Source organism: Vulgatibacter sp. (assembly GCF_041687135.1).
Taxonomy (GTDB): Bacteria; Myxococcota; Myxococcia; order Myxococcales; family Vulgatibacteraceae; genus JAWLCN01.
In genome coordinates, this window is the sequence record NZ_JAWLCN010000008.1 from 1 (window position 1) to 55439 (window position 55439).

A 55439-nucleotide genomic window follows, 5' to 3' on the forward strand; every position below is an offset into this window, starting at 1 on the left:
CAGCCTCGCGACCGACGCCTTGCGGTTCATGTGGGTCGCTGCGACCAGCTTCCCAGAGGACTTGCACCCCCTAGCCAAGGCCCATGCTGGGCACACAAACAGGAAAGCCTCCCACGATGCGTGGGAGGCTTTCCTTGCTACGGGCCGGCGGTCTGCGTTCAGGCGCCGTAGATCTTCTGGCGGGCCATCTTCCCGAAGACCGGGTACTCGTAGTGGTTGCCGCCTGCGATCTTCACGCCGGCGATGATGTGGAAGACGATCGGGATCGGCCAGAGGAAGAGGCCGATGAGCAGGAAGCTGGTGAAGAAGATGATCGCCGAGCAGGCGAGCGAGAAGTAGAGCGCCTGCAGCGCGTGGAACGCCGCGTACTTCGACTCGTCCTTCTTCACCAGGTAGACGATGAGCGGCGCGACGAACCAGGCGATCAGCGCGCCGAAGTGCGCGATGAGCGCCATCGTCTTCTCGTCCTGGGTCGGTACTGCGGTCGGCTGCGTCATCGTCGACTGCTGCGATACGGGCGTGGGCTGCATATTTCCCCCCGGTGAGCCCCGCTGCGCGGGGCTCCGTGGCGTTGTCCGGGCGGCATTATCGCCGGCTTCCATCGTCGCAGGCTAGTGCGACGCCGCGCACTCCCATGCCCCACCTACCGGAGGCGCGCCGCCACGTCCTCGGCGAGGGCGTAGGGATCGGTCTCCTTGCGGGCGATCCGGGTGGCCAGCTCGTCCAGCGCCCCCTGCTCCCGGCCCAGGCGCTCCAGCGCGCTCTTCACCAGCCGCTCCCTCAGGATTGCGAGGAACTCCGCCCGGGCCCTGGTCGCCTCCCGGGCGAGCCTGCCGCCGTGGGCCTCGAGGTGGGCGCGGTGCCGGTCGATCGCCCCTGCGAGCTCTTCGAAGCCGGTGTTGCGGGTGGCGACGGTCCGCACGATCGGCGGCTCCCAGCTGTAGTCGTCGCTGCGGGCCATCGCGGGGCCGGTGGGGCTGAAGCGGTGCTGCTTGTCGTGATCCATCGGCATGGTCACGTGCCGCAGCTCGATCATCGAGCGGAGCTCCCGCTCGGTGCGGTCGGCGCCCTCGCGATCCGACTTGTTGATGGTGAAGACGTCGGCGACCTCGAGGATCCCCGCCTTGATCGCCTGGATGTCGTCGCCCATGCCGGGGACCACCACCACCACCGTGGTGTGGGCCAACGAAGCCACGTCGATCTCGTCCTGGCCGACGCCGACCGTCTCCACCAGGATCACGTCCTTGCCCATCGCGTCCATCACCCGGGTGATGTCCGAGGTGGCGCGGGAGAGGCCGCCGAGGGAGCCGCGGGTGGCCAGCGAGCGGATGAAGACGCCCGGGTCGAGGGCGTGGTCCTGCATCCGGATCCGGTCGCCGAGGATCGCGCCGCCGGAGAAGGGGCTGGTCGGATCGACGGCGATCACGCCCACCGTCTTGCCCTGCTTGCGGTACCAGCCGATGAGGCGGTCGGTGATGCTCGACTTGCCGGCGCCGGGCGAGCCGGTGATCCCGACCACGTAGGCATTGCCGGTGTGGGGAAAGAGCGCGCGCAGGGTCTCGATCGCCGCAGGCTCGCCGTCGTCGAGGTTGCGCATCAGCCGGGCGGCTGCGCGCACGTCGCCGTCGCGGACGCGCTTTGCGATCTCGTGGGAATCGGTGCGGATCGGAGCTGCCTTGGCCATCGGAGGACTCCCGCTCTTGAAGGGCGGGGCATCCTATCGATCCGCGTGGCCTTGGCAACCCGATCAGTACGCAGCCGCTTCCGGCACGAAGTGGTGCACGAACATCGCCAGGGTGCCGTTCTTGGGCTGGCCCACCTGCTGGCGCTTCGGATCGAGCTGCACCCAGGTCACGTGGGTATTGCTCACCTGCAGCACCATCGCCGGAAGCCGGTAGCCCACGCTCCCTGCCGACGCGAAGGTCGCGAGGAAGTCGGTGCGGGGCAGCGTGCGGGGCGTGCCGTAGGGCTTCCCGTCGATGTCCACGGGCACGTAGCGGATCTCGCTGCCGGTGTCCGCCTCGACGAGGATGCTCATCACCCAGACCTCGCCTGCCACCGGCTTCATCTGGCCGGCGACGAGCTCCCCGCCGCCGAACGCTGCGGCTGCAGCTGCGGGCCCCAGCGTGAAGGCGAGCGCGGGCGCTGGCGGCGGCGCCGCCACGCCCAGCTTCGCCGCGGCCAGTTCCTCGACCCGGGGCAGGCGCTGGAGCTCGAAGCCCTCCTCCCAGAGCGTGCCCTGCTGTCCGCTCAAGCGGCCGAGGAAGCCACGGCCCGCGTCCCACTTCGCCACGAAGCGGAGCTGCTGCTCGCCGAGCTGGAGGTCGCGGACCAGCGCGAGGCCCGGCCCCACCCTGGCGTCGGGTCCGAACTTCTCCACGAGCTGCTGCAGGGTGACGCCGGTGGAGGGGCCCGCAGGCCCAGGCGTCGCCGGCGGCGGCGTCGGGGTGGCGGCTGGCGGCGGAACGGCGACCGGCGCCTTGAGCGCCTTCTCCGCCGGGGCGAAGAGCACGAGCTCGAGGTCCACCCGGTGCTCGTGTTCGCGGAAGTCGAGGGGAACGTCGAGGGAGGCCGGCGGCCTGCCACCCAGGAGCGGCAGGACCTGCGTCGCCCGGGCGCCCCGCTCGTCGCCCTCGATCACCACGGTGCCGACGGAGGTGATCTCGAGGCGGGCCACCGCCCGGATCCGCTCGGTGTCGAGCTCGCTGGTGAGTCGCAGCCGCCGCATCTCGCCGAAGGCCGCCTGCGCACCGGCGGCCCTGGCCCGCAGCGCCTCCTCGAGCCTGGCGAGGATCGGCTCGGGACGCTGGAGGTCGAAGAAGGGCTGGGAGGGAAGGCCCTGCAGCGCGGCGGGGGCCACCGGCCGCAGCCGGTCGTGTCCCTCCACCACGAAGCGAACCCGCTCGATGGCCCTGCCACCGAGCGGGTTCCGAACCGTTCCCGCCAGCTCGCCCTCGAGGGTCGCACCGTCGGCTGCGAGGCGGGTGGGCACGCCCAGCGCTGCGAGGCGGCGCTGGGCAATCTCGTTGAGTCGGTTCTGCGGCTGGTGTGCGGGCACGGAAGAGGCTCTCCCCATACCCACACCCGACGACCGGAGCGAGGTAGGGTTACTTGAGGATTTCGCGACCGATGACGAGCCGCTGGATCTCGGAGGTTCCCTCGCCAATCTCGCACAGCTTGGCGTCGCGGAGATAGCGCTCCACCGGGAACTCCCTGGTGTAGCCGTAGCCGCCGTGGATCTGGATCGCCTTGTTGCAGGCGCGGAACGCCGCCTCGGAGGCGAAGAGCTTGCCCATCGAGGCCTCCTTGGTGAACGGCTTGCCGGCGTCGCAGAGGACGGCGGCGCGCTGCACCAGGAGCCGCGAGGCGTCGAGCTCGGTCTGCATGTCGGCGAGCATGAAGCGGATCGCCTGGAAGTCGGCGATGGGCTGGCCGAAGGCCTTGCGGTCCTGGGCGTAGGCCTTCGCCTCCTCCAGCGCGCCGCGGAGCAGCCCCACCGAGAGGGCGCCGATGGTGATGCGGCCGCGATCGAGGATCTTCAAGGTGTCGATGAAGCCGCTGTCCACCTCGCCGACGCGGTTCGAGTCCGGCACCTCGACGTCCTCGAAGATGAGCTCGGCGGTGTCGGAGGAGCGCATGCCCATCTTGTGCTTGATGGGCACCTGCTTGAAGCCCGGCATCCCCGGCTCGACGATGAAGGCGGTGATCCCCTTCTGCTTCTTCTCCTTCGTGGTCGAAGCGAGAATCACGTAGACGCCGCCGACGGTGCCCTGGGTGATCCACATCTTGGCGCCGTTGAGGATCCACTTGTCGCCCTTGCGCACCGCGGTGGTGATCAGGCCGGCGGCGTCGGAGCCCGAGCCGGGCTCGGTGAGGCCCCACGCGCCCATCACCTCGCCGGTGGCGAGCTTCGGCAGCCACTTCTGCCGCAGCTCCTCGGAGGCGAAGTTCTTGATGTGGTTGGTGCAGAGGCCGTTGTGCGAGGCGACGGTGAGGGCGAGGGATCCGTCGTAGCGCGCGATCTCCTCCACCACCGTGGCGATCGCCAGGGCGGAGAGGCCCACGCCGCCGTACTCCTCGGGGATCGCCATGCCCAGCAGGCCGAGCTCGCCGAGCTTCTGCACGGCGGCGGTCGGGAAGGTCTCGGTCTCGTCCCACTCGCGGGCGTTGGGCTTGACCTCCGCCTCGCAGAAATCACGGACGGTCTTGCGCAGGGCCAGCAGCTCTTCGGGAAGGTTGAAATCCATCTTGTTCGACTCGAGCGCGAGGTGACGCGCGGCCTTCGGCCACCGCCTCCTCCCGCGGAAGCGCCCGGGCACACGCACCGGGCGAAGGAGAAGCGCGCGGCCCACCACCACGCGCCTTCCGTTGTTCGCTCGAGGCCCCGCGGGGGAACGCGGGGCCTCTTCATCCTGGCGCGGCGGACGGCTGTCCGCCGCTTCGATCAGACCGGGTAGACCGAGTGCTTCTTGCGGGGCCGCTCGACGCGCTTCTCCGCGTAGCGGTCGAAGCGCGCGATCAGCTCGGCGCGGAGGTGTTCGCCGGGGACGATCGCGTCGATCACCAGCTCGCTGGCGAGCTTGTGGATGTCGATGTCCGCCTTGTACTCCTCGCGGAGCTGCTGCACGTAGGCGGCCCGCTCGGCCTCGGGCTTCTGCTGGATCTTGTTGAAGTAGACCGCGTTGACCGCAGCCTCCGGCCCCATCACCGCGATCATCGCCTGCGGCAGCGCGAGGGTGCAGTCCGGGGCGAAGCCCGGGCCGCTCATCGCGTAGAGGCCGGCGCCGTAGGCCTTGCGGACCACGACGCTGATCTTGGGCACGGTGGCCTCGGAGACCGCCGAGATCATCTTCGCGCCGGCGCGGATGATGCCGGCCCGCTCGACCCTGGTCCCGATCATGAAGCCGGGCACGTCCGCCAGGTAGAGCAGCGGGATGTTGAAGGCGTCGCAGAGCTGGATGAAGCGCGCCGCCTTGTCGGCGGAGTCGACGAAGAGCACGCCGCCCTTGTACTGGGGCTGGTTGGCGACGATGCCCACGGCGCGGCCGCCGATCCGGGCGAGGCCGGTCACCATCTCCTGGGCGAAGAGCTTCTTGATCTCGTGGAACGAGTCCTCGTCCACCAGCTCCTCGATGAGGCGCTTGATGTTGAAGGGCTTGTTCTGATCGGCGGGGATGATCTCGTCGATCCGCTTGCCAGAGGCCTTCGGCGGCTTCGCCTCGGCGTGGGGCGGCTGCTCGCCGCAGTTGCGGGGGAAGAACGAGAGGTACTTCTGGCACCACTCGATCGCTTCCTGCTCGGTCTTGACCAGCACGTCGCCGCAGCCGGAGACGGAGCAGTGCATCTTCGCGCCGCCCATCTCCTCGAGGGTGACCTTCTCGCCGATCACCATCTCGGCCATGCGCGGCGAACCCAGGTACATCGAGGCGTTGCCGTCGACCATCACCACCACGTCGCAGAACGCGGGGATGTAGGCGCCACCTGCGGCGGAGGGGCCGAAGAGGAGGCAGACCTGCGGCACCATGCCGGAGAGCTCCACCTCGTTGAGGAAGATGCGGCCGGCGCCGCGGCGGCCCGGGAACATCTCGACCTGATCGGTGATGCGGGCGCCGGCGGAGTCCACCAGGTAGAGCATCGGGCAGAGGAGGCTCCTGGCGGTCTCCTGGATCCGGAGGATCTTCTCCACCGTGCGCGCGCCCCACGAGCCCGCCTTGACGGTGGAGTCGTTGGCCATGATCGCCACCGTGCGCCCGGCGATCTTCGCGGTGCCGGTGATCACGCCGTCGGCGGGGAGCTCGGGGTCGAGGCAATTGGCGAAGAGGCCGTCCTCGACGAAGGAGCCCTCGTCGACCAGCAGGCGGATCCGCTCGCGAGCGAAGAGCTTGCCGACTTCGGCATTCTTGGCGTGGTACTTGGGCGCGCCGCCCTGCCGGACGCGGTTCTCGAGATCCTCGAGCTCCTGATCCGGGTGGGTCGGTGCGGGCACACGAGTCGGGTCGACGCTCATCGCTGCGGTACCTCCAGGGAAGGCAGGTTTTTTGCCTACCCCTCCGGTGCAAGTCAACCCTAGGAATTGCGGGCACTTTGGCGCCCTGCGTCATCCTGCGGCTCCAGTGTTGCCGGCCGTACTTCGCGCTGGCACCATCGGCGCCTTCTTCGCGTGGGGAGAGTCTCGAGATGAGCGCGCAGCTCCGTTACGGACCGGTCGAAGCAGCAGCGGATCTCGACCGGCTGGTCCGGTTCACCGCCGAGAGTTTCGCCGTCCCCGCCGAGGAGGAACGGCGCTGGCTCGACAAGGTCGGCCTGCAGAACGTCCGCGTGCTCCACGAGGGCAGCACGCCGGTGGCGGGCCTCTCCCTCCTCCCCGACTTCGGCCAGTACTTCGGCGGCAGACGGATCCCCTGCGCCGGCATCGCCGGCGTCGCCTCCGACGCCCGGAGCCGCGGCAGGGGCGCCGGCACCGCGTTGATGCGGGCGGCGGTGCAGGAGCTCCACGGCAGGGGCATTCCCCTGGCGGCGCTCTACCCCGCCACCCAGCCGCTCTACCGGCGGGCCGGCTTCGAGGGCGCAGGCGGCCGCTGGCGGATCCGCGTCGATCCCGCCCACCTCGATCTCGCGGACCGCACCCTGCCCCTCCGCGCGATCGGCGAGGAGGAGCGGCCGGCGCTCGCCGAGCTCCACCGGCAGTCGCTTCGCGCCGGCAACGGCGGGATCGATCGATCCGGCTACCTCTGGGAACGGGTCTTCCACCCTGGCGGCCAGGCCACCGCCGGCACCGGCGTGGTGGGCACGAGCGGCGCCCTCGAGGGCTACGTGATCGGCCTGCAGGTGCACGCCGGCGAGGGCAACGAGCTGCGCCTCACCGATCTGGTGGCGACCACGCCGCAGGCGGCGACCCGGCTCCTCACCTTCCTCGCCGACCACCGCCACCAGATCGCGCAGGTCTCCTGGCACGGCGCCGCCGCCGATCCGCTCCTCGCCCTGGTCCGCGAGCAAAAGGCTCGGGTCGAGCTCGCCGCGGTCTGGATGCTCCGCATCGTCGACGTGGCGGGCGCCCTCGCCTCCCGCGGCTACCCCGAGGATCTCGTGAGCGAGCTCCACCTCGAGATCTTCGACGAGGTGGTGCCCGAGAACCGCGGCCGCTTCCTCCTCGAGGTGGCCGGCGGCGTGGGCCGGGTGCGCCCCGGCGGCGAGGGCCGCCTCAAGCTCCACGTTCGCGGCCTCGCCCCGCTCTTCTCCGGCTGGATGGCGCCGGAGGCGATCGCGTTGAGCGGCCTGCTCGAGGGGGACGAGACGGAGCGCAGGCGGGCCCGGTCGATCTTCGCCGGGCCGGCGCCGGCGCTCCGCGACTTCTTCTGAGGTCGACGCTCCCCGGCTTCGGGGAGATGCGAAAAGCCGCACTACCCCGGCTGCTTCGATCCCCCGGACCATCGCGGGATCGAAACAGGGGGGTGCCATGCGGGAAGCCATTTTTTCGCTCGTCGTGTGCCTGGGGATCGCCGCAACGCTCGGTGGCTGCGGGGAGGACGAGAAGCCGAAGCTCGGGAGTGTGCCAGATGATCCCTGCCTCGCCGTGACCTGCGACGCGCAGGCGACTTGCGAAGGCGGCGTCTGCAGCTGCAACCCGGGCTGGGAAGGCGACGGCGCGACCTGCGCCGACGTGGACGAGTGCGGCAGCGGCGCTGCGGCCTGTGCCCCCGACGCCACCTGCACCAACCGCCCGGGCGGCTACGACTGCGCGTGCAACGAGGGCTACACCGGCGACGGCAGGCGCTGCGTCGACGTCGACGAGTGCGCGGCCGGTTCGGATGCCTGCGACGGCAACGCGATCTGCACCAATACCGCGGGCGGCCACACGTGCGCCTGCAAGCCGGGATTCGTCGGCGACGGCGTCTCCTCGTGCGCCGACGTGAACGAATGCGCCGAGGGGACCGACGGCTGCGATCCCGGCGCCGACTGCCACAACACCGTGGGCAGCTACGAATGCACCTGCAGGCCGCCAGCGGTGGGCGACGGCACCACCTGCGAATCGCCGTGGAGCGATCCCGCGCTGCTCGGACTGCCCTTCGATGCGACGCCGGCCCCGCAATTCGGCAGGGCCGAGATGGCTGCGGACGCAGCGGGCAACGTCTACGTGGCGATGACCAACCACGGCCAGTCGATCCACGTGCGCCGCTGGGACGCAGGGGCTGCGGCGTGGAGCGAGCTCTTCGATCTCACCGGCTCGATCTTCCAGGCGGGCAACTTCCCGCTCATCGACGTCGACGCCGCCGGCAACGCCCTCGTCGTCTTCCACGAGGCCAACGACTGGGAAGCCGTGCGCATCCTCGCGATGCGCCACGACGCCGCCGTGCCCTTCGACAGCGGCTGGTCTGCAGAGCCGGAGGTGGTGGCAGGCGACGACGGAACCTCGGTGCTCCAGTGGCTCCGCCGGCTCGAGGTGGACGACACCGGCAACGCGCTGGTGGTGGTGGGCGCGCTGCGGGTGATCGACGACGAGTGGCGCTCCCTCGCCGAGGTGCGCGTCGCGCCGGCAGGCGCGCCCTTCGGACCTGCGGTCGAGCTCCCGGGCGTGCCCGATTTCGCCAGCGTCTCGACCCGCGCAACGGCGGAGGGTTTCCGCCTCCTCGCCGCGTGGGCCGGCGAAGACGGCGTCTTCACCCTGGGCGGCAGCTGGGATCGCGCCACCGGCGCCTGGTCCTTCGACGAGGCTGCCGAGCGACATGCGGACCGCGGGCTCGAGGCCGCGGCCTCCCTCGACGCCGCCGGCGGCAGGTTCGTCACGTGGCAGGAGGGCGAGCTTTGGGTGGATACCTGGATCCGGGCCCGGCACGCACCGGCGGCGAGCGCATGGGACGCGATCCACGAGGTGGACGTGCATCCGGATCCGGCGGTGGGCGCCGTGGTACCGGAGACGCTGCTGGTGCAGGCCGGCAGCGCCGGCGAGGCGCAGCTCCTCTTCCGCAGCGCCGACGCGCTCGGCCGCACCTGGGGCTGGGCCGCCGTCCACCGGGGGGGCAGCTGGAACGCCCCCATCGCCGTGGACGCGGACGAGGCGGGGACCGTCGCCTGGATCCACGGCGATCGCTCGGCCTCGGGGGAATTCGCCGTCGTCTGGGATCGCCGGGACGAGAACGGAGACTGGGTGGTCTTCGTGCGCAGCAGCACCGACGACGGCACCCTCGGCCCGGCGGTGGAGCTGGCGACCCGCGACGGCAACGATCGCTACTGGGCCAGGATCCTCTTGCGCGAGGGCGGCGCTGCGGCGACCTGGGTGACCAGCCCCGATGCGGACGGAGGAGGGCCCACCACCCTCGAGGTGGCGATCTTCACCGCCTGGCAGGAGGGCGCGTCTACCGGATCTCGGTGATGCGCACGTCGCCGGTGTCGGTCTCGATCCGGATCCGCGGGCCGCCGCCGCCGACCACCGCGTGGACGCCATCGTCCTCGCGGAGGTAGAGGCCGCCCGCCTCGACGACGATCTCGCCGGTGTCCGTCTCCACGTCGAGAACGAAGCCTGCGCCAGCGGGGACGCGCACGGTCACGTCCCCGGTGTCGGTCTCCACCCGGACGTCGCCGAAGCCCGCGTCCACCAGGCGCAAGGTGACGTCGCCGGTGTCGGTGGTGATCGACCCGCCGCTGCCTGCGGCGCGGATGCGGCCGGTGTCGCTCTCGAGATCGAGGCGGCCCGAGGTCGCCACCTCGATGTCGCCGGTATCGGTGTGGGCGCGCACCCTGCCGCTCATCCCGCCGACGGTGATGTCCGCGGTATCGGTCTCGAGGTCGAGATCGATGGCGTGGGGCATCGAGGCATCGAGCCATTCGAACCAGATCGACTCGCTTCGATCGCCGATGCCGCGCAGCACGAGGGAGAGGCTGCTGCCGGAGCGGGCCAGATCGAGCCAGGCGTCCTCGAGGAGATCGTCGTCTCCCGGGGCGACGAGCCCCGCCACCGAGGCGCTGGCCTCGAGGGTCTCGTCGTCCCAGCCGTGGATCTGCAGGCCGTCCGGCAGGTGGCCGAGGTGCGCGCGGAAGGTGGAGTAGCCGTCGCCGTCGTAGCGGGCGTGGGTCTCGCGGCTCACCGCCTCGACGTTGAAGGTGCAGCCGGTGGCGAGGGCGAGGGGAAAGAGCGGGAAGAGGCGGAGGATCATGGCTTGTCTCCCGGCGCTGCGCTTGGTCGCGCGCCGTGTGGATCAGAAGTGGAAGTCGAGGTTGAGGCCGGCGGTCCAGGCGAGCGCGCCCTGCGGCAGGATGCGGCGCTGGAGCAGGTAGCCCTCGCTCGCCACGACGTGGAGGCGGCTCTCCGCGCCGAGGGTGAACCAATCGGTGAGCCAGTAGCGCGCGCCCGCCGAAGCGTAGGGCGCGATGCCGAAGGCGTCGTCCGCTTCGCCGGCGAAGCGCCACTGCATCGGCACACCCACCTGCGCGAAGGGCTGGAGCCGCTCGCCGAGGAAGGTGAAGCCCTCGACGAAGGGGCCGGCGCCGATGGCCCAGCGCTCCCCCTCGACGTTGTCGGCGTTGGCGACGCCGATGCTGCCGAGACCGATGGCCAGGTGGTCGGAGAGGGTGAAGGCGAGGTGCAGGGAGCCGGGGGCGATCAGCTCGTGCCCGCCGGCCGCGTCGGGCACCGTGCCGACGTAGCCGTCGAGACCGATGCGGAAGGCGCGGGCGGTGGCGCGATTCCCGTCCGCTTCACCGAGGTGCAGGCGGAGCGACTCGGCACCGGCGTCGGGCGCGGCGAGGCAGGTGGCGGCGAGCGCCGCTGCCGAGAAAAGGATGCAGGTCGAGGTCTTCATCGTCGTCTCCGGTGGCAGGGGCTCATTTCGCCGCTGCCCTTCGACGAGAGGAACACCGCTGCCTGCGAAAGGTGTCACCGAGGCGCTCGCTGGCAGCGGCGCCGTGCGTTACCGTGCGCGGATCTTCCGCACGAGGTCTCTCTCGATGAAGCCGACGATCATCCTCCCCGCTTGCGCCCTGCTCCTCACCGGCTGCGCCACCACCCCGGCAGCTCCCGCCGCCGAGGAGACGGTGGAGCTCCGCTTCCGCCCGGAAGCCGGCGCCACCGAGGTGCACTCCGAGCGCATCCGCACCATCCGCGCCGGCGGGAACGAGCAGGTGCAGCGCACCACCACCCGGTACACCGGCACCGCTCTCGAGGTCCCCGAGGGCGTCGCCTACGGTGCGGAGAACGTGCGGGTGGAGAGCGACTACGGACCGCCGGTGCTCCACGAGCTCGGCGCCCAGGCTGCCGAGCGCTTCCAGATGGTGGTCTCGCCCGATGCGGAGATCGTCGCCTTCCGCGGCCTCGACGAGTTGCAGGCAGGCCTCCTCGCCTGGTTCGAGGAGCAGCCGCAGGTCGAGGGGCTGCCGCCGCAGGCCCGTGAGCAGCTCCGCGCGGTGATCGAGCAGGTGAGCGATCCGGAGATGCTCGCCACCCACGCCGCCTCCGATTTCTACCTGGAGGTCGGCGCATGGCACGGCAAGACGCTGGAGCTCGGGCGCTGGTACCAGTCGGAGGATCCCGCCCATGCGTACGCGGCCACCGGGCGGATCCCCTGCACCGAGGGCGAGGAGGAGGCCCGATGCGTCCGGCTCGAGCTCACCTCGGCGCCGTCCGAGGCGGAGCTCGCCCAGGCCCGGCAGATGATGGCCCAGCTCTTCGCAGCGCTGCCGGCCGGGGCGGAGCCCGGGCCGATCGAGATCCAGGATCGCTTCGAGCTCGTGGCGGAGCCCGACGGCCTCCGCCCCTGGCGGATGCGCAAGGTGCGCACCATGGAGAGCGAGCTCACCGTCCAGGGCGAGAAGCAGCGGATCGAGGTGGAGGACCTCCGCACCACCACCTTCGCCCGGAACTGAACCGCACGTGTGATCGGGCGCCGCTCGTGGTCACATGGAGGAGGCAGGAGGTACGACGATGCGCAAGCTCCTCTGCATGGCGATCGGTGGGGTCCTGGCTGGCTGCGGCGGCGCCGCGCCGGGCGTGGTGGAAGGTGACCGGGCGGCCTGGGTTCCCGAGCTGCCTGCCGCCGAGGTTCCGGCGGCCACCCTGGACCGGATCGCCGAGCTGCACGTTGCCCAGCTCCCGCCTGCAGGGAGCGGCGGGGAGACGGACACCTGCGGCTTCACCCCCGACTCCCTGCGCTTCGGCATCTTCTCGCCGGGCCGCACCGCGACGGTAGAGTTCGCCATCCGCGGGAACCGGCGGGGGTGCGAGGTGCGGGATTTCGGTGTGGCGGACTTCGCCTCGTCCGAGGCCCCGGCGGATTTCGACGTACCCGCGGGGGAAGAGCACAGGGTCGCGGTGCGCCTCACCGCCGAGGCGCCGGCGTTCGAGGAACCGGTCGCGGCGGTCTGGGCCACCTTCAACGGTGTCTACCGGGAGCTCGTCATGGCCCCCGTCGAGCCCGAGCCGTGCCTCCTCCTCGCCCCCGACGCCCTCGACTTCGACGCGATGGGCGTGGGCTGCACCTCGCCAGAGCGGACGGTGGCGGTGATCAACGTCTGCGACGCGCCGCTCCAGCTGGCGGCGATCGGCCTCGAGGGGGAAGGGCTCGCGGCGCTGCTGCCCGCCCTGCCCCTCACGCTGGCGCGCGGCGCCCAGATCGAGGTGCCGATCACCTGGATCCCGACGCAGGAGGGCGCCTTCGCCGGCGCGCTCGAGGTCGAGGCGGGAGACGGCGAGACCGCCTCCCTCGCCCTCTCCGGCACCGCCACCACCGCAGCTTGCGAGTAGGCCCCGATCACTCGCCCTTGTAGGCGGGCTTGCGCTTCTCGCGGAAGGCGGCGAGGCCCTCGAGGCGATCCTTCGTCGGGATCACCATCTGGTACTTCTGGTACTCGAGCTCGAGGGCCGAATCGATCCCGAGCTCCATCCCCTCCTGGATCGCCGCCTTCGCCGCTGCGAGGGCGACGGGACCGCCGGCGGCGATCTCCTCGGCGAGGGCGACGGCGTGGGCCACCACGTCGGCATCCGGCGCCACCCGGTTGACCAGGCCGAGGCGCAGCGCCTCCTCCGGCCCCACCCGCCTGCCGGTGAGGATCAGGTCCTTGGCCACGCCGACGCCCACCAGCCGCGGCAGGCGCTGGGTGCCGCCGCCGCCGGGGATGATCGCGAGGCGGGTCTCGGTCAGCGCCATCTCGGCGTGGGGCGCGATCACCCGCAGGTCGCAGGCGAGGGAGAGCTCGGTGCCGCCGCCGAAGGCGGCGCCGTTGATCGCGGCGACGAAGATCTTCGGCGAGAGCTCGAGCTGCCGCAGGGTCCTGCGGAGATCGTGGAGGAAGGCGCGCACCTCCTCCTCGTTCATCGTGGCCCGCTCCTTGAGATCGGCGCCGGCGCAGAAGGCCTTGTTGCCCGCGCCGGTGAGCACCACCGCCCGCAGCCCACGCTTCTCCCTGGCGGCCACGACGAGCGCCTCGAGCTCCGCGCGCATGGCGCGGGAGATCGCGTTGCGGTTGGCCTCCGCGTCGATCGTCCACACCTCGACCGCACCGTCAGCTCGCGACTCCACCCGGAAGTTGGCCATCTCTCGCTCTCCTCTCGTGGTTGGGAGAGCCCTTCTGCCCCATCGGCACCGCTGCCGCAACGCCGTCAGTGCAGGGTCGGCGGCCCTGCATCCGGCGGCCCTGCAGGCGGCTGCTGCTCCGGGGGCTTGCGACGGAGCCGCGGAAAGCGGCGGCGCTTCCCTTCCGCGAGATCCTTGCGCTCCACGATCTCGGGCCGCGGCTCGACGTCGGTGAGGAAATCGGTGGTCCAGATCCGGTGGAAGGCGGCTGCGACCGCTGCGACCAGCGGCCCCACCAGCGCGCCCACCGCGCCGAAGATCGCGATGCCGCCGAAGAGCGTGACGAAGACCACCAGCGGCGGCAGCTGGAGCTTGCCCTTGGTGTAGAGGGGCTTCACCACGTTGTCGACCGAGCCGATCACGAAGATCGCGAAGGCGAGGATCGCGAGGCCGGCGATGGGCCGACCCACGAGGAAGAGGTAGCCAGCCAGCGGCACGGTGACGAGACCGGAGCCGAGCATCGGCACCAGCGAGAAGATGAACGAGAAAAAGGCGAGCACGCCTGCCAGCGCCAGGGGATAGGGCGCGCGAACGATGGCGAAGACCGGCCAGGCCAGGGCGAACTGGAAGAGGGCGGTGACGAAGCTCGCGCCGAAGACGGTCTGGATCGAGAGCCGAATCGTATCGAGCAGGTTCCGGGTGTAGCGCTTCTCCATCGGCATCGCCTCGACGATCGCCTGGCCCACCCGCGGGCCCCTGGAGAAGAAGTAGTAGAGCGCCATCAGGGTGATCGTGCCCTGCACGCCGAGCTGCGCCGCCAGCCCCGGGACGCTCGCGGCAAACGAGGCGAGCCCGGCAGCCAGCGCGGAGAGCCCCTGCCCCACCGCTTCCTGGACCTGCTCCACCGGCAACTCGGCGAGGCGTTCCCGCAGGCTCGCGGGCACGCGCTCGAGGACCATGTCGTCGAGCCTGCCCGATGCCACCGCCCGGCTTACCGCGCCGAAGAGCGGCACCGCGGCCTGCACCAGGATCACCGTGATCACGACCAGGGGGACGAGGAGCACGAAGAGCGTGCCGAAGCTCATGATCAGCGCTGCCGGTCCTCGCCTGCCGCCCAGGCGCGCCACCAGCCACTCGTTCACGCCGGAGAGCAGCACGGCTGCAGCGGCGGAGAGGATCAGCGCCACCATGAAGGGCGAGCTGATCCAGATCAGCACCGCCAACGTGAAGCCGAAGAGGAGCAGGAAGGTTTTGGTCGACCAGTGTTCCCGCTTGTTGCCGGCGCCCATGCGGTCGATCTGCGCATCGCGCAGGGGCCGTGCGAGGACGCGGGACGGGCGGGCGCCATCGCGCCCGCACCACGGACGATCAGACCGTCGCCGCCTTCCGCTTCTCGGCGAGGCGCGCCTTGAGGTAGCGCCCGGGCAGCTCGTGGGCCACCAGCTGCTGCGCGAGCTCCCCGGCGGCGACCAGCTTCTCGAGATCGATCCCGTGCGCCACGCCGAGCCCGTCGAGCATGTACACGAGATCCTCGGTGGCGAGGTTCCCCGACGCACCGGGCGCGTAGGGGCAGCCGCCCAGGCCGCCGATGCTGGCGTCGAGGGTGGTGATCCCCTTCGCGATCCCCACCAGCGCGTTGGCGAGGGCGGTGCCACGGGTGTCGTGGAAGTGGAGCGCGAGCGCCTCCGGGGCGATGCGTTCGAGCATGAGGTCGACGATCCGTTCGGTCTGCCCCGGGGTGCCCACGCCGATGGTGTCGCCGAGGGAGACCTGGTAGCAGCCCATCCCGATCAGCTGCTCGGCGATCTTTCGGGCGCGCTTCGGATCGACCGCGCCTTCGTAGGGGCAGCCCCACACCGTGGAGACGTACCCGCGAACGCGCATCCCCGCCTCGCGGGCGGGACCCACCACCGCCTCGAACGCCTGCAGCGTCTCGGCGATGGTCTTGTTCACGTTCTTCTTGTTGTGGGTCTCGGAGGCAGAGAGGAAGACCGCCACCTCCTGCATTCCGGCGGCCCTCGCTCCCTCGAGCCCTTTGGCGTTGGGAACGAGCGCCGAGAAGATCGTGCCTTCCCGGCGGCGGACGCGCGCCGCCACCTCCGCCGAATCGGCGAGGGGCGGGATCCACTTCGGCGAGACGAAGGAGGTGATCTCGATCCGGCGCAGGCCCGCATCTGCCAGCGCCTCGATCAGCCGGAGCTTTCCCTCGGTGGGAACGACGGCGGCCTCGTTCTGCAGGCCGTCCCGGGGTCCCACCTCGTAGACGGAGACCGCCTTCGGCAGCGCCTCGAGCATCTAGGCGGCCTCGGCGCGGGGCGCGATGTTCTCGCGCACCCAGGAGATCACCTTCTCGGTCGAGGTACCGGGGAGGAAGACCTCACGGACGCCTGCCTCCTTGACCTTCGGGATGTCGTCGCCGGGGATGATCCCACCGAGGAACACGGCGATGTCGTCGGCGCCCTGGCTCTTGAGCAGGTCGATCACCGCGGGGGCGAGAGTCATGTGGGCGCCCGACATGATCGACAGTCCCACCGCATCCACGTCCTCCTGGACGGCGGCGGCGACGATCATCTCCGGGGTCTGGTGCAGGCCCGTGTAGATCACCTCGAAGCCTGCGTCGCGGAGCGCGCGGGCGATGATCTTGGCGCCGCGGTCGTGGCCGTCGAGGCCGGGCTTGGCAACGAGAATGCGAATCTTGCGGGCTTCAGCCATGGGGTCGTCTCCGTTGTCGCGACGGCAGTTCGGGGCGGACTCTATCCCCGGCGCTACCCTTCGCCAAGTTCGCTGGCCGCCGCTTTTTGCCCGAGTAGCGCCGGGAGATCAACCGCTTGCAAACACGCACGGTCGATGGAGTCAGCGGCGCCCGTTCGGCGTCCAGCGCACCCGGAACTCGCAGAACGCGCCGCCTCCATCGATGCAACTCGCCTCGGAGCAGGAAGCATCCTGCGCGCCGGCGACGCGGAAGACGCCGCGAATCGCCGCTGCGCGGAAGCGACAGAGCGCCCCGCCCCCGGAGGGAAAACCGACGAAGCGAACCGCCGCGCGGCCCTCCTCCACGTCGACCACCAGCTTGCCGCGATCGTTCACCTCGCGGTAGGCGGCGGTGGCCGTGGCGACGAGGCGCTCCACCGACGAGGTGGCGGCGTAATCCTTCGGGAGGATCGACGAGGCGGCGGTCGCCGCCATCGCTTCGACCGCCGCGATGCCGACCCGCGCCTCGAGCTCCTCGAGCATCACGGCGAAGGCGCTGATCGGAAACCAATCACCGTCGGCGATGCGGTCGGTGAGGAGATTCGACGCCTCCCGCTGCTGCAGGCGCGCCGCAGCCGCCTCGAGGCCACCGGCGCCTGCAAGCGCCGCCCGGAGCACGCGGACCAGGTGGCCGCGGACACGTGGCTCGAAGCTCTCGCGATCCATCCCCACCCGAACCAGATTGGCACGTCCCGTTCCCATCGGGATCCCCCCTGCCCACCGACGCACTTGCACCCACCCGACCATTTCACGATGGGTGCGGCTTCGATGCTCCAGGCCGGCGCCCCGTTGCGTGGGGGAAAGCGCTGGAAACACCGGGGAACCGCCGGGGCGCCACCGACGATTCCCGAAGAGGCGCCCCCCCCCCCGGCAGGAGGGGTGGCGCCCGCCCCGGTTTCGCAGCGCGCGATCGCCCAAAGAGAAGGGGCGGTACCGGCTGCGCCGGACCGCCCCATTTCGTGTCGTTCGGCCGCTGGCCGCTAGAAGCGACCGACTTCGCGGTAGGTGCCGAAGACCTTGCGGAAGACGTCGCAGACCTCGCCGAGGGTGGCGTAGGCGCGCACCGCGTCGAGGACCGAGGGCATCAGGTTCACGCCGTCGCGGGCGGCCTGCTCCACGTTGGCGAGGGCCTTCTCCACCGCGGCTGCGTCGCGGGACGCCTTGAGCTCCTGCAGCCGCGCGATCTGCTCGTTGGCGAGCTCGTCGTGGACCTTGAGCAGCTCGATGTCGTCCCGGTTCTCGGAGACGCAGGCGTTGACGCCGACGATGTAGCGGTCGTTCGCCTCGACCTCCTTCTGGTGCCGGAAGGCCGACTCGGCGATCTCCTTCTGCGGGTAGCCCTCCTCGACCGCGCGGATGATGCCGCCCATCTCGTCGATGCGATCGATGTACTCGAGGATCCGCTTCTCCATCTCGTCGGTGAGATACTCGATGTAGTACGAGCCGCCGAGGGGATCGACCACGCGCTCGGCACCCGACTCGTGGGCGATGATCTGCTGCGTGCGCAGCGCGATCGTCACCGCGTTCTCGGTGGGCAGCGCGTAGGTCTCGTCGAGCGAGTTGGTGTGGAGCGACTGGGTGCCGCCGCAGACCGCAGCGAAGGCCTGCAGCGCCACGCGGACCACGTTGTTGTAGGGCTGCTGCGCGGTGAGCGAGACGCCGGCGGTCTGCGCGTGGGTGCGCAGCATCCACGAGCGCGGATCCTTCGCGCCGAACTTCTCCTTCATCTTCCGGGCCCAGATCCGGCGGGCGGCGCGGAATTTGGCGACCTCCTCGAAGAAGTCGTTGTGCACGTCCCAGAAGAAGGAGAGCCGGGGCGCGAAGTCGTCGACGTTCATGCCGCGCTTCACGCACTCCTCGACGTAGCCGAGGCCGTCGGCGAGGGTGAAGGCTGCTTCCTGCACCGCCGTCGCCCCTGCCTCGCGGATGTGGTAGCCGGAGATCGAGATCGGGTTCCAGCGGGGCATGTGCTGCGAGCACCACTCGATCATGTCGATGACGATGCGGACCGCGGGACGGGGCGGAACGATCCACTCCTTCTGCGCGATGTACTCCTTGAGGATGTCCGCCTGGATGGTGCCGCCGAGCTTCTCGGGGGGCACGCCCATCTTCTCGCCGGTGACCACGTAGCAGGCGAGCGCGTAGATGGCGCTCGCGTTGATGGTCATCGAGGTGGTGACCTTGTCGAGGGGGATGTCCTTGTAGAGGATCTCGAAGTCGGCGAGCGACGAAGCCGCCACGCCTTCCTTGCCCACCTCGCCGCGGCTCATCGGGTGATCGGCGTCGTAGCCCATCAGCGCCGGCATGTCGAAGGCGGTGGAGAGGCCGGTCATGCCCTGCGAGAGCAGGTATTTGAACCGCTTGTTCGTATCCTCGGGCGTGCCGAAGCCGGCGAACTGGCGCATGGTCCAGTGGCGGGCGCGGTACATCGTCGGCTGGGGGCCGCGGGTGTAGGGATATTGGCCCGGGAAGCCGATGTCGCGGAGGTAGTCCTCACCGGTGCGATCGGCGGGCGTGAGCAGGTCGGGGATCGGCACGCCGGAGTCGGTCACGTACGCGGGCTTGCGAAGGGGCATCTTCGCCAGCGACTTGCCGAGCTCCTGCTGCTCCCACTTCTTCTTCGCCGCGGCGATCTTCTTGAGGCTCGCCTTGTCGTAGGTGGGCTGGGCCTTCGCCTTCGCCTGCTTCTTCGGCGCCTTGCGCGCTGCCGACTTCACGCCGGCCTTCGCTGCGGTGGCAGCCTTGCGGACCGCCTGCTTCACCGTGCCCACGACCTTGCGGGCGGTGGCCTTCCCTGCTGCCGGCTTCTTCGGCGCAGCGGCGGGCTTCTTCGCAGGCGCCGCCTTCTTCACAGGCGCAGCGACAGCTGCCTTGCGGGCGGTCGCCGGCTTCTTCGCGGCTGCGACCTTCTTGACCGCGGCGACCTTCTTCACCGCCACGGCCGTCTTCGCAGGCGCCGCCTTCTTCGCAGGCGCCTTCTTCGCAGCGGGAGCCGCCCTGGTGGCGGTGCGTCCTGCGACCTTGCGCGGGGCAGCCTTGGTGCCGGCGGTGCGGGTGGCGCTCTTCGTGGCCGTTGCGCCCCTGGCGCGCTTCTTCGCGTCGGACTTGCCGTTCTTCATCGATGGTCCCCGTCCTTCGTTCTTCAGCGTGCGCCCTCGCGCAGGATCTCCCGCGCGATCACCAGGCGCTGGATCTCGCTCGTCCCTTCGTAGATCGTGGTCACCCGCGCGTCGCGCAGGTGCCGCTCCACCGGGAACTCGTCGACGTAGCCGTATCCTCCGTGGATCTGCACCGCCTCGGAAACGGCCCGGTTGGCTGCCTCGGAGGCGAAGAGCTTGGCCATCGACGCCTCGCGGGTGAAGGGCCTGCCCTCTTCCTTCAGCCAGGCGGCGCGCAGCGCCAGCAGCTGCGCCGCGTCGAGCTCGGTCTTCATGTCGGCGAGCTTGAAGCTCACCCCCTGGAAGTTGCCGATGGGCTGGCCGAAGGCCTTGCGATCCTTCGCGTAGGCGGTCGCCGCCTCGAGGGCGGCGCGGCCGATGCCGAGGGCCTGCGAGGCGATGCCGATCCGGCCGCCGTCGAGGGCCACCATCGCCCACTTGAAGCCCTCCCCCACCTGGCCCATCAGGTTCTCCTCGGGGATCTCGCAATCCTCGAAGGTGAGCGGCACGGTGTTGGAGGCCTTGAGCCCCATCTTCTCCTCGGCCTTGCCGACGAGCAGGCCCTTCGTCCCGCCCTCGACGAGGAAGCAGGAGATCCCCTTCGCGCCGGGCTCGCGGGAGGTCCGGGCCCAGACCACCATCACGCCGGCGTACGCGCCCGAGGTGATCCACTGCTTCGCGCCGTTGAGCACCCACTTGTTGCCGCGCTTCTCGGCGAAGGTGGCCATCGCGGATGGGTCGGAGCCGGCCTGCGGCTCCGAGAGCGCGAAGGCGCCGGCCATGTACTCACCGGAGGTGAGGTGCGGCACGTAGCGCTTCTTCTGCTCCTCGCTGCCCGCCTTGCAGATGAGCTCCGCACACATGTTGGTGACCGCCATGGTCACCGCGGTGGAGGCGCAGCCGGCGGCGATCTCGGTCATCGCCAGCGAATAGGCCACCGTGCCGGCGCCGGCGCCACCGAACGCCTCGGGGACGTTGACGCCCATCAGGCCCAGCTCCGCCATCTCGCGGAGCTCTGCCTTCGGGAAGGTGTGGTTGCGGTCGCGCTCGCGGGCGCCTGGCGCCAGCCGCTCCTGCGCGTAGCGGCGGGCGGCGTCGCGCACCGCCGTCTGGATCTCGTTCGGCTTGAAGTCCATCTAGTTGCGGTCCTTCTTGCCGCCGGCAGGGGCGCTCGACGGCTGCAGATCGAAGGGGAACTCCACCGGCTGCCTCGCCTTCGGGCGCGGGAATTCCCAGAAGCGGATCGCCTCCACCATGCAGTCGGTGACCAGCTCGTCCTTGATCTCGGTGCGCTTCACCCGGACCTCTGCAGCGAGGCCCTCCTCGGTGATGCTCCAGGCGATCACCACCCGGCCCTTCGGCGCCGACTTGCCGGTGGCGCCGCGCTGGGCCATCGCGTCCTCGTAGCACTTCTGGATCTGGTCGCGGTGCGAGGAGACGACGGCGAGCACCGCCTCCCTGCTGAAGGGCTGGTCCCGGACGTCCGGCTTCTTCGCCGGTGCCGGCGCCGGAGCCGGCGGCGTCGCGGGCTGCTGCGCCGCTGCGGAGAACGGAGCGGCGAGGCCGAGGAGGATGGCGAGCAGGCGGAGCCGCATCGGACTAGCCCTTCAAGAGAGCGTTGGAGATGACGATCCGCTGGATCTCGCTGGTGCCCTCGTAGATCTCGGTGATCCGGGCATCGCGGTAGTGGCGCTCCGCGTCGAACTCCTTCGAATAGCCGTAGCCGCCGTGGATCTGGATCGCCTTGTGGGTGACCCGGTGGCTCATCTCCGAGGCGTAGAGCTTCGCCATCGAGGACTCGGCGCTGTGGCGGACACCGGCGTCCTTGAGCGCCGCGGCGCGGTGCACCAGCAGGCGGGCTGCGTCGAGCTCGGTGGCCATGTCGGCGAGCATGAACTGGATCGCCTGGTGGTTCGCGATCGGCCGGTCGAAGGTCTTGCGCTCCTTCGAATAGGCGAGCGCCTCCTCGTAAGCGGCCCGGGCGATGCCGAGGGCCTGCGCGGCGATGCCGATGCGTCCGCCGTCGAGGGTGCTCATCGCCACCTTGAAGCCGTCGCCCTCGTTGCCCAGCCGCTGGGCCACCGGCACCCGGACCTGATCGAAGAAGAGCGAGCAGGAGCCGGAGGCGGTGATGCCGAGCTTGCGATCGGGCGGCGCCCGGGTGACGCCGGGGGCGTCGAGGTCCACCAGGAAGGCGGTGATCCCCTTGTTGCCCTTCGACCGGTCGGTGATGGTGAAGAGGACGATGGCGTCGGCCTGGGGCCCGTTGGTGATCCAGTTCTTCGAACCGGTGATCACGTACTCGTCGCCCTCGCGCACCGCGACGGTCTTCTGCGCTGCCGCGTCGGAGCCGGCCTCGGGCTCGGTGAGGCCGAAGCAGCCGAGCTTCTCGCCACGGGCGTAGGGCGCGAGGAAACGCTCCTTCTGCGCGTCCGTGCCGAACTTCATCACCGGGTCGCAGTAGAGCGAGTTGTTCACGCTCATGATCACGCCGGTGGAGGCGCAGCCGCGGCTGATCTCCTCCATCGCGATCGCGTAGCCGACGTAGTCGGCGCCGGCACCACCCCACTCCTCCGGCACGGCGATGCCGAGCAAGCCGAGCTCGGCCATCTGCTTCACCGCCTCGGTGGGGAAGTGGTGCTCCTCGTCCCAGCGGCGCGCGTTGGGGGTGAGCTCCCGCGCCGCGAACTCGCGGCAGGTATCGCGCAGCATCTGCTGGATGTCGCTCAACTCGAAACGCATGTGTCATCTCCCGGCGGCGTCGCCCGTTTCGAAGGCGCGCATCATCCTCCTCCGGGCCCCGCTTGACAAGCACAAGAAACCCTGCGGACACGCGAGGTTGCACACCGGCCGGCGGGGCGGCGCCGGGCCCTCCCCGCAGCAGGGCAGACGCAGCGGTCGGCAGCTGGCAAGATGGCGCGAAACAGGAGGGTGGAACGATGTCGCAGAAGTCATTGCTGGCTGCCGTGCTGGCTTGCGCCTCGATCGCCGGTTGCGGCTCGAACGAGCCCGGCGCCCGGGGCGGAGGCCTCGGCGGCGGCGGCGGGAGCGGCGGCGGCGCCGCCGGGAATGCTCCCACCTGGCACGAAGACGTGCAGCCAATCGTGGCGCGGTCCTGCGAGAGCTGCCACACGCCCGGGGCGATCGCGCCCTTCCCGCTCCGCAGCTACGAGGAGGCGAAGCCCTGGCACGCGGCGATGCGCCGCGCGGTCGCGGATCGCACCATGCCGCCCTGGCTCGCAGGCGACGACTGCAACACCTACCTGGAGGATCCCTCCCTCACCGACGAGGAGATCGCCATCCTCGCGGCCTGGTCCGAGGCGGGCGCTCCCGAGGGTAGGGCCGTCGCTCCCGCGGCAGCCTCCACCGGCGCCGGCCTCGACCGCGTCGATTTCGAGCTGCCGATGCCCGAGGCCTACACCCCGCAGCAGGATCCCGACGACTACCGCTGCTTCCTCCTCGAGTGGCCTGCCAGCGAGACGAGCTTCATCACCGGCTTCCAGGCGGTGCCCGGTGCGCCCACCGAGGTGCACCACGTGATCGCGTTCCTGATCGAGCCGGATCTCGTCGACGACGCCGAGGCCCTCGACGCCAGCGAGGAGGGTCCGGGCTGGCCCTGCTTCGCCGGCCCCGGCGTCGGCAGCGGCAGGAGCTCCTTCCACTGGCTGGGCGCCTGGGCCCCCGGCAGCAACGGCGCCGAATTCCCCGAGGGGACCGGCCTGCGGATCGAGCCCGGCTCCCGGATCGCGCTGCAGATCCACTACAACACCCTCACCGCCGGCGCCGTGCCCGACCGGACGAAGCTCCAGTTCCGGGTGGAGGAGTCGGTCGAGCACGAGGCGCTGGTGATCCCCTTCACCAGCCCCGACTGGACCGGCAGCGACGCCATGTCGATCCCCGCCGGCGAAGCCGACGTGAAGCACAGCTGGGCGCTGCCGCTCTCGCTCTACGCCAGCTTCGTCGACGGCGACTTCTCCGCCAGCGAGCCCCTGCTCCTCCACGCAGCGGCGCTCCACATGCACGAGCTCGGGACGAAGGCGAGCCTGCGTCTCAACCGGGAGGAGAACGCCTGCGTCCTCGACATCCCGACCTGGGATTTCCACTGGCAGTCGGTCTTCAACCTGGCCGAGCCGATGCGGGTGGAGTCGAGCGACCAGCTCCGGATCACCTGCCATTGGGACAACACCGCGGAGAACCAGCCGGTGGTCGACGGCGAGCGCCTGCCGCCGAAGGACGTCGCCTGGGGCGAGGGGACCCGGGACGAGATGTGCCTGGGGATCCTCTACGTGACGAAGGCCCCGGCCGAGTGAAGGCGGGCGCTGGCGCTTCCGTTCAGCGGTTCACATGCCGTGTTAAGGCGGCGCAAAAAATCGCCCGGTTTGTTGGTTGACGAAGCGCTCGTTCCCCCCGACCATGATCGGAGTTCACCGCTGCAAAGGGGTGGGGAACCGGTCTGGGGTCGGGAGGGAAACTGGCTTCGGACGAGAAGGGCCGGGGTGGCTTCGAGAGCCGCCCCGGCCTTTCACTTGCGCCGCGCTCGCGTCGTGGGTCAGTGCCCGCCGAACTTCGCGGGGCGCTTCTCCAGGAAGGCGTTCATCCCCTCCTTCTGATCCTCCGAACCGAAGAGCACGCCGAAGGTCTCCTGCTCCAGCGCGTTGGCGGTGCGGGGATCGCAGGCAGAGGCCTCGATGATCACGCGCTTGAGCGCCGCCACGGCGAGGGGGCCCTTCGAGCAGATCTTCGCGGCGATCGCCTCGACCTTCTCGCGCAGCTCGGCTGCAGGGAAGACCTCGAGCACGATGCCGATCTCCCGGGCCTTCTCGGCGCCGATGATGTCGCCGGTGAAGCAGAGCTCCAGCGCCCGCTGGGGACCGATCTTGCGGGGCAGCCGCTGGGTGCCGCCGAAGCCCGGGATGACGCCCAGGTTCACCTCGGGCTGGCCGAACTTCGCCCGGTCCGAGGCGTAGACGAGGTCGCAGGCCAGCGCCAGCTCCATGCCGCCGCCGAGGGCGAAGCCGTTGACCATGGCGATGGTCGGCACCGAGAGCCGCTCGAGCTTGTCGAAGACCCGGTGGCCGATCGACGAGAAGACGCGGGCCTTGGTCGGCCCCATGGTGCTCATCTCGGCGATGTCCGCGCCGGCGACGAAGGCCTTCTCGCCGCCGCCGGTGAGCACCAGCACGCGGAGGTTCGGATCGCGGGACGCCTCCTCGATCACCTGCTCGAGCTCGAGCAGGGTCGCGGCGTTGAAGGCGTTGAGCGCCTTGGGACGATCGATCGCCACCCAGGTGATGCCATCGGGCCGGGCGTCGACCGTGAGGTTCGCGTAGGCCATCTCTTCCGGTCTCCTCATGTGAAATCGTCCTCGTGGGTGTGGGTACGGAACACGACTTCCTCTGCCACCGCTTCCCCGACCGGCGCGAAGAGGTAGAGCGCGTCGAAACCCGCGCCCTCGTAGATCCAGGCCTCGAGGGCCTGCTCCTCCACGCGCTCCTCGGGCGGGCCGTACGCCGCCTCGATCCGCTCCCGGGTCGAGGGGAAGCCGCCGCCCAGCGGGCCCGCCAGGGGCACGGCGATCTCCACCACCCGATCCTCGAGGAGCACCAGGTGCAGCCCCTCGTAGAAGAGCTGCGCCTCGGTGCGGCTGCGGGGCTCGCTGCGGAGCGGATCGCCGAGGCGGTCGCGCACCTCCTTCCAGGAGGCGCCGAGCTGGATCCCGGCGATCGGCGGCGGCTGCCGGATCACTTGGCGTAGGTGTAGAAGCCCTTGCCGCTCTTGCGGCCGTACCAGCCCGCGTCGACGTACTGCTTGAGCAGCGGGTTCGGCCGGTACTTCGGATCGCCGAGGCCCTCGTGGAGAACGTCGGCGATGTACTTCACCGTGTCGAGGCCGATGAAGTCGGCGAGTTCGAGGGGGCCCATGGGCTGGTTGGTGCCGAGCTTCATCGCCGTGTCGATGTCCTCGACCGTGGCGATGCCCTCCTGCAGCGTGTAGCAGGCCTCGTTGAGCATCGGGATGAGGATGCGGTTGACGATGAAGCCGGGGAAGTCGCGGGAGAGGACGGTGGTCTTGCCCAGCCGCTCCGCCAGCGCCTTCGTCACGGCGTAGGTCTCGTCCGAGGTCTGCGCGCCGCGGATCACCTCGACCAGCTTCATCACCGGCACCGGGTTCATGAAATGCATGCCGATCACGCGGTCCGGGCGCTTCGTCGAGGCGGCGATCCGGGTGATCGAGATCGAGGAGGTGTTGGTGGCGAGGATGCCGCCGTCGCGGACCATCTCGTCGATGCCGTGGAAGAGCTTCTTCTTCAGCTCCTCGTTCTCGGTGGCGGCCTCCACCGCGAAGTCGAAGCCGCGGGCAGCGGCCACGTCGCCTGCAGGGGTGATGTTGCCGAGGATGGCGTCGCGCTGCTCCGCGGTGATCTTGCCCTTCTCGACCAGGCGGCCGAGGCCGGCGCCGATCTTCGAGAGGCCCTTCTCCGCGGCGGCGATGTTCACGTCGATGAGCGCCACCTGGATGCCGGCCTGCGCCGCCACCTGGGCGATGCCGCCGCCCATCTGTCCCGCACCGATCACCGCAAGGCTCTTGACGTCCATCTCGTCCCTCCTGACGCGAAGTTGGGCGGGTTTGTAGCCCCCGGCTCCGGGGTGGTCAAGGCGCGCCGCAACGGCCGGGCGTACACCGACCGGAATACGATGAAGCCGCCCCGGACTTGCCCGACCGCTCCCGGGGGCCGATGCTCGGCGCACGATCGATAGACACCCCGAAGTGATCGATGCGCAGGCGCGGGCACATCGCCGGTGAAGCGCCCTTTGGTTCCCCAGCGCCAGGCCGCAGAGAGGAAGAACGGCATGCAGCGTCGCATCTGGTGGTCGGCCTTCGTCCTGCTGATCACCCTCTGTGGGTGCCCCGCCGCCAACCGCTACGGCACGCCGCGAACGATGCCTGCGGGCACCTCGGGCCACGTCCTCTCCCTCGACGGCAACCTGCTGAGCGACGACATGGTGGGCTCCTTCCTCTGCGGCAGCGGAGCAGCCGAAGAGACGGGGGAGCCAGCCGACGATCCCTGCAAAGGTCGCGACCTCACGCCGCTGCCCTTTCCGAACGTCGTCTACACCTGGCGCCACGGCCTCGCACAGGGGTTGGAGCTCGGCGTCGGAGCAGGGACCGCCCCCTTCCTCGGGCTCGATCTGAAGGTCGAGCTCCTGCGGAGCCGGTATTTCGACGCAGCGGTGGCGCCGACGCTCGCCACCTCGTTCATCTATCCGAGTGTCTCCCTCCCGCTCCTCCTCGGCATCAACCTCTCCAACGACGTGGCGCTCCTGCCCCAGGCAGGCGCCCACCTCTTCACCGCCATTCCCGACCAGGAAAGCCACATCGCGTTCTGGTGGTCTGCAGGGCTCGGCGCCCAATTCCGCTCCGACGACGACTTCGCGCTCCAGCCTTCGTTGCAATGGATGGCGTCCAGCGAGGCGAACATCCTCACCGCGGGGCTCGGCCTGGTCTGGGGGCCGCGGCCCGCGGATCCGCCGCCGCCCGTCTCGAACGACGACTTCCGGACCGACATCTGACCGCGCTACGCAGCCGAGCCGCGGGGCCAGAGGCCCCGCGAGGTGAGCACGCGCTCGGTCGAGAGGGCATGGGCCCGGTCGAGGGCTGCGGCCACGGTGGCCCCATCGAGGATCTCGAGGGCGCGGGCGATCGCCTCGAGGGTCGACATCGCCGCCGGATCCGGCGCTGCACGAAGGCGAGGCGCCGCCACGGCGGGGGCAGGCAGCGAGAGCCGCGGCAGCGCGTGGAGCGCCGGGCAGCGGAGGAAGATCCGGCGGGCCTGCCGCCACGAGCCGTCGAGGACGACGAGGCGCTCGGGCCGCGGGCCAGCGGGGATCGAGGGGCCGGTGCCGGGAAAGAGGAGCCAGCTGCCGGCGAGGTCGGGCAGCTGCATCTCGCGGCCGCCCCACTCCACCACCTGGCAGCGCGAGAGCGCGAGCTCCGCCACCCGGGCGGTGTTGGTGGTGCGCCAGCCCTCCTTCTCGTGGCGGAGGATCAGCACCTCGGTGTGATCGGCCACCGGCGAGAGGTCGCCGCAGAGGCAGAGCTCGCTTCGCATCACGCAGCGGGGGCAGCGCCCCGCGAGGTCCGGTCCGGAGAAGCCGCGCATCGGGGGCACTGTACACGCAGTGCCGCGTCGTGCGACCGTCCGCGCATCGTGCGCCAGCTTCTTCCGCTGCTTCTCGTCGCCACCACCACCGCCTGCGGCACCGCCAGCCGCTACGGCACCCCGCGCACCCTCGCACCAGGCGAGACGACCACCGTCGCCACCCTCGACGTCACCCCGGGGGTCGAGTTCAACGGCACCGACGGCATCGCGCCCCTGCCCCGCCTCGGCGCCCGCCACGGCCTCACCGACACGCTCGAGATCGGCGGCAGCATCACCGGCCTTCCCCCGCTGGTCGGCGAGGCGGGGCTCGACCTCAAGTGGAATTTCCACCGCAGCCCCGGCCTCGATCTGGCCCTCGCTCCAGCGGTGGGCGCCCTGCTGGTCGCCAACTTCGACGACGAGGACGACTGGGACGAGGACGACGACGCCACCGAGGTGGACGCCGCCCTCTTCCACGCCACCCTGCCGCTGCTCGCCGGCATCAACGTGGCGCGGTGGGCCACGGTGGTGCCGCACGCGGGTCTCGGCCTCTTCACCTCCCGCGAGGCGACCGGCCCCTACGCCTCCGTCGGCGTCGGGCTGCAGTTCCGGCCGAGCGCCACCTTCGCCATCCAGCCTGGCGTCGAGATCCTCCGGCGGCTCGACGGCGACGAGGCGACCCTCGCGAGCGTCTCGCTGGGGCTCTTCTTCGGCCCGCAGCCCCGCTTCGACTGAAAGTCCGCGCGCCCCGCCTCCGCAGCACGTGAACGTCAGGTATCATCCCCGCCGTACACGTGGTCTGCCCGGGGGGGAAGAGATGAGACGGCTCGTACCGCTGCTCTGCGTGTTGCTCGCGGGCTGCACGTCGTTCAACCGCTTCGGGGCCGCGCGCACGCTGGCCCCCGGCGAGACGAGCCACACCGTCGCCGCCGACGTCTGGGCGATGGGCGAGGGTCTCGACGGCCCCAGCTCCGACGAGCTCTCCTTCGTGCCCCGGGTGCTGCCCTATCCGCTGATCAGCTACGTCCTGCGCCACGGCCTCGCCGAGCGGCTGGAGCTGGGTGTGACCGCCATGCCGCTTCCGGGCCTCGGCCTCGACCTCAAGTGGAACTTCCTGCGGGCGGGAAAGCTCGATCTGGCGGTGGTTCCCAACATGCTCGCCGGCTACCTCTTCGACTCGGCCAACAACACGACGGTGCAGAGCAGCCTGCCCCTGCTCCTCTCCTGGCGGATCGACGAGAAGCTGGCGCTCGTCCCGCAGATCGCCGCCGCCCACCGCTTCGACCGCAGCGACGGCGCCCCCGCCAGCGAGAGCTGGAACCTCGCCGCGGGCCTCGCCGCCCGCGCCCGGGTTTCACCACGGCTCACGGTGCAGCCCGGCGTCTACGTCCTCCAGCCCCTGGACGACGGCGATCGCCGGCTCTACTCCGTGGGCGTCGCCCTCGGGTTCGGCCCCCCCGCGCCGTAGCCGACTTGCACCGGCAGCGCCCCCGCCCGCAGCTTCGGGGCGGAGGCTCTCGCCATGTCCGATCTGCCCCCGGGCCTCGAGGAGGCCCTCGGCTTTCCCCTCTTCGCCGCCCTCTTCGGCAGGCGGGCCCGGCGCTTCGCCCTCGGCGCCGCGATCCCCGACGGCCCGCTCGCCTTCACCTCCCGCTACGAGCCCCACCCCTTGAGCGAGCTCGAGCGGCTGCTGGTGGTGACCGCCGCCACCGGCAACACCGCCTGGCACCACCTGATCACCCGCAACGCCCGGTACGCGCCGCACCTCTCCAACTATTGCGGCGCAGCGGGCGGCCGCACCTTCCCCTCCGCCGCGGGCTTCCACACCAGCCAGCTCTTCTTCACCGACGACAGCGGCATCTTCTTCGTCGACACCCGCGACGCGCCGGCCCTCGTCGACCGGCAGGCCGACGGCGCGCTCGATGCCGAGGCGCTCCTCGCCGCGCACCGGGGGCAGATCCGCCAGCTCGAGGCGGGCCGCCTCCACCTGCCCCGGGAGGAGCCGTACATGGAGGGGCACAACACCTGGAACGTGAACGTGCAGGGGAGCCTGCTCCTGATCCCGGTGGGCGATCTCGCGCAGCACGTGCTCGCCACGCTCTGCTACTACCTGCAGAACGGCTACGTGCTCACCGACGACGTGCACGGCGCGCCCTTCCCCGGCCTCGAGCGCTTCCGCCACCTCGCCGACGTGGAGAACCCGCTGCCGCTCTCCTTCGTGGAGCAGCTCGCCCTCGGCGAGCTCTCGGTGGAGCTGGGCGCGTCCTGCTACGCGGGCATGCTCTCCCTCCAGGCGATGGGGCTCGGCGGCTGGATGTTCGACGGCCTGAGCCCGCAGGCGCTCCTCGGCGCCAGCGGCGACCCGGCCGTGCCGGGCCTCGGCTTCCGCTACGACGAGCGGCCCGGCTGGCCGGTGCCCAATCCCACCGGCAGGGCCGGGGTCTTCGAGGCCTTCTGCCCGCCCCATTTTCCCGACATGCGTGCGGCGGTGGAGGCGCTGGTCCGAAGGAAATTCGGTCCCGGCGGCCCCTTCCATCGCGGCACGCCCGGCCCCTTCCGCGACAGCCCCGGGGTCCGCGGCAGCGCCCAGGTCCACGACGAGGCGTTCCAGGCCTGCGTGGCGCTGCAGGCCCAGACGATCTTCGAGCGCTTCGGCAAATTTCCGGGGACCGTGCCCTCGGTGCTGGTCCTCATGTACCTGCAGGCCCACCACCTCGACCTCGAGTTCTACGACACCCACTTCGCGCCAGGGGCCTACCTCTCCACCCACGCCCACCACTTCGAGAAATGGCACGGCGGCGTGCTGCCGAAGCGTCGCGACGGGGGGTGACGCCCCCCAACAGCCCTCACACGCAGCATGAGAATTTCTGATGTGCGCCTTGCCCTGCCCCCGGCCGCGGTGCTAGTTGGACCAGCGGATTCGCAAGGTTGCCGGGGGGCGCCTGCGGTTGCATCCCCTTGCGGCTGCGCGTGGAGTCGGTCATGCAGCAGGCGCTCGTTATCCTTCTCGACAACGCCCGGCGCACCCTCGGTGCCCGCCCGGCGCGGGTCGATCCCCGGGATGTCGCCACCCTCGAGGCCGAGCTCGGGCGGCCGCTCCCGCTCTCGCTCAAATTCGTCTGGCAGGCCTGGGGTGCAGGCGACGTGGGCCGGATCCACCTCTCCGGTCCCCGGGAGATCTCCGCGGGCCTCGCCCTCTCCGATCGTTTCCTCGACGAGGCGCTCCTTCCCTTCGCCTCCGGTCCCGATGGCGAGGCGTGGGGCCTGCGCCTCGACGCCAGCGAGGATCCGCCGGTGGTCCTCGCCCTCGACTTCCCCCGGAAGCTCCGGGCGGTCCTCGGCCCCCTCTCCCGCGCGGTGGAGGTAGCAGTGCTCGAGGCCCTCGCGGAGCACCGGGGCACCGACGCCGGCGAGCGGGTGCGGCTCTTCCGCAAGCTCGAGCGGCTCGACGCCGACCAGCGCTACCGCGCGCCGACCCGCTGGGCAGAGGCACCACCCATCCGGGGCGCCGCTGCTGCGGGCGCCCCCCGATCGGCCTGATTCCGCGCCGTTCCGCCGGGCTATGGTGTCGCACGGGCAACACCTGTGTCCGTCATGCATCGAAACGGCCGGAGGAGATTGGATGAGCCTGGAGAAGCGCCCGCTCCGCGTCGACGTGATCTCGGACGCCGTCTGCCCCTGGTGCTGGATCGGGAAGCGCCGCCTCGAGGCGGCGATCCGGCAATGCGCCGACCGCTACGCGGTGGCGGTGCATTGGCATCCCTTCGAACTCAACCCCGACCTGCCGAAGGACGGGGTCGACGCCAGAACCCACTACGAGCGCAAATTCGGCTCCATCGAACGCGTCCGCCAGCTCCGTGCGAACGTGGCGGCGGTGGGCCGCGAGGCGGGCATCGACTTCGACTTCGAGCGGGCCGAGAAGGCGCCCAACACCTTCGACAGCCACCGGCTCGTCTGGCTGGCAGCGGGCACGGGCTTCCAGGGCGCCGTGGTCGAGCGGCTCTTCCGCGCCTTCTTCGTGGAGGGGCAGGACGTCGGCGACCACCGGGTCCTGGTGCGCCTCGCCGAGGAGGCGGGCCTCGACCCCCACGACGTCGAGCACGTCCTCGCGAGCGAGGCCGGTGCCGCCGAGGTCCGCGGCGCGGAGGAGGCGGTGCGCAGGCTCGGCGTGAGCAGCGTCCCCTTCTTCGTGGTGGAGGGCCAGTGGGCGATCTCCGGCGCGCAGCCGGTGGACGCCTTCGTCCAGCTCCTCGACCACGCCGCCCAGCAGATCGCTGCCCAGGCAACGCCGCGGGCCTGATCGGCGCCGGCGCCGCGAGCGCCGCTCCATTCGGCGGGCACGTGCATCCGGATCCGAAGAACGCAGCAGGGGGACGCGAATGGCGGATCGAGTCGCGGTCGTGACGGGCGCTTCGCGGGGAATCGGGGCGGCGATCGCCCGGCGCCTCGCACGCGACGGCTTTGCGGTGCTGGTCAACCACCGGGACAGCGCAGCGCAGGCGGCGGCGGTCGTCGCGTCCATCGAGGCGCAGGGTGGCAGCGCGGCTGCCGTCCGGGGCGACGTGGGCAACGGCGCCGACGTGGCGCGGCTCTTCGACGAGGCGGAGGCCCGGTTCGGCAAGGTGACGGCGGTGGTGAGCAACGCGGGCCGCGCCCTGCACAAGCTGCTCGCCTCGACGGCCGAGGAGGAGTTCGACGCGCTGGTCTCGACCAACTTCCGCGGGACCTTCCTCGTCCTCGCCGAAGCGGCGCGTCGGCTCGCCGACGGCGGTCGCATCGTCACCATCTCCGCCAGCTTCCAGGCTGGCCCCGTCGCCACCTACGGCCCCTATGCTGCAACGAAGGCGGCGATCGAGAAGATGACCGAGGTGGCAGCGAAGGAGCTCGGCCCCCGGGGGATCACCGTGAACGCGGTGCGACCGGGACCGACCCGCACCGCGATCTTCCTCGAGGGCAAATCCGACGCGCTCGTGAAGGGGATCGCCCGGCAGGTAGCCCTGGGCAGGATCGGCGAGCCGGAGGACGTGGCGGAGGTGGTGGCCTTCCTGGCCAGCCCGCAGGCAGGCTGGGTGACGGGCCAGCTGATCGGCGCCAACGGCGGCTTCTGGACCTGAGCGGTCAGAAGCCCCTGCCGAACTTCTCGATGTAGCGGCGGGAGTAGTCGACGTAGTTCTTCCAGGTGCGGTGGAGGAGCTCGAGCTCCTTCGCGTCGACCTCGCGCTTCACCTTCGCAGGCGATCCCATCACCAGCGAGCGCGGCGGCACCACCAGGCCCGGCGTGAGCAGCGCACCCGCCGCGATCAGGCATTCCTCACCGATCGTCACCTCGTCCATCACCGTGGCCCGCATCCCGACCAGCGTGTAGTCGCCCACGGTGCAGCCGTGCAGGACCACGCCGTGCCCGACGCTCACGCGATTGCCGAGCGTGGTGGAGAAGCGGTCCTTGAGCACGTGGATGCAGGAGAGGTCCTGCACGTTGGTCTCCTCGCCGATGGAGATGGTGTGGACGTCGCCACGGACCACCGTGCCCGGCCAGATCGAGGAGCGGGCGCCGATGGTCACGCGGCCCAGCACCAGCGCCGAGGCGTCGACGTAGGCGCTCTCGTCGATGCGCGGGTTCTCATCGGTGAAGGGACAGGGGCGGATCATCGCTGCCTCCGGAGATCGTCTGGCTCGGTCGCTGGAGTAGCAGGCGCCCGCCGGGTCGACAAGGCGAGGAAGCGGGCCCATCGCCGCCGGCCCGTGTCTTTGCATCGGCGGTGGGCGTTTCCAGCCTTGGGAGCGGGAGGGAGGGAGTCCAACATGACCTGGAACAAGATCGTTACGGCGGCTGCTGCCGCCTTCGTGGTGGTGGGTGCCGGCGCCGCGGGCGCAGCTGGTGGCGAGTACAAGACCCAGGAGCAGGCGGAGCAGGAGCAGCAGCAGATGGGCCAGCCCGAACGCGTCACCGTGACGCAGGAGCCCGACCAGCTGCCCAGCGAGGAGCAGCGTACGCTGACCCTGACCGTGACCAACGTCGACCGCGCCAACAACCGGGTGCAGTTCGAAGCGCAGGTCGATCCCGAGGCCCGGGTGATGAGCGGCAGCGAGGAGCTGCGGATCAACCAGCTGCAGCCGGGCGACTCCGTCCGCGCCTCCTTCGACCCGGTCACGGGCGAGGTGCAGCAGATGATCGTGGTGGAGCGGGCTGCCCCCGAGCCGGGCGCGCAGCAGCCGAGCCCCGAGCAGCAGGGCATCGAGGAGCCCGCCGAGAGCGGGTCGATGGGTAGCGAGGAGATCGAGCGCTTCTGATCTGATCGAGGCGGGCGATTGACGAGGCCCGGCACCCTCGTGGGCTGCCGGGCCTCGTGTGCTACCTCGATGGGATCAGGCGGTGGCCTGCTCCTGCCCCCCCACCTCGGTGATCTTCGGCGCGCCGGCGCCGGGCACCAGCGGGCGGAGGAGGAAGGTCCAGATCATGTAGCCCCACCAGCTGCGCTGCAGCAGCGCCGGGTGGATCTGGTGGGCCACCTTCGCGTGGGCCTCCGGGGTCTTGGTCCAGTGCAGCCCCGGGGTCATGTGGTGCACCGTGTGGTAGCCGTTGTTGAAGAGCAGCGCGTTCAGCACCGGTGAGACGAAGTTGCGCGAGTGGTTCCACTGGCTGTTCTCGTCTGCCTCGATGTGCTGCACGTAGTTGAAGACCTGGATGACGAAGAGCGCCACCTGCTGCGGGATGAGGAAGAAGAAGAGCGCCTTCCTCCAGTCGAGCACGAAGACCACCGCCATGAAGCCGAAGAAGACCACGTACTCGGAGATCGCCGACCAGTACTGCTTGCGGTTCTTCGTCTTCAGACCTGCGATGTAGGCCTTGATCTCCGCCGTCTGCGCCATGCTGGTGAGCGTCGGGTAGATCAGCAGCGCGAAGAGGTGGTTGCGCTTGAAGACCTTGGGGCACCGCGAGCTGTCGCCCGGCTTGTTGTTGTATTTGTGGTGCACCATGTTGTGGGTGGGCACCCAGCCGATCGCCGGATGGCCGTAGAAGATCGAGATCACCCAGCTGGTCACGAGGTTCGCCGGCTTCGACTTCCACATCGACAGGTGGTTGTGGTTGTGGCTGATCACGGCGGTGGCGACGCCCAGGAAGAGCGCCACGACGTAGAGCACCGGCTGGATCGCCACCCCGAGCACCTCGAAGGTCGGAACGGGAAGGGCGAGGGCCTCGAAGTTCCAGTGGACGACGGCGATGGCTGCGGCGGTTGCCAGGTAGGCGATCGAGCGCCAATCGGCGGAGTAGCGGAGCATACAATCCTCGGAAGGGGAGCCTGGCCCCGGACTGAAAGAAGACGGGGTCGCTGCCGTGTCCCCGCCGGGAGGTTCCCGGTGACGCAGGGCAGCAGGAGGCAAACCGCGGGGAGAATTCCACGGCGAGCGTCCGGAATCAACCGCTCGTGAGGTCGGCAGTGGGAAACGAGGGCTATACCTACGGTGAATGGATCGGCGCCGCTGCAGCAGGGCGAGGCGTTCTCGACTGGCTCTCCGAGCGCTACCCACACGCCTCGGCTGCGGTCTGGGAGACCCGGATCGACGGGGGCGAGGTGCTGCTCGACGGCGCCCCTGCCCTGCCCCGGCAGATCCTCCGCGCTGGCCAGCGCCTCGAGTGGAAGCGGCCGCCGTGGCTCGAGCCGGAGGTACCGCTCCATTTCGAGCTCCTCCACGAGGACGCGCACGTGATCGCGGTGGCCAAACCGAGCGGCCTGCCCACCCAGCCCGCCGGCGGCTTCCATGCCCACACGCTGCAGGCCCTGGTGCAGGCCCGCTTTCCCGGGGCGGATCCGCTCCACCGGCTCGGCCGCGGCACCTCGGGGATCGTCCTCTTCGCCCGCAGCCCCGAGGCCCGCTCGCAGCTGAGCCGGGCGCTGCGCGAGGGCGGGATGCTGAAGGTCTACCGAACCCTGGCGGGTGGCCAGCCGCCGTGGGACGAGCGCCGGATCGAGGTCCCCATCGGCCCGGTGCCCCACCCGATGCTCGGCACGTTGCATGCTGCGAGCCCCGAAGGACGCCCGGCCCGCAGCCACGCCTTCGTGATCGAGCGTCGGGCGGAGGAGACCCTCCTCGACGTGCGGATCGAGACGGGCAGGCCCCACCAGATCCGCATCCACCTGGCTGCGGTGGGACACCCCCTCGTCGGCGATCCGCTCTACCGGGTCGGCGGCGTCCCGGCGCCCGACGCGCTACCTGGCGACGAGGGCTACCTGCTCCACGCGATGACCCTCGGTTTTCCCCACCCGGCAACCGGCTGGTTCGAGCTGCACGCCCCGCCCCCCGCTGCGCTGCGGCCGCGGCGTTAGCCAGCGACTGCCGATCGGCGGAAGCGCGCGCGCAGCTGCAGCCAGGCGAGGTAGGTCCCCGCGCCGAAGAGGCTGCCGAGGAAGTCGGCGACCACGTCCCACGGATCGGAGTCGCGCCCCGGCACGAAGAATTGGTGCGCTTCGTCGGTGACGGCGAAGGCGGTGGCGAGGAAGACCGCGGTGGCGGCGCTCTTCACCCCGCTCCAGCCGCTCACCAGCCGCACCCCCCGGGTCACGAGCAGCGCGAGGATCGTGTACTCCCCGAAATGCGCCGCCTTGTCCCAGATCTTCGGCGCGTGCGGCAGCTCCGACTGCGCGGAGAGGAAGACGATCAGCGCGCCGTAGAGCAGCACCGGCAGGAAGGCGGAGAACCAGCGCCCCATGCCTACGCGATCACCTGCAGCTTGCCCACCGGCGCGGCGATTGCCGGGGTGAAGCCCACCTGCACGCCGCCGAGGGCGTTGGGCGTGGCGTCGTCGATGCGCACGCGCACGGTGGCGCCGGCAGGGGCGTCTCCGGCGAAATTGACCACCCGGTTCTCCGGGGTGCGGCCGAAGCGCCTGGTCTCGTCGTAGCGCGAGGGGCCCTCGACGAGGACCTCGACCTCCGTGCCCACGCACGCGGAGTAGTACGACCAGGAGTGCTCGCGGAGCAGCGCCTGGAGGCGGACCAGCCGCTCGGTGGCGACCTCCCGCGGGATCTCGCCCCACTCCGCCATCCGGCGGATCGCGACGGTGTGCGGGCGCGGGCTGAAGATGAAGGAGAAGGCGTTCTCGTAGCGCACCCGCTCCACCAGCTCCATGGTCCGCTCGAAATCCTCGTCGGTCTCGCCGGGGAAGCCCACGATGATGTCGGTGGTGACGGCGATGCCGGGACGCGCGGCCCGCAGCTTCTCGAGCCGGTCGAAATACCACTCCACCGTGTAGTCGCGGCGCATCCGCTTGAGCACCGGCTCCGATCCGCTCTGCACCGGCAGGTGGAAGTGCGGCATCACCTTCGGTTCCTCGGCGAAGAGCACGATCAGCTCGTCGGAGAGGTCGTGCGGGTGGCTGGTGGTGAAGCGCACGCGCTCCACGCCCTCCACCTGCGCGGTGCGCCGGAGGAGCTCGGCGAAGGTGACGCCGCCGTCGTAGGAGTTCACGTTCTGGCCGATGAGCGTGATCTCCTTCACACCCACGCCTGCTAGATCGCGGACCTCCGCCAGCAGATCGTCCACGCCGCGGGAGACCTCGCGGCCGCGGGTATGGGGCACCACGCAGAAGGCGCAGACGTTGTTGCAGCCCTTCATCGCCGAGACGAAGGCGGTGACCTTGCCCCTGGCGAACGCCGCATCGGCACGGGGAAAGACGTAGGTCGAGGAGTCGAGCCACGCGGTCTCGGCGAGGCGGACGTTCTCTTCCTCCACCCGCTTCAGGATCTCCGGCAGGTTGCCCACCTGGTCCGGCCCGAAGACGAAGTCCAGGTAGGGGACCTTCTTCAGGAGCTTGTCCTTCTCCTGCTGGGCGACGCAGCCGCCGACGCCGATCCGGGCGCCCCGGGCCACCTTGAGGGGCCGGTAGCGGCCGAGGGCGGAGAGGAGCTTCTGCTCGCTCTTCTCGCGGATGGCGCAGGTGTTGAGGAGGATGAGATCGGCGTCGTCCGCGGAACCGGTGCGCGCGTAGCCGCTCTTCGCCAGCGACTCGATCATGCGGGACGAGTCCGCCTCGTTCATCTGGCAGCCGAAGGTGTGGACGAAGACCTTGCGTTCCATAGGCGGCGCAACCTAGAGCGCACGGGCCTTTCCGGTCAAACGCTTCGGCACCGGGCGGTGGTGGAGAGAGGGCCCGGCGGGCGGTGCCTCGCCTGCAGCCCGCACCTGCAGGGCCCCGCCATATGTGGGGCCGGCTGCGAAGTTGCCCACCCCGCGGCCCGTCTTCACCTTCGCAGGCAGGATGCCTACGCGAGCCGGGCCATGCAGCTAGCCGATCTCCTCGAGGAGCGGCGGGAGGAGATCCTGCGGCGCTGGGAGGAGCGCGTCTGCGGCGAGCTCGTCGACGGTGAAATGCCGCGCGCGGTCCTCCGCGACGACCTGCCCGTCTTTCTCGAGAGCACCGCCGCCTCCTTGCGCAGCGGGGCGGTCGGCGCCGGCGTGGCCCGTGCCGGTGAGGCCCACGGCAGGCAGCGCGCGCTGGCGGGCGCAGACCTCCGGCACGTGCTCCGGGAGTACGGGGTCCTGCGGGACGTGGTCTTCGAGCTGCTGGAAGAGGCGGACTGCCCATCGCAGCTCGAAGAGCTCCGGATCTTCGGCGCAGCCCTCACCTCCGCCGTCGGCGAGGCCGGGAGCCGGGTGCTCGAAGCGAGCGAGGCGACGCTGCGCGCCACGCTCGAGAGCCAGCAGCGGCGGGAGGAAGCCTTCCGCACCCTCGCCGATTCGATGTCGCAACACGCCTGGCTGGCGGAGCCCGACGGCTCGATCTTCTGGTTCAACCGGCGCTGGTACGAATACACCGGCCTCACCCGGGAGGCATCGGTGGGCCGGGGGTGGCGGCACGCCCTCCCCCCCGACACGCACGTCCCCGCCGGCTGGTTCGGAGAGGCCTCGCGCCGGGGCGAGCCCTGGGAGGAGACCCTCTCCCTGCGCGGGTCCGACGGCAGCTACCGGCGCTTCCTCTGCCGCGCCGCGCCGGTCCTGGGGCCCGATGGCCGGGTGCTCCACTGGGTCGGCACCAACACCGACGTCGAGGCGCGGCTCCGGACCGAGGAGGAGCGCGAGAAGGCGATCGCCCTGCTGGACACGTTGATCACCACGGCCCCGGTGGGGCTCGCCTTCCTCGACCGCGACTTCCGCTACGTGCGGATCAACCGGACCCTCGCCGCCATCAACGGCGCGAGCGTCGAAGCCCATCTCGGGCGCACGCTCGCGGAGATGCGGCCGGACATCGCCGACCGGATCCAGCCCTTGCTGGAGGAGGTGCTCGCCACGGGCAAGCCCCTTCTCCATCTCGAATTCACCGAGGAACGACCCCAGGCGGTGGGACCACAGCACCGGCTGGTCAGCATCTACCCGGTCGCCGACGCCCGCGGCCGGATCTTCGCGGTCGGCGTCCTCGTGGTCGACATCACCGGGCGCAAGCACGACGAGGAGGTGCTCCGGCGCACGGCGGAGTTCCGCGAACGCTTCGTCGGCATCGTCGCCCACGATCTCAAGACGCCGCTCGCCTCGATCGCCGCTGCGGCGCAGCTGCTCCAGCGGCAGGAGGGAATGCCGCCAGCCGCCCTCCAACTCGCCGGTCGCATCTCCGCCACGGCCAACCGCATGGGCAAGATGACCAGCGACCTGATGGATTTCACCCGGGTGCGGCTCGGCGGCGGCATCCCGATCGAATGGGAGCGCTGCGATCTGGCGGCCCTGCTCCGGCACGTCGTCGAGGAGGCGGGCGCCGCCTGGCCCGATCGAAGGATCGATCTCGACGCCGACGGAACGGCCTGGGGATGCTGGGACAGCGACCGGCTCGCGCAGGTCATCGCCAACCTCCTCCAGAACGCCCTCGCCTACAGCCCGGCGGGCAGCCCGGTTCGCGTCTCGCTCGAGCACGGGGCGGGCCTCTTCCGGCTCCTCGTCTGCAACCGCAACGTCCACGGACCGATCCCCCCGGAGAAGCAGGCGCTGCTCTTCGAGCCCTTCCGCCGGGCCGCTACCGCGACCCACCGGAGCGAGGGGCTGGGCCTGGGCCTCTACATCGCGCGGGAGATCGTGCGGGCCCACCACGGGGCGATCGAGGTCCGCTCGACGGAGGAGGAAGGGACCACCTTCGTGGTGACGCTCCCGGGCGATGAGGCGTTCGAAGAGCAGCCGACCGGTTAAACCGGAACGATGCGTTCGGCGGCGTTCTCGAGGTCGGCGAGGTTCTGGACCACGACCACCTGGTCCACCGCCCTGGCGTAGAGCTGCATCTCCGAGTCGCCGATGCCCCAGGAGCTCTCGGCCTCGGGGCAGATCCAGACCACCCGCCGGGCCCTACGCTCGATCTCCTTGAGGGCCCAGCCGTGGGGCGCGTTGTAGTTGTTGCGACCGTCGCCGATGACGAGGACGGTGGTGCGCCGGGTCACCGCGCCGAGGTGGTCCCGTGCGAACATCGCCAGCGCCCTGCCGTAGTTGGAGTTGGCGTAGACGTTGATCGCCTTGCCCGCCACCGCGAGGTCGACCGCCCGCGCCGCATCGACGTCCTTGAAGTGCTCGGTGATCTCGCCGACGTCGGAGACGAAGGCGAAGGAGCGCACCTTGGCGAAGCGGGACTGGAGGGTGTGGACGAAGAGGAGCATCAGCCGCGAGACGTTGCGGACCGAGTCGGAGACGTCGCAGAGCACCACCACGTCGGGACGCTGCGGCCGCTTGCGGCGGAAGACGAGGTGCGCCGGCACCCCGCCGAGCCCCATGTTCCGGCGCAGGGTGCGCCGCACGTTCAGGGCGCCGCGCCGCCGCTCCCGCTGCCTGCGCACCAGCCGGCTCTTCAGCTTCTCGGCGAGGCGCTTCACCGCGGTGGAGGTCCGCTCGATCTCCTCCCGGGAGAGCTCGGAGAAGGAACGTTCCGCCAGCGCGTTCCCCTGCCCCTTCTCCCGGGTCTGCCGGGCCCTCATCTCGCCCTCGACCCAGGCCCGGGCCGCATCCTCCACCGCCCGCAGCTTCGACGAGAGGCGCTTCGCCACCAGCTCCACGTGCGCGGCGTCGATGCCGCGCGCCTTCAGCCTGTCGGCGAGATCGCGGAGGTCCTTGTCCGCGGCGGTGGTGCCGGCGCCGCCGGCGAGTCGGCGGGCGTAGAACCCCGCCTGCAGCGGCGAGCTCATCCCGCCGAAGTCGAGCTGCAGCGCCGATCCCCGCAGCAGCTTCGCGATGGCGCCGAGATCGCCCTCGAGGAGCGCCTGCGCCATTGGCGAGATCTGCCCGTGGAGATCGCGGAGCGTGTGCAGGAGCATCTCCAGCTCGTCGCCCTCGAGGACGCCCTCCTCCTCGATGCGCGCGGCGAGGCTCCCCTCCAGCCCTTCGAGGACCCGGGCCATGCCGGAGAAATAGAGTTCGAAGACCCGTTCGAAGAGGGCGTGGTCGGCGGCGCGCTTGAGCATCGTCGCCCGGAGGGCGCCGCGCACCGTCTCCCGATCCTCCACGCCGGTGAGCGCGAGGGCCTGCGCCGCGTCGGTGACCTCCGCCGGCGAGACCCGGATCCCGTTCTGCCGGAGGAGCTCGGCGAACTCGACGATCCGGCTCTCCATCTACGCCCTCTCCAGCAGGACCACGCCCTCGACGTGGTAGGTCTGCGGGAACATGTCCACCGGCACCGCGAGGCGCGCCTGGTAGCCGGCGGCGTGCAGCGCGCCGAGGTCCCGGGCCAGGGTGGCCGGATCGCAGCTCACGTAGGCGATGCGCCGGGGCCCTAGGCGGGCCAGCGCCTCGGCGAGGCCACGGGCGCCTGCCCGCGGCGGGTCGAGCAGCGCCAGGTCGAAACGCTGCCCCTCGGCGGCGAAGCCCTCCACCACCCGGGCGGCATCGCCGGCGACGAAGCGGATCCGATCGATCCGCGCCCCGGCGGCAGCCCGCCTGGCGAGGTCGAGGGAGACGCCCTCGTATTCCACCGCGGTGACGTGGGCCGACCTGGCGGCGAGGGCGAAGGTGAAGTTGCCGGCGCCGCAATAGAGCTCGAGGACGCGGTCGCCAGCAGCAGGGGCGAGCGCCTCCACCGCCGCACGGACCAGCGCCTCGTTGCCGGCGTCGTTGGCCTGGGCGAAGACGTCCGGCCGCCCGAGGAGGCGCACCCCCGGTGCCAGCGGCGCCGGGCGTTCCACCACCGGATCGCCGAAGATCCGCGGCGCAGGCGCTGCGCCCGGCGGCGCGGCGCGGCGCCGTTTCGTCTGCTGCCCGGCCTGCTGCTGCGGCGGCGGTAGGGCCACGATCCCCGCGAGCCCCTCGAGTCCGTCGAAGATCCGCGGCGCCTTCTCGGCCCAGCCCGGCGCCGCCTTCGGATCGGGCGAGAGCGCGATCGCTCCCCTGCCGTCCGCGCCGACGCAGAGGTCGACCTCCCGCAGCGCGGGAAGGGGCCTGGCCCGAAGCGCCGCCCCCACCGCGAGGGCGAGCCGCTCCAGCGCCGGCGCGAGCAGGTGACAGGAGGCGATGGGCTCGAGGTCGTGGCTGCCGCGGCGCAGGTAGCCGAGCTTGCCGTCACGGACGTGGAGCCTGCAGCGGATCCGATACCGAAACTCGTCGGGCGAGGCGACGATCGGGCGCGCCTCGGCGATCGCCTCGCGCCGCAGCCCGCCGATCCGCGCGAGGGACTCGTAGAAGGCCTGCTCCTTGGCTGCTGCCTGCGCCTCGTAGGCGAGATGCTGGAGCTGGCAACCGCCGCAGGAGGCGGCGTGGGGACAGAGCGCCTCCACCCGCTGCGCCGAGGGCTCGATCAGGCGGACGAGCCGCGCCTTGACCAGCGAGCCCCGATCCTCGAGCGCTTCCGCCTCGACGAGATCGCCGGGCGCCGTCGCCGGGACGAAGACCTTCTTGCCGGCGGGCAGCGTGGCGACGCCGTCGCCGCCGTGGGCCAGGCTCTCGATGCGAAGGGGAGGGAGCACGTTCATCAGGGGAGAACCGCCGAAAGCGGCCACCCTATCCGCGTGCGCCGACAGGTCAAGGCTTCCCGCCGGGTGGGGCAGCTGCAGCAGCAGCGCACGCCGGTGCCGCCCCGGGACGAAGCGAGGGCCGGCGGGATGGATCCCCCACCGGCCCCCCGGCAGCCGCGATCGCCCGGGCGGCTACCGCAGCATCGGCTTGATCTCCGGGGCCACGGTGAACGAGGCCTCGGTGATCTTGCGGATGTCGTCGACGGTGAGGTCGGGGGCGATCTCCCGGAGGACGAGGCCGTCCTCGGTCACGTCGAAGAGCGCGTGGTCGGTGACGATGGTGTTGACGCAGCGCTTGCCGGTGAGCGGCAGCGAGCACTCCTTGAGGATCTTCGACTTCCCGTCCTTCGAGACGTGCTCCATGGTGACGATCACGCGCCTGGCGCCGGAGACGAGATCCATCGCGCCGCCCATGCCCTTGATCATCTTGCCGGGGATCATCCAGTTGGCCAGGTCGCCCTTCTCGCTCACCTCCATCGCGCCGAGGATGGCGAGGTCGATGTGGCCGCCGCGGATCATCCCGAACGACTCGGCGGAGTCGAAGAAGGCGGTGCCCTTGATCTCGGTCACCGTCTCCTTGCCCGCGTTGATCAGGTCCGGGTCCTCCTCGCCGGCAAAGGGATAGGGGCCGATGCCCAGCATCCCGTTCTCGGACTGGAGGACCACCTCGACCCCCGCAGGGACGAAGTTGGCGACGAGCGTCGGCATCCCGATGCCCAGGTTGACGTAGAAGCCGTCCTGCAGCTCCTTGGCGACGCGCTGGCAGATCTGCTCGCGAGTGAGAGGCATCGCAAAACCTCGAGGCGCGGATGAGAGGCGCGCCCGAAAAGAAGGAATCAGGCCCGGGGCCGGGTGGTGCGCCGCTCGATCCACTTCTGGTAGTCGCGGCCCTTCACGATCCGGTGAACGTAGATGGAGGGGACGTGGATGTGGTCCGGGTCGAGCTCGCCGACCTCCACCAGCTCCTCCGCCTCGACGATGGTGACCTTCGCGGCCTTGCACATCATCGTGCTGAAGTTCTGGGCGGTCTTGCGGAAGACCAGGTTGCCCCACTTGTCCGCCTTCCAGGCACGGACGATGGCGTAGTCGGCCTTGAGCGGCATCTCGAGCAGGTACTCCCGCCCGTCGATCATCCGCGTCTCCTTGCCCTCGGCGACCTTGGTGCCCACACCGGTCGGCGTGTAGAAGCCGCCGATTCCGGCGCCGCCCGCGCGAATCCGCTCCGCCAGCGTGCCCTGGGGGTTGAGCTCCACCTCGAGCTCACCCGAGAGGAACTGCCGCTCGAACTCCTTGTTCTCGCCGACGTACGAAGCGGTGATCTTCTTGATCTGCTTCGCCTGCAGCAGCACGCCCAGGCCGAGGTCGGTGGTGCCGCAGTTGTTGGAGATGAGCGAGATCTCCTTCGTCCCCTTGCGGTGGATCGCGGAGATGAGGTTCTCGGGGTTGCCGCAGAGGCCGAAGCCGCCGCTCATGAGCGTCATGCCGTCGAAGATGTCGGCGACTGCAGCGTCGGCGCTCTCGTAGACCTTGTTCACGAAGCGTCTCCTTGGTGCACGTCGGCCCCGCCGCTCGGGAGCGCGGGGCCGACCGGGTGCAGACGAATTACCGCTCGACGATCAGGGCCACGCCTTCGCCGCCGCCGATGCAGAGCGACGCGAGGCCGCGCTTCTTGCCCTGGTCCTTCATCGCGTGCAGCAGGGTGACGAGGATGCGGGTGCCCGAGGCGCCAATCGGATGACCGAGGGCGACGGCGCCGCCGCGGACGTTCACCCTGGCGGGATCGAGGCCGAGGATCTGGTTGTTGGCCAGGGCCACCACGGCGAAGGCCTCGTTCACCTCGAAGAGGTCGATGTCCTTCACCTCGAGGTTCGCCTTCGCCAGCGCGTTCTTCATCGAGTCCGCAGGCGCGATGGTGAACTCCACCGGCTTGCGGGCGGCGTGGCCCCAGGAGGTGACGGTGGCGAGGATCTCGCGGCCTTCCTTCTCGGCGCGCTCGCGGGTCATCAGCACCACGGCTGCGGCGCCGTCGTTGATCGACGAGGCATTGGCGGCGGTGATGGTGCCCTCCTTCTTGAACACCGACTTGAGGCTCGGGATCTTCTCGGGGCGGGCGTTCTTCGGACCCTCGTCCTCGCTCACCACGGTGACGTCGCCCTTCTTGCCGGCGATCTCCACCGGGGCGATCTCGGCGGCGAAGGCGCCCGACTTCTGCGCTTCGATGGCGCGCCGGGTCGACTCCACGGCGAACTCGTCCTGCGCGGAGCGCGGGATGCACATCGACTCGGCGCAGGCCTCGCCGGCGTTGCCCATGTGGAAGTCGCCGTAGGGATCCCAGAGGCCGTCCTTGATCATCGCGTCGACGAGCTTGATGTCGCCCATGCGCGCGCCGGTGCGGGCCTGGTAGGAGAGGTAGGGGGCGTTGGACATCGACTCCATGCCGCCGGCCACCACCACCTCTGCGTCACCGACGAGGATGGCGCGGGCGGCGTGGATCACCGCCTCGAGACCCGAGCCGCAGACCTTGTTGAGGGTGACGGCGGGCGTCTTCTCCGGGACCCCGGCGAAGATCATGGCCTGGCGCGCGGGGGCCTGGCCGACGCCGGCCTGCAGCACGTTGCCCATGATCACGAGCTCGACGTCCTCGCCGTTCACCCCGGCGCGCTCCAGCGCCGCCTTGATCGCCACGGCGCCGAGCTTCGGCGCCGGCACCGATGCCAGCGAGCCCAGGAAGGCTCCGATCGGCGTACGCGCCGCCCCGACGATGACCACCTCGCGCTTCTGCGCCATTGCACGTCTCCCTTCTGAAGCTTGCAACAATTCGGGCGTCCACATACCCACCGGCACCAACGCCGGTCAAGCAGCCCGGCGCCCGCTTTCCGCCGCGATGTCCGGCTGGTAGCGTGTCGCCATGCCCACCGCGATCCTCGTGCACGGCGGCGCCGGGGCGATCTTCCCCGACGACCGCGCCCACGCTTGCGCCAGGGGCTGCCTCGAGGCGGCCCGGGCAGGTCACCGCATCCTCGCCGCAGGCGGCTCCGCCCTCGACGCTGCGGTGGCGGCCTGCGTCGTCCTCGAGGACGATCCCGCCTTCAACGCGGGCACCGGCTCGGTGCTCAACGCCGACGGCGAGGTGGAGATGGACGCCTGCCTCATGGACGGCAGCAACCTGCGTGCAGGTGCGGTAGCCGCGATCCGCGGCGTGCGCAACCCGATCGAGGTGGCGCGCCTCGTCCTCGAGCGCTCCCCCCACGTGCTCCTCGCAGGAAGTGGCGCCGAGCGTTTCGCCAGGGCGCAGGGGGTGGCGCCGTGGCCCGCCTCGCTCCTCGTCACCGAGCGCGCCCTCACCCGCTGGCAGAAGGAGCGGGACGAGGGCTGGACCAACAAGCCGGGCACCGTGGGTGCGGTGGCGGTGGACGCGCAGGGGCACGTGGCGGCTGCCACCTCCACCGGCGGGATCAGCTCCAAGCACCCGGGCCGCGTCGGCGACTCGCCCCTCCCCGGGGCCGGCACCTACGCCGACGACGAGACCGGCGCCGTCTCCGCCACCGGGCAGGGGGAGGCGATCATCCGGGTGGTGCTGGCCAAATTCGCCTGCGACCAGCTCGCCGCAGGCGACCACCCGCAAGCGGCGGCGGAGGCGGCGGTGCGACGGCTCGGGCGGGTGCAGGGGGAAGGCGGCCTCGTCGTCGTCGACCGGCAGGGAAGGATCGGCCTCGCCGCCAACACCGCACGGATGAGCCGGGGCTGGGTCGACGCCGAGGGCAACGAAGGCTGCGCCTTCGAAGGCTGACCCTGCGTCCACAGGCCGGAAACTTGTCGTACGTGGCGATATCGGTAGAACGCTTCGGGCCGGAAGCTTCAAGCCGGTGCCGGGAGGCGGCCTTGGACCGAGACGTGCTGCTGGTGGTGGAGGATTCGGAGGCAGCGTACCAGCAGGTGCACGAGGCAGCGTTGCGCCTGGGCCTCGGCACCGAATGGGCGCTCAACGGCGCCGAAGCGCTCCGTCTCAGCAGGCTCCACCGCTACCGGGCCATCGTCCTCGACCTCTACCTGCCCCTCCTCGACGGCATCTCGTTCCTGCGGATCCGCAGGAGCGAGAACGACGGGGCGCGGGTGCCGGTGCTGGTGATCAGCGCCACCGCACAGGACGAGGAGATCCAGCGGGCGATGGGTCTCGGCGCCGCGGCCTTCGTGCAGAAGCCCCTCGACGTGGACCGACTCGCCGGCGTCCTCGGTGATCTGCTTCAGCGGGCGATGATCCCGCCGCCCACCACCTCGTCGTCCCGGTAGAGCACCGCCGCCTGCCCCGGCGCCGGCGCGCGCACCGGCTCGAGGGCGTGGACGGTGAAGCCCTTCCCGTTCGCCTCCACGGTGCAGGGGGTGCCCCCGTGGCGGTGGCGCACCCGCACGGTGAGCACCTCGTCGGCGGCTGGCGGCGTGCCGGCGACCCAGCAGGCGTCGCGGACGGTGAAGGTCCCGCGCTCGATCGACGCGGCGGGGCCTACCACGATCTCGTTGGTCTCGGGGCGGATGGCGCTCACGTAGATGGGCAGCTTGTGGCCCCTGCCCCCGCCGCCGATCGAGGTGGCTGCAGGCAGCCCCTTGCGCTGCCCCACGGTGTAGGCGTGGAGGCCGCCGTGCTCGCCGATCACCTCCCCCTCGGTGGTGACGATCCTTCCCCTCGGCGGCGCGCCCCCTGCTGCACGGGCCACGAAGCCCGCGGCGTTGCCGTCGGGAACGAAGCAGATGTCCTGCGATTCGGGCTTCTCGGCAGTGCCGAGGCCGGCGCTGCGGGCTACCTCCCGGCTCTCCGCCTTGGTGAGATGGCCCACCGGGAAGACCAGCCGGGCGAGCTCCCGCTGGCCCAGCTCGTAGAGGAAGTAGCTCTGGTCGCGGGAGGCATCCAGGCCGCGAAGGAGCCGCTTCCTGCCGGCGCCGTCGCTCTCGATCCGGGCGTAGTGGCCGGTGGCGAGATGGGCCCCCAGCGCCTCCGCCCTGGCGAGGAGGTGGCCGAATTTCACCTCGCGGTTGCAGGCGAGGCAGGGGATCGGCGTCTCGCCGGCGAGGTAGGAGCCGACGAAGGGATCGACCACCGTGCGGGAGAAGAGGTCGGTGGCTTCGAAGACGTAGAACGGGATGCCGAGGGTGTCTGCCACCGCGCGGGCGTCGTCGAGGTCGTCGGGGGAGCAGCAGCGGCCCGGCGCCCTGCCCCCTTCCGACTTCGAGAGGCGCAGGGAGATGCCGATCACCTCGTGGCCCTGATCGCGCAGGAGCGCTGCTGCTGCGGAGGAATCGACCCCACCGGACATGGCTACGACGACACGCATACGCCGCTTCTAACAAAGAGCGGCGCGCCGTTCGATCACGAAGCCGTGCGCCGGGGGACGAGCCCGTTCTCCGGCGGGGTCCAGGGCAGGAAGATCGAGAAGCGGGAGCCGGGGTAGAAGTGGCCGGTGCGCTCGGGCTGCCGCCGCGGCGGCGACTCCGCCCAGGCCCTGCCGCCGTGGGCCTTGGCGATGGCCCGGACCACCGGCAGGCCGAGGCCCGCGCCAGGTGCCCGCTCCGCCTCGCCGGCCCGGGAGGCGTGGAAGAAGGGCTCGAAGATCCGCTGCGACTCGGCGAGGGGGACGCCGGCGCCCTGGTCGTAGACCGAGATCACCAGCCCCTCGGGCTCCGCTGCGAGCTCCACCAGCACCTGCCCGCCGCTGGGGCTGAACTTCACCGCGTTGTCGACCAGGTTGCCGAGGGCCTGCTTGAGCTTGGTGGCGTCGCCCACGAGGTTGCGGCCGCCGCTCTCGTCCCAGATCGCGAGGCCCACCCGGCGGTTGCGCGCTGCAGCGCGCATCTCCGCGATGCACGCTTCGGCGATCGCCCGGGGGTCGACGGGCTCCTCCCGGAGCAGGGTGCGACCGGTCTCCAGGTTGGCGAAGTCCACGAGGTTGTCGAGGACGCGGGCGAGCCGCTCGGTCGACTGGATCATCGCGTCGATCACCTTCGATTGCCGATCGTTGAGCGCTCCGAGCTTCTCGGACTTGAGGATCTTGAGGTAGCCGGTGATTGGCGTGAGCGGCGTGGCGAGCTCGTGGGAGACCGCCTGCATGAACTCGCTGCGGAAGCGGTTGGTGTCCTCGATCCGGTGCTGCGCCTGGTCGAGCTCCCGGGCCTTGCCCTCGAGGTGCGCGGCGAGCTCCTGTGCGTGGGCGCGCAGCTCCGAGCCTGCCTGCTCCGCCGGCAGATCCCCGTGGTTTCCCGCGAGCCAGGCGCGGGCGCGCGCCGCCAGCGTGTCGGGGTCGAGAGGAAGCGCGAGCAGCCCGTCGGCACCGGCGGCGAGGGCATGGCGATCGTCTCCCGCCTTGCCGATCACCACGAGAGGCGCCGAAAAGCCCCTGCCCCGGAGCCGCGTCACCACGGCGAACCCGTCGATGTCGACGAGGCCCGCCTCCACCAGCACGAGGTCCGGATGCTGCCCGAGGGCTGCCGCCATGCCGGAGAGACCCGAGCGCGCCTCGTCCACCCCGAAGCCACCCGACTCCAGGGCCGCGCGGATCGAGACCCGCAGGCCGGGATCGGAGGCCACCACGAGGACGGTCTGGAGGCTGTGGGTGCCGGCAACCACCGGTCTGCTCCTCTCGGTCGTTCGTCGGGGCAGGCCGCCAGCCGATTCCCCGCCGTGGCGGATTCTTGTTGCGGGAGGGGCCCCGCGCAAGCGGCGAGCGTGGAAAAGCGCACACGTTTTCCACAGCTTCTCCTCCCATCTTCGAGGGATTGAAAAAGATGTAGAAGGGCCCGGAAGCCGGGAAACACCGTGGAACACGGGTTTTCGCCCGATTTGCCGCGCCGCCCGCTGTGGAAAAACTGTGGATTGTCTGTGAGCTGCTTCTGCACGCTCCGGCTCAGCTCGATTTCCAGGTGGCGAGGAGCGCGCGGAGCTGCTCCGGGTCGTTGCGGGAGGGCTCCTCCAGCACCTGCCCGAGGAGCCATTCCATCGCCTCGCCGATCCGCGGCGAAGGCCCCTCCCCGAGCGCCTCCATCACCTCCCTGCCCCCGATGGCCAGGTCCCGCACGGTCAGGGCCAGGGCCTTCTCGCGGAGCAGCCGGACCCGGCGCTCGAGGGCGTGGGCATTGGCCAGCCCCTCTTCCACGTAGAAGCCCCGGCCCCGGATGTCCGCCTCCCGCACCGCGAGGAGGTGATCGAGGTTCTCCTTGCCGACCCGGGCCATCATCCGGCGCACGGCGCCGTCGCTCCATTCGTCCGAATAGACGAATTGGTGCTCGCGGACGAGCAGCGCCACCTCGTCGCAGATCCGGTGGGGGAAGCGGAGGCGGAGGAGGATCGCCTTCGCATGCGCCGCGCCGGTGTTCTCGTGGTTGTAGAAGGTGTGCTCCCCCGGCGCCTTCGCCGACGGCGCCGCCGAGCGGGGCTTGTCGATGTCGTGCAGGAGCGCAGCGAGCCGCACCGGCAGGATGGCCGGGGTCGCGTCCACCGTCCGCAGGGTGTGGTGGTAGACGTCGTAGCGGTGCCAGCGGTTCTGCCGGAGACCGAAGCCGTCGAGGAGCTCGGGGAGCACGTGGGGGAGGAGGCCGGTGCGGCGGAGGAGCTCGATCCCGTAGCGGGGGCGGTCGCCGCGGAGGATCTTCTCCAGCTCGTGGCGGATCCGCTCCACCGCCACCTGCGCGAAGCGCCCCAGGAGCGGCGGGATCGCCCGCCGGGTCTTCCGCTCGAGGACGAAGCCGAGGGTGCTGGCGAAGCGGACCGCCCGCATCGTGCGCAGGGGATCCTCCTCGAAGCGCGCCAACGGATCGCCGACGCCGCGGATCCGCCTGCAGCGAAGGTCCTCGGCGCCGCCGAAGGGGTCGAGGAGGCGCTCCCGCAGCGGGTCCCAGGCCAGCGCGTTCACGGTGAGGTCGCGGTGGGCGAGGTCCTCCTCGATGGTGCCCACCGACTCCACCTCGCGGGGCTGGCCGCCCGCGTAGGCGCCGGCCCCGCGGTAGGTCGTCACCTCCACCGGCAGCCGGCCGGTGACCACGGTGACGGTGCCGTGCTGGAGGCCGGTGGCCACCACCTTCGGGAAGAGGCCTGCCACCACCTCCGCCCGTGCGGAGGTGGCGAGGTCGTATTCGTGGAACGGGCGGCCGAGCAGGGTGTCGCGCACCGCGCCGCCGACGAGCCACGCTTCGTGCCCGGCGCCGGCGAGCCGCTCGATCACCGCGAGGACCCTGGGGTCGAGCCGATTCCTGCCGAGAGGCTCCATGCCGCGACTCTAGCCCCCGCGGCGCGGGTCTGCGAGGCTCAGCGCTGCTTGCGCCCCATGAACGTCCCCTCCAGGAAGAGCCCGCCGGTGACCTCCTTGTACTCCTCGCCGGTGTAGAGACCGACGAGCAGCCCCGCCTGCAGGAAGTCGTTCACCTGCATGTAGAGCCGCGGCTCGGCGTTGAAGGAGAAGGCCATCGAGGTCTTGGCCTCGTAGCGGGCGGGGATCGGATTGCCCTGCCCGTCCACCGCCCCCGCAGCGGCGGCCTGGAGCGCCGCGTCCTCGGGGAAGTAGTCGACCGCGTCCTCCTGGAACCAGTTGACGCCGGGATCGACGAGCACGTTCCAGCCGATGCGCCCCGACTCGCCCGTCCAGCGCAGGGGCACGCCGGCGCGGACGAAGGCCTGGGGGCTGAAGTAGCCGCCATGGCCCCGGGTGAAGTAGCGCTGGTTCTCGGCGTAGCTGAGGGCCGAGATCCCCATGCCGACGGTGACGTCGGTCCCGTCCGCTGCGTAGAGGCCCCACTCCGCGCCGGCCCCCGCCTCGGCGAAGCGGTTGTCGACGACCTTCTCGCCGGTGAGGAGGTGGTAGCCTCCGTAGAGATAGAAGAGCGTGTCGGGCTGCTCGAAGCTCAGGTCGAGCCTGCCGCCGGTGCGGACCACCGCGCCCCAGACCTTGCCGGTCACCGGGTCCTGCACGCCGGCCCAGGAGAGCACGCTGTCGGTGACGGCCCGGCGCTCCACGTCGAGACGCAGGCCGATCCCCTGGTCGGCCCAGGCGAATTCGAGACCGCCCACCAGGTTCTGCACCGCGAAGCCCAGGGGCGTGCTGCCCAGATCGACGAGGAGGCCACCGGTCCGGTAGGAGGCGGCGATGGCGGTGCCGCCGCTGCTGCCCTCCGGGTCCTGATCGAAGGGCAGCCCCGAGCCGAAGCGCGAGACGACGCCGGTGTCGGTCCGCGCCAGCGGCCCGGAGGAGACCGAGACCGGCGTCACGTGGAGGCCGACGTGGGCCTGGTAGCCGAGCGGCACCTTGAGCTCGAAGGGGACCTCGATCGCGGTGAGCTTGCCGAGGCCGTCCTCGCCGTCGCGGAAGCGGAGCCGCGGGGTCGCCGAGGCACGGATCCCGAGGCGCGACTGCAGCGCCTCGATCTCCCGGTCGATCTCGGCGAGGAGGAGCTGCTGGTTCTCGGCGGCGGCGGCGTTCTCGCCCACACGGCCCTGCTGCATGAACTGCATCGAAGCCCTGCGGAGGATGTCGGCGCTGGAGCTCTGCTCGCTGAGCTCCGGGCCGCCTGCAGGCGCCCAGGCGACGCTCGTCTCCACCGAGGTCCCGGTGGCGAGGACCTCCGCGCGGCGGAAGGCGTCGACGCCCTCCCCGGGCCTGCCTGCAGCCACCGCGGCGCGACCGGCGATGAGATGCGAGCGCGGATCCTTCGGCGCGCGCTGGATCCCCTCGAGGGCGAGGCGCTCCGCGTCGGCGTGGAGCTGCAGCGAGACGGCGGTCTCCACCGCGCCCTGTCGCGCGTCGAAATGGCCCGGGTGCTCGCGCAGTACCCGGAGGAAGACGGCGTGGGCCTCCTTGTCCTGCCCCGCCGAGCGGTAGAGCCTGCCCACGCCGCAGAGCAGCGCCGGATCGTCCGGATACTCCTGCACCAACGGACTCAGGTGGCTGAACGCACGGGAGAAGGCGCCCTCCTCCCGCAGCCTGTCGGCGACCCGCACCCCGTGGCCGATGCGCAGCCCCTGGAGGTGGAGCCGTTCGCTCGGCGACAGGGAGCGATCCGCCGCGAGCTCGCGGAGCATCGCCACCAGCTCGGGCTCCTGCTTCGCCTCGAAGAGGATCGACGCGAGCTGGAGCCGCAGGGCGGGCGCCGGATCGCGGGTCCGCAGGAGGACCTCCCGCGCCGTGGCAGCCGCGCGGGGCCCCTCGCCGATGGTGGCCCAGGCCCTGCCGAGGACGACGAGGAGCTCGGGGTCGTCCTGGATGCCGGGCTGCAGCGCCTGCAGCTCCTCGCGGGCCAGGCTCCTGTCACCGACGCTGCGGCGGACGAGGATCTGCTCGATCCGCGCCTGCAGCTCGAGTCGCCGCTTCCAGGCAGCGAGCTCCGGGGTCATCTCCGCAGCGGGCAATCCGTGGAGCAGATCGAGGGCAGCGGACCAGGCGCCTTCCGCAGCGAGGAGGCGCATCTGGATCACGCGGATCTCGGTCATCTGCGGCGCCACCGCCAGGAGCCGGTCGAGAACCTCCCGCGCGCCGGCGAGGTGGCCGGTCTCGAGGTGGAGGTTGGCGAGGTCGTGGAGCACCCACTCGTTGCCGGGGTCGGCGGTCTCCGCCGCCTCGAGCCGGGCCTGCGCCCGCTCGAAATCGCGGAGGAGCCGCGCCTCCTTCGCCTCGCCGCGGAGCTGCTCGGCAGCGACCCAGCCCGCCGGGTAGGCCTTCTCCGGCGCGACCTGGAGCAACCGCTGGTTGAGCGCCGCAGCCTCCGCCGCAGCGCCGGTCTGGAGCTTCGCCGCCACGAGGCCGCGCATCGCGTCGGGCTCCTCGGGTCGGGCAGCGAGGACCGCGGCGAAATGCCCGGCAGCCTCGGTCGCACGCTCGCGCTCCATCGCCATGTGGCCGAGGGCGAGCTGCGCGTGGTAGCGCTCTTCGAGTTCGAGCCCCGCAGCCTCCACGTATTTCGCCTGCGCCTCCTCCCACGCCTGGCGGGAGCGCGCCGCGTCGCCTTCCTGCAGCAGGCCCCAGAAGGTGGCGCTGCGCAGCGACCGTTCCCACATCTCCGGCCGCCTGGGCTCCTGCGCCTTCACCTGCTCGAGGAGCGCCCGGGCCCTGTCGAAATCGCGCTGCTCCATCGCCACCAGCGCCTGGCCCACCAGCGCCTCGGGGCCCCTGCCGGCGCCTCGGAAGATCTTGTCCGCCGCCTTCACGTCGGCGCGCTCGAGGGCGCGGAAGCCGGCCTGCAGCGCAGGCCCGGTGGCGCCTGCACGGAGGCGCCTCGCCCGCTGGCCGATCTCGGTATCGAGGGGGTAGCGCTTGCCGTAGGCGTCGAAGAGCCCCACGTCGCCGGGCTGCGCCTCGAGCCAGAGCAGCGCCTGCTTCCAGCTCTGCTGCGCCGCCGCCGCGACCACGGGCTGCACGGCGAGCTTCTCGAGGGTGCGGATGCCCTCGCGCCTGGTGCTCTCGCGGTAGGTCAGGTGCTGCGCCAGCGCCAGCTGGACGCGGGGCGTCGGGTTCTGCGCAGCGAGGCGCGAAAGGCCGCTGCGCGCCTCGTCCCAACCGCCCGGGGTGCCGCCGAGGGTCTGGTAGAACTCCAGCGCGAGCGCCTGCGGCGGCGGCTGCTCGCCGAAGAGCTGCCGGTAGGCGGCCACCGCCCCGGCAGCGTCGCCGCTCCGGCCCAGGCGCCGCGCCTCGCCGAGGAGGTCCTCGGACTTCGAGCCGAGCTTCAAGGCCTGCTCGAGCTGGCCCACCCCTGCGTGGCCCGGCGCCAGCGAGCGGAGCCTGTCGAGGAAGCTGCGCGCTTCGGCGGTCCTTCCCGCGCGGGCGTGGTGGAGCCCCAGCGTGACCAGCGCGTCCGCGTTCCTGGGATCCGAGAGCAGCACCTTCTCCCAGGCCTCGATCGCCTTGTCCTCGCGCCCGCGCCCTTCCCAGTAGCGGGCATTCTCGAGGAGCTGCTCCCGGGCCGACTGCGCCGGCGCCGCCTCCGGCAGCGCCAGCGCCGCCAGAAGCATGATCAGGATCTTCCGCGTCATTCCCCGCAACCTCCCCCGTCCCACCGGGTCTGCAGCGTCCCGTCCGGCGCGAAGGCGTAACGTCCCTCGACGAAGCCGCGCGCGAAGAGGATCAAATTCTGGTCGTAGTACGTCGGCGGATTGCCGTAGAGCGTGCCGTTCCAGCTCCGGGCGAGGAGCGCTTCGAGCTCGCCCGCAGCTGCGCCGTCCCCCCTGGCGACCGCCTCCGGCAGGAGCGCGGCGACGAAGCCCGGCGGCCCCGCCCGCGAATCGCCGGGATCGGTGACGTCGAGGCGTTCGGGAACGTGGCCCTGCCGACGCCACTCGTCCCAGAGGCCGTGGACCGCCCCGGCCCAGGCGGCGCGGAGGGGATCGTCCGCGTCGAGGAATCCGGCCCAGAGGTAGACGCGGATCGCGTCGTAGGAACCCATCGGGCCGTGCACCGGATCGACGCCGAAGCCGTGGTCCCGGTGCCAGAGGATCCAGTCGGCTGCGAGGCCTGCAGGCGTGCTCTCTCGGAGCAGGCGCAGGGTGTTCTCGCGCACCGCCCGCCACGGCCCCCGCTCCTCGAAGCGACGGAGGAGCTGCGGCGGAAGGTAGCTGGGGTTGAGCCGCCAGGCCCTTCCCTCCTCCACCTCGAAGCCGTAGGGCCCCGGCAGCATCATCGGGCCGAGCCCCGGCAGATCCTCCACCTCGTGCTTCTCGATCAGCGCCAGCACCTGCCTGCCGAGAAAGATGTAGCTCGGCTCGTCCCAGAGCCTGCCCGCCTCGTGCAGCACGTAGGCGATCCAGAGATCGGCGTCACTCGCCGGGTTGGCGTCGAGCACGCGCCACCTGCCGTCCTCCGCCCGCCCCCACTTCCAGGCGGGCAGCTGCCGCCGCAGGTCGCCGCCGGCGAGGTGGTCCTCGGTCCAGCGCAAGAGCTTGTCGAAGAGCGGC

At 71.0% G+C, this 55439-nt stretch carries 51 protein-coding genes (1 of these 51 running past the window's edge); 17 read left to right on the top strand and 34 right to left on the bottom strand.

The window, feature by feature from the left end; translation table 11 throughout:
• Window positions 1-158: 158 nt before the first annotated feature.
• The 5 genes from ACESMR_RS17040 to ACESMR_RS17060 all read right to left on the bottom strand — a co-directional run bounded on the left by ACESMR_RS17040 (window position 159) and on the right by ACESMR_RS17060 (window position 6007).
• Window positions 159-497, bottom strand: a complete 339-nt coding sequence (locus ACESMR_RS17040) for a DUF4870 domain-containing protein (RefSeq protein WP_373048309.1) — start codon at window positions 495-497, stop codon at window positions 159-161.
• Window positions 498-643: 146 nt separating this feature from the next.
• Window positions 644-1684, bottom strand: coding sequence for a methylmalonyl Co-A mutase-associated GTPase MeaB (gene meaB / locus ACESMR_RS17045; RefSeq protein WP_373048310.1), 1041 nt, complete (start codon window positions 1682-1684; stop codon window positions 644-646).
• 63 nt (window positions 1685-1747) lie between these two features.
• Window positions 1748-3058, bottom strand: coding sequence for a hypothetical protein (locus tag ACESMR_RS17050; RefSeq protein WP_373048311.1), 1311 nt, complete (start codon window positions 3056-3058; stop codon window positions 1748-1750).
• Between the two features lie 49 nt (window positions 3059-3107).
• A complete protein-coding gene (locus ACESMR_RS17055) occupies window positions 3108-4247 on the bottom strand; it encodes an acyl-CoA dehydrogenase family protein (RefSeq protein WP_373048312.1) in 1140 nt (379 codons plus the stop codon).
• Window positions 4248-4444: 197 nt separating this feature from the next.
• The gene (locus ACESMR_RS17060; protein WP_373048313.1) at window positions 4445-6007 is read right to left on the bottom strand and encodes an acyl-CoA carboxylase subunit beta; all 1563 of its coding nucleotides are present in this window, start codon (window positions 6005-6007) and stop codon (window positions 4445-4447) included.
• Between the two features lie 170 nt (window positions 6008-6177).
• On the opposite strand from ACESMR_RS17060, the gene eis reads away from it, so the two are divergent.
• The gene (gene eis / locus ACESMR_RS17065) at window positions 6178-7359 is read left to right on the top strand and encodes an enhanced intracellular survival protein Eis (protein WP_373048314.1); all 1182 of its coding nucleotides are present in this window, start codon (window positions 6178-6180) and stop codon (window positions 7357-7359) included.
• 97 nt (window positions 7360-7456) lie between these two features.
• Window positions 7457-9370 carry an EGF domain-containing protein gene (locus tag ACESMR_RS17070; protein WP_373048315.1) on the top strand — a complete coding sequence of 638 codons (1914 nt, stop codon included), beginning with the start codon at window positions 7457-7459 and terminating at the stop codon, window positions 9368-9370.
• On the opposite strand, the gene ACESMR_RS17075 is transcribed toward ACESMR_RS17070, so the two are convergent.
• Together ACESMR_RS17075 and ACESMR_RS17080 are read right to left on the bottom strand one after the other, a co-directional pair.
• Entirely contained in the window at window positions 9354-10151 is a 798-nt protein-coding gene (locus ACESMR_RS17075; protein ID WP_373048316.1) for a DUF4097 family beta strand repeat-containing protein, read from the bottom strand. The two genes, ACESMR_RS17070 and ACESMR_RS17075, sit on opposite strands and share 17 nt — an antisense overlap.
• A gap of 42 nt (window positions 10152-10193) precedes the next feature.
• The gene (locus tag ACESMR_RS17080) at window positions 10194-10796 is read right to left on the bottom strand and encodes a hypothetical protein (RefSeq protein ID WP_373048317.1); all 603 of its coding nucleotides are present in this window, start codon (window positions 10794-10796) and stop codon (window positions 10194-10196) included.
• A 145-nt stretch (window positions 10797-10941) separates the two neighbouring features.
• Here ACESMR_RS17080 and ACESMR_RS17085 point away from each other — a divergent pair, with 145 nt between their 5' ends.
• Both ACESMR_RS17085 and ACESMR_RS17090 read left to right on the top strand, forming a co-directional pair.
• Window positions 10942-11856, top strand: coding sequence for a hypothetical protein (locus ACESMR_RS17085; RefSeq protein WP_373048318.1), 915 nt, complete (start codon window positions 10942-10944; stop codon window positions 11854-11856).
• Between the two features lie 58 nt (window positions 11857-11914).
• Window positions 11915-12733, top strand: coding sequence for a hypothetical protein (locus ACESMR_RS17090; RefSeq protein ID WP_373048319.1), 819 nt, complete (start codon window positions 11915-11917; stop codon window positions 12731-12733).
• Between the two features lie 7 nt (window positions 12734-12740).
• Here the strand turns inward: ACESMR_RS17090 and ACESMR_RS17095 are convergent, their stop codons facing one another.
• The 9 genes from ACESMR_RS17095 to ACESMR_RS17135 all read right to left on the bottom strand — a co-directional run bounded on the left by ACESMR_RS17095 (window position 12741) and on the right by ACESMR_RS17135 (window position 22153).
• The gene (locus ACESMR_RS17095; protein ID WP_373048320.1) at window positions 12741-13523 is read right to left on the bottom strand and encodes an enoyl-CoA hydratase-related protein; all 783 of its coding nucleotides are present in this window, start codon (window positions 13521-13523) and stop codon (window positions 12741-12743) included.
• A 65-nt stretch (window positions 13524-13588) separates the two neighbouring features.
• A complete protein-coding gene (locus ACESMR_RS17100) occupies window positions 13589-14791 on the bottom strand; it encodes an AI-2E family transporter (RefSeq protein WP_373048321.1) in 1203 nt (400 codons plus the stop codon).
• A 79-nt stretch (window positions 14792-14870) separates the two neighbouring features.
• Window positions 14871-15797: a hydroxymethylglutaryl-CoA lyase gene (locus ACESMR_RS17105; RefSeq protein WP_373048322.1), complete on the bottom strand. Its 927-nt coding sequence runs from the start codon at window positions 15795-15797 to the stop codon at window positions 14871-14873.
• Window positions 15798-16214, bottom strand: a complete 417-nt coding sequence (locus tag ACESMR_RS17110; RefSeq protein WP_373048323.1) for a cobalamin B12-binding domain-containing protein — start codon at window positions 16212-16214, stop codon at window positions 15798-15800.
• 141 nt (window positions 16215-16355) lie between these two features.
• Window positions 16356-16955 (bottom strand): hypothetical protein, encoded by a 600-nt coding sequence (locus ACESMR_RS17115; RefSeq protein ID WP_373048324.1) that lies wholly within the window; start codon window positions 16953-16955, stop codon window positions 16356-16358.
• 278 nt (window positions 16956-17233) lie between these two features.
• Window positions 17234-19372 carry a methylmalonyl-CoA mutase gene (locus ACESMR_RS17120; protein WP_373048325.1) on the bottom strand — a complete coding sequence of 713 codons (2139 nt, stop codon included), beginning with the start codon at window positions 19370-19372 and terminating at the stop codon, window positions 17234-17236.
• Between the two features lie 23 nt (window positions 19373-19395).
• Window positions 19396-20547: an acyl-CoA dehydrogenase family protein gene (locus ACESMR_RS17125; RefSeq protein ID WP_373048326.1), complete on the bottom strand. Its 1152-nt coding sequence runs from the start codon at window positions 20545-20547 to the stop codon at window positions 19396-19398.
• Complete coding sequence (locus ACESMR_RS17130; RefSeq protein ID WP_373048327.1) at window positions 20548-21006, bottom strand: AgmX/PglI C-terminal domain-containing protein; 459 nt, start codon at window positions 21004-21006, stop codon at window positions 20548-20550.
• A gap of 4 nt (window positions 21007-21010) precedes the next feature.
• The gene (locus ACESMR_RS17135) at window positions 21011-22153 is read right to left on the bottom strand and encodes an acyl-CoA dehydrogenase (RefSeq protein WP_373048328.1); all 1143 of its coding nucleotides are present in this window, start codon (window positions 22151-22153) and stop codon (window positions 21011-21013) included.
• A gap of 197 nt (window positions 22154-22350) precedes the next feature.
• Between ACESMR_RS17135 and ACESMR_RS17140 the strand changes: the two genes are divergently transcribed.
• The gene (locus ACESMR_RS17140) at window positions 22351-23721 is read left to right on the top strand and encodes a hypothetical protein (RefSeq protein ID WP_373048329.1); all 1371 of its coding nucleotides are present in this window, start codon (window positions 22351-22353) and stop codon (window positions 23719-23721) included.
• A 239-nt stretch (window positions 23722-23960) separates the two neighbouring features.
• Here the strand turns inward: ACESMR_RS17140 and ACESMR_RS17145 are convergent, their stop codons facing one another.
• From ACESMR_RS17145 to ACESMR_RS17155, 3 genes are read right to left on the bottom strand one after another with little or no spacing between them, the layout of a single operon-like run.
• Entirely contained in the window at window positions 23961-24746 is a 786-nt protein-coding gene (locus tag ACESMR_RS17145; protein WP_373048330.1) for an enoyl-CoA hydratase/isomerase family protein, read from the bottom strand.
• A gap of 14 nt (window positions 24747-24760) precedes the next feature.
• Window positions 24761-25156 (bottom strand): hypothetical protein, encoded by a 396-nt coding sequence (locus ACESMR_RS17150; RefSeq protein ID WP_373048331.1) that lies wholly within the window; start codon window positions 25154-25156, stop codon window positions 24761-24763.
• Complete coding sequence (locus tag ACESMR_RS17155; protein ID WP_373048332.1) at window positions 25153-26007, bottom strand: 3-hydroxybutyryl-CoA dehydrogenase; 855 nt, start codon at window positions 26005-26007, stop codon at window positions 25153-25155. The genes ACESMR_RS17150 and ACESMR_RS17155 overlap by 4 nt, the downstream gene beginning before the upstream one ends.
• Window positions 26008-26262: 255 nt before the next feature.
• On the opposite strand from ACESMR_RS17155, the gene ACESMR_RS17160 reads away from it, so the two are divergent.
• Window positions 26263-26982 (top strand): hypothetical protein, encoded by a 720-nt coding sequence (locus ACESMR_RS17160; RefSeq protein WP_373048333.1) that lies wholly within the window; start codon window positions 26263-26265, stop codon window positions 26980-26982.
• A gap of 5 nt (window positions 26983-26987) precedes the next feature.
• On the opposite strand, the gene ACESMR_RS17165 is transcribed toward ACESMR_RS17160, so the two are convergent.
• Entirely contained in the window at window positions 26988-27572 is a 585-nt protein-coding gene (locus ACESMR_RS17165) for a tRNA-uridine aminocarboxypropyltransferase (protein WP_373048334.1), read from the bottom strand.
• A 48-nt stretch (window positions 27573-27620) separates the two neighbouring features.
• On the opposite strand from ACESMR_RS17165, the gene ACESMR_RS17170 reads away from it, so the two are divergent.
• The 6 genes from ACESMR_RS17170 (at window position 27621) to ACESMR_RS17195 (ending at window position 32665) form a co-directional block, all read left to right on the top strand.
• Entirely contained in the window at window positions 27621-28286 is a 666-nt protein-coding gene (locus tag ACESMR_RS17170) for a hypothetical protein (RefSeq protein WP_373048335.1), read from the top strand.
• 82 nt (window positions 28287-28368) lie between these two features.
• On the top strand, window positions 28369-29019 hold the full coding sequence (locus ACESMR_RS17175; protein ID WP_373048336.1) for a hypothetical protein: 651 nt from the start codon (window positions 28369-28371) through the stop codon (window positions 29017-29019).
• Window positions 29020-29073: 54 nt separating this feature from the next.
• Window positions 29074-30381 carry a hypothetical protein gene (locus tag ACESMR_RS17180; RefSeq protein ID WP_373048337.1) on the top strand — a complete coding sequence of 436 codons (1308 nt, stop codon included), beginning with the start codon at window positions 29074-29076 and terminating at the stop codon, window positions 30379-30381.
• 152 nt (window positions 30382-30533) lie between these two features.
• The gene (locus tag ACESMR_RS17185; RefSeq protein WP_373048338.1) at window positions 30534-31091 is read left to right on the top strand and encodes an SMI1/KNR4 family protein; all 558 of its coding nucleotides are present in this window, start codon (window positions 30534-30536) and stop codon (window positions 31089-31091) included.
• Window positions 31092-31173: 82 nt separating this feature from the next.
• Window positions 31174-31851 carry a DsbA family oxidoreductase gene (locus ACESMR_RS17190; RefSeq protein WP_373048339.1) on the top strand — a complete coding sequence of 226 codons (678 nt, stop codon included), beginning with the start codon at window positions 31174-31176 and terminating at the stop codon, window positions 31849-31851.
• A 79-nt stretch (window positions 31852-31930) separates the two neighbouring features.
• The gene (locus tag ACESMR_RS17195) at window positions 31931-32665 is read left to right on the top strand and encodes an SDR family oxidoreductase (RefSeq protein ID WP_373048340.1); all 735 of its coding nucleotides are present in this window, start codon (window positions 31931-31933) and stop codon (window positions 32663-32665) included.
• 4 nt (window positions 32666-32669) lie between these two features.
• On the opposite strand, the gene ACESMR_RS17200 is transcribed toward ACESMR_RS17195, so the two are convergent.
• Window positions 32670-33200, bottom strand: a complete 531-nt coding sequence (locus tag ACESMR_RS17200) for a gamma carbonic anhydrase family protein (RefSeq protein ID WP_373048341.1) — start codon at window positions 33198-33200, stop codon at window positions 32670-32672.
• Window positions 33201-33353: 153 nt separating this feature from the next.
• On the opposite strand from ACESMR_RS17200, the gene ACESMR_RS17205 reads away from it, so the two are divergent.
• Entirely contained in the window at window positions 33354-33842 is a 489-nt protein-coding gene (locus ACESMR_RS17205) for a hypothetical protein (RefSeq protein ID WP_373048342.1), read from the top strand.
• Between the two features lie 75 nt (window positions 33843-33917).
• On the opposite strand, the gene ACESMR_RS17210 is transcribed toward ACESMR_RS17205, so the two are convergent.
• Complete coding sequence (locus tag ACESMR_RS17210) at window positions 33918-34832, bottom strand: fatty acid desaturase family protein (protein WP_373048343.1); 915 nt, start codon at window positions 34830-34832, stop codon at window positions 33918-33920.
• A 146-nt stretch (window positions 34833-34978) separates the two neighbouring features.
• Here ACESMR_RS17210 and ACESMR_RS17215 point away from each other — a divergent pair, with 146 nt between their 5' ends.
• Window positions 34979-35878 (top strand): pseudouridine synthase, encoded by a 900-nt coding sequence (locus tag ACESMR_RS17215; RefSeq protein WP_373048344.1) that lies wholly within the window; start codon window positions 34979-34981, stop codon window positions 35876-35878.
• On the opposite strand, the gene ACESMR_RS17220 is transcribed toward ACESMR_RS17215, so the two are convergent.
• Entirely contained in the window at window positions 35875-36261 is a 387-nt protein-coding gene (locus tag ACESMR_RS17220) for a VanZ family protein (protein ID WP_373048345.1), read from the bottom strand. The genes ACESMR_RS17215 and ACESMR_RS17220 overlap by 4 nt on opposite strands.
• 2 nt (window positions 36262-36263) lie before the next feature.
• The gene (gene miaB, locus ACESMR_RS17225) at window positions 36264-37628 is read right to left on the bottom strand and encodes a tRNA (N6-isopentenyl adenosine(37)-C2)-methylthiotransferase MiaB (RefSeq protein ID WP_373048346.1); all 1365 of its coding nucleotides are present in this window, start codon (window positions 37626-37628) and stop codon (window positions 36264-36266) included.
• Window positions 37629-37829: 201 nt separating this feature from the next.
• Here miaB and ACESMR_RS17230 point away from each other — a divergent pair, with 201 nt between their 5' ends.
• Window positions 37830-39722, top strand: coding sequence for a PAS domain-containing protein (locus tag ACESMR_RS17230; protein WP_373048347.1), 1893 nt, complete (start codon window positions 37830-37832; stop codon window positions 39720-39722).
• Here the strand turns inward: ACESMR_RS17230 and ACESMR_RS17235 are convergent.
• From ACESMR_RS17235 to ACESMR_RS17255, 5 genes are all read right to left on the bottom strand, one after another.
• Entirely contained in the window at window positions 39719-41125 is a 1407-nt protein-coding gene (locus tag ACESMR_RS17235; protein WP_373048348.1) for a VWA domain-containing protein, read from the bottom strand. The two genes, ACESMR_RS17230 and ACESMR_RS17235, sit on opposite strands and share 4 nt — an antisense overlap.
• Window positions 41126-42478 carry a class I SAM-dependent RNA methyltransferase gene (locus tag ACESMR_RS17240; RefSeq protein ID WP_373048349.1) on the bottom strand — a complete coding sequence of 451 codons (1353 nt, stop codon included), beginning with the start codon at window positions 42476-42478 and terminating at the stop codon, window positions 41126-41128.
• Window positions 42479-42652: 174 nt separating this feature from the next.
• Window positions 42653-43309 carry a CoA transferase subunit B gene (locus ACESMR_RS17245; RefSeq protein ID WP_373048350.1) on the bottom strand — a complete coding sequence of 219 codons (657 nt, stop codon included), beginning with the start codon at window positions 43307-43309 and terminating at the stop codon, window positions 42653-42655.
• A 47-nt stretch (window positions 43310-43356) separates the two neighbouring features.
• On the bottom strand, window positions 43357-44055 hold the full coding sequence (locus ACESMR_RS17250) for a CoA transferase subunit A (RefSeq protein ID WP_373048351.1): 699 nt from the start codon (window positions 44053-44055) through the stop codon (window positions 43357-43359).
• A gap of 67 nt (window positions 44056-44122) precedes the next feature.
• Window positions 44123-45307, bottom strand: a complete 1185-nt coding sequence (locus ACESMR_RS17255) for an acetyl-CoA C-acetyltransferase (RefSeq protein ID WP_373048352.1) — start codon at window positions 45305-45307, stop codon at window positions 44123-44125.
• 121 nt (window positions 45308-45428) lie between these two features.
• Here ACESMR_RS17255 and ACESMR_RS17260 point away from each other — a divergent pair, with 121 nt between their 5' ends.
• The gene (locus ACESMR_RS17260) at window positions 45429-46310 is read left to right on the top strand and encodes an isoaspartyl peptidase/L-asparaginase family protein (protein WP_373048353.1); all 882 of its coding nucleotides are present in this window, start codon (window positions 45429-45431) and stop codon (window positions 46308-46310) included.
• 92 nt (window positions 46311-46402) lie between these two features.
• Window positions 46403-46810, top strand: a complete 408-nt coding sequence (locus ACESMR_RS17265; protein ID WP_373048354.1) for a response regulator — start codon at window positions 46403-46405, stop codon at window positions 46808-46810.
• Here ACESMR_RS17265 and mnmA read toward each other — a convergent pair.
• From mnmA to bcsZ, 5 genes are all read right to left on the bottom strand, one after another.
• Window positions 46765-47847, bottom strand: a complete 1083-nt coding sequence (gene mnmA / locus ACESMR_RS17270; protein ID WP_373048355.1) for a tRNA 2-thiouridine(34) synthase MnmA — start codon at window positions 47845-47847, stop codon at window positions 46765-46767. The two genes, ACESMR_RS17265 and mnmA, sit on opposite strands and share 46 nt — an antisense overlap.
• Before the next feature lie 35 nt (window positions 47848-47882).
• Complete coding sequence (locus ACESMR_RS17275) at window positions 47883-49136, bottom strand: ATP-binding protein (protein WP_373048356.1); 1254 nt, start codon at window positions 49134-49136, stop codon at window positions 47883-47885.
• A gap of 277 nt (window positions 49137-49413) precedes the next feature.
• On the bottom strand, window positions 49414-50772 hold the full coding sequence (locus ACESMR_RS17280) for a CCA tRNA nucleotidyltransferase (protein ID WP_373048357.1): 1359 nt from the start codon (window positions 50770-50772) through the stop codon (window positions 49414-49416).
• 38 nt (window positions 50773-50810) lie between these two features.
• Complete coding sequence (locus ACESMR_RS17285; RefSeq protein WP_373048358.1) at window positions 50811-54521, bottom strand: cellulose synthase subunit BcsC-related outer membrane protein; 3711 nt, start codon at window positions 54519-54521, stop codon at window positions 50811-50813.
• Window positions 54518-55439, bottom strand: partial view of a cellulose synthase complex periplasmic endoglucanase BcsZ gene (gene bcsZ, locus ACESMR_RS17290; RefSeq protein WP_373048359.1) — the 3' portion only. Its footprint extends 332 nt past the window's final position; 922 of the gene's 1254 nt are visible here — the last part of the coding sequence; the start codon falls outside the window, past its right edge; its stop codon occupies window positions 54518-54520. The genes ACESMR_RS17285 and bcsZ overlap by 4 nt, the downstream gene beginning before the upstream one ends.

What these genes read in the sequence shown, in the direction of transcription:
- ACESMR_RS17040 (WP_373048309.1), bottom strand. Translation starts at nt 497, where the DNA reads ATGACGCAGCCGACCGCAGTACCGACCCAGGACGAGAAGACGATGGCG.
- meaB (WP_373048310.1), bottom strand. Translation starts at nt 1,684, where the DNA reads ATGGCCAAGGCAGCTCCGATCCGCACCGATTCCCACGAGATCGCAAAG.
- ACESMR_RS17055 (WP_373048312.1), bottom strand. Translation starts at nt 4,247, where the DNA reads ATGGATTTCAACCTTCCCGAAGAGCTGCTGGCCCTGCGCAAGACCGTC.
- ACESMR_RS17060 (WP_373048313.1), bottom strand. Translation starts at nt 6,007, where the DNA reads ATGAGCGTCGACCCGACTCGTGTGCCCGCACCGACCCACCCGGATCAG.
- eis (WP_373048314.1), top strand. Translation starts at nt 6,178, where the DNA reads ATGAGCGCGCAGCTCCGTTACGGACCGGTCGAAGCAGCAGCGGATCTC.
- ACESMR_RS17070 (WP_373048315.1), top strand. Translation starts at nt 7,457, where the DNA reads ATGCGGGAAGCCATTTTTTCGCTCGTCGTGTGCCTGGGGATCGCCGCA.
- ACESMR_RS17075 (WP_373048316.1), bottom strand. Translation starts at nt 10,151, where the DNA reads ATGATCCTCCGCCTCTTCCCGCTCTTTCCCCTCGCCCTCGCCACCGGC.
- ACESMR_RS17080 (WP_373048317.1), bottom strand. Translation starts at nt 10,796, where the DNA reads ATGAAGACCTCGACCTGCATCCTTTTCTCGGCAGCGGCGCTCGCCGCC.
- ACESMR_RS17085 (WP_373048318.1), top strand. Translation starts at nt 10,942, where the DNA reads ATGAAGCCGACGATCATCCTCCCCGCTTGCGCCCTGCTCCTCACCGGC.
- ACESMR_RS17090 (WP_373048319.1), top strand. Translation starts at nt 11,915, where the DNA reads ATGCGCAAGCTCCTCTGCATGGCGATCGGTGGGGTCCTGGCTGGCTGC.
- ACESMR_RS17095 (WP_373048320.1), bottom strand. Translation starts at nt 13,523, where the DNA reads ATGGCCAACTTCCGGGTGGAGTCGCGAGCTGACGGTGCGGTCGAGGTG.
- ACESMR_RS17100 (WP_373048321.1), bottom strand. Translation starts at nt 14,791, where the DNA reads ATGGGCGCCGGCAACAAGCGGGAACACTGGTCGACCAAAACCTTCCTG.
- ACESMR_RS17105 (WP_373048322.1), bottom strand. Translation starts at nt 15,797, where the DNA reads ATGCTCGAGGCGCTGCCGAAGGCGGTCTCCGTCTACGAGGTGGGACCC.
- ACESMR_RS17110 (WP_373048323.1), bottom strand. Translation starts at nt 16,214, where the DNA reads ATGGCTGAAGCCCGCAAGATTCGCATTCTCGTTGCCAAGCCCGGCCTC.
- ACESMR_RS17115 (WP_373048324.1), bottom strand. Translation starts at nt 16,955, where the DNA reads ATGGGAACGGGACGTGCCAATCTGGTTCGGGTGGGGATGGATCGCGAG.
- ACESMR_RS17120 (WP_373048325.1), bottom strand. Translation starts at nt 19,372, where the DNA reads ATGAAGAACGGCAAGTCCGACGCGAAGAAGCGCGCCAGGGGCGCAACG.
- ACESMR_RS17125 (WP_373048326.1), bottom strand. Translation starts at nt 20,547, where the DNA reads ATGGACTTCAAGCCGAACGAGATCCAGACGGCGGTGCGCGACGCCGCC.
- ACESMR_RS17130 (WP_373048327.1), bottom strand. Translation starts at nt 21,006, where the DNA reads ATGCGGCTCCGCCTGCTCGCCATCCTCCTCGGCCTCGCCGCTCCGTTC.
- ACESMR_RS17135 (WP_373048328.1), bottom strand. Translation starts at nt 22,153, where the DNA reads ATGCGTTTCGAGTTGAGCGACATCCAGCAGATGCTGCGCGATACCTGC.
- ACESMR_RS17140 (WP_373048329.1), top strand. Translation starts at nt 22,351, where the DNA reads ATGTCGCAGAAGTCATTGCTGGCTGCCGTGCTGGCTTGCGCCTCGATC.
- ACESMR_RS17145 (WP_373048330.1), bottom strand. Translation starts at nt 24,746, where the DNA reads ATGGCCTACGCGAACCTCACGGTCGACGCCCGGCCCGATGGCATCACC.
- ACESMR_RS17155 (WP_373048332.1), bottom strand. Translation starts at nt 26,007, where the DNA reads ATGGACGTCAAGAGCCTTGCGGTGATCGGTGCGGGACAGATGGGCGGC.
- ACESMR_RS17160 (WP_373048333.1), top strand. Translation starts at nt 26,263, where the DNA reads ATGCAGCGTCGCATCTGGTGGTCGGCCTTCGTCCTGCTGATCACCCTC.
- ACESMR_RS17165 (WP_373048334.1), bottom strand. Translation starts at nt 27,572, where the DNA reads ATGCGCGGCTTCTCCGGACCGGACCTCGCGGGGCGCTGCCCCCGCTGC.
- ACESMR_RS17175 (WP_373048336.1), top strand. Translation starts at nt 28,369, where the DNA reads ATGAGACGGCTCGTACCGCTGCTCTGCGTGTTGCTCGCGGGCTGCACG.
- ACESMR_RS17180 (WP_373048337.1), top strand. Translation starts at nt 29,074, where the DNA reads ATGTCCGATCTGCCCCCGGGCCTCGAGGAGGCCCTCGGCTTTCCCCTC.
- ACESMR_RS17185 (WP_373048338.1), top strand. Translation starts at nt 30,534, where the DNA reads ATGCAGCAGGCGCTCGTTATCCTTCTCGACAACGCCCGGCGCACCCTC.
- ACESMR_RS17190 (WP_373048339.1), top strand. Translation starts at nt 31,174, where the DNA reads ATGAGCCTGGAGAAGCGCCCGCTCCGCGTCGACGTGATCTCGGACGCC.
- ACESMR_RS17195 (WP_373048340.1), top strand. Translation starts at nt 31,931, where the DNA reads ATGGCGGATCGAGTCGCGGTCGTGACGGGCGCTTCGCGGGGAATCGGG.
- ACESMR_RS17200 (WP_373048341.1), bottom strand. Translation starts at nt 33,200, where the DNA reads ATGATCCGCCCCTGTCCCTTCACCGATGAGAACCCGCGCATCGACGAG.
- ACESMR_RS17205 (WP_373048342.1), top strand. Translation starts at nt 33,354, where the DNA reads ATGACCTGGAACAAGATCGTTACGGCGGCTGCTGCCGCCTTCGTGGTG.
- ACESMR_RS17210 (WP_373048343.1), bottom strand. Translation starts at nt 34,832, where the DNA reads ATGCTCCGCTACTCCGCCGATTGGCGCTCGATCGCCTACCTGGCAACC.
- ACESMR_RS17220 (WP_373048345.1), bottom strand. Translation starts at nt 36,261, where the DNA reads ATGGGGCGCTGGTTCTCCGCCTTCCTGCCGGTGCTGCTCTACGGCGCG.
- miaB (WP_373048346.1), bottom strand. Translation starts at nt 37,628, where the DNA reads ATGGAACGCAAGGTCTTCGTCCACACCTTCGGCTGCCAGATGAACGAG.
- ACESMR_RS17230 (WP_373048347.1), top strand. Translation starts at nt 37,830, where the DNA reads ATGCAGCTAGCCGATCTCCTCGAGGAGCGGCGGGAGGAGATCCTGCGG.
- ACESMR_RS17235 (WP_373048348.1), bottom strand. Translation starts at nt 41,125, where the DNA reads ATGGAGAGCCGGATCGTCGAGTTCGCCGAGCTCCTCCGGCAGAACGGG.
- ACESMR_RS17240 (WP_373048349.1), bottom strand. Translation starts at nt 42,478, where the DNA reads ATGAACGTGCTCCCTCCCCTTCGCATCGAGAGCCTGGCCCACGGCGGC.
- ACESMR_RS17245 (WP_373048350.1), bottom strand. Translation starts at nt 43,309, where the DNA reads ATGCCTCTCACTCGCGAGCAGATCTGCCAGCGCGTCGCCAAGGAGCTG.
- ACESMR_RS17255 (WP_373048352.1), bottom strand. Translation starts at nt 45,307, where the DNA reads ATGGCGCAGAAGCGCGAGGTGGTCATCGTCGGGGCGGCGCGTACGCCG.
- ACESMR_RS17260 (WP_373048353.1), top strand. Translation starts at nt 45,429, where the DNA reads ATGCCCACCGCGATCCTCGTGCACGGCGGCGCCGGGGCGATCTTCCCC.
- mnmA (WP_373048355.1), bottom strand. Translation starts at nt 47,847, where the DNA reads ATGCGTGTCGTCGTAGCCATGTCCGGTGGGGTCGATTCCTCCGCAGCA.
- ACESMR_RS17280 (WP_373048357.1), bottom strand. Translation starts at nt 50,772, where the DNA reads ATGGAGCCTCTCGGCAGGAATCGGCTCGACCCCAGGGTCCTCGCGGTG.
- ACESMR_RS17285 (WP_373048358.1), bottom strand. Translation starts at nt 54,521, where the DNA reads ATGACGCGGAAGATCCTGATCATGCTTCTGGCGGCGCTGGCGCTGCCG.